Origin of the sequence: Streptomyces sp. NPDC052023 (assembly GCF_044548465.1) — a bacterium.
Lineage (GTDB): Bacteria > Actinomycetota > Actinomycetes > Streptomycetales > Streptomycetaceae > Streptomyces.
Map to the genome: position 1 here is coordinate 111,014 of NZ_JBIUBW010000004.1, position 43,232 is coordinate 154,245.

The 43,232-nt window shown below is 70.6% G+C and carries 28 protein-coding genes; 18 read left to right on the forward strand and 10 right to left on the reverse strand.

Features of this window, described 5'->3' with window-relative positions:
• Positions 1 to 622: 622 nt before the first annotated feature.
• Positions 623 to 1,144: a universal stress protein gene (locus ACIHCM_RS10945; RefSeq protein ID WP_399892489.1), complete on the forward strand. Its 522-nt coding sequence runs from the start codon at positions 623 to 625 to the stop codon at positions 1,142 to 1,144.
• A gap of 95 nt (positions 1,145 to 1,239) precedes the next feature.
• Here ACIHCM_RS10945 and ACIHCM_RS10950 read toward each other — a convergent pair whose 3' ends face one another.
• Positions 1,240 to 1,578 carry a helix-turn-helix transcriptional regulator gene (locus ACIHCM_RS10950; protein WP_399892492.1) on the reverse strand — a complete coding sequence of 113 codons (339 nt, stop codon included), beginning with the start codon at positions 1,576 to 1,578 and terminating at the stop codon, positions 1,240 to 1,242.
• A 610-nt stretch (positions 1,579 to 2,188) separates the two neighbouring features.
• Between ACIHCM_RS10950 and ACIHCM_RS10955 the strand changes: the two genes are divergently transcribed.
• The 5 genes from ACIHCM_RS10955 (at position 2,189) to ACIHCM_RS10975 (ending at position 12,072) form a co-directional block, all read left to right on the forward strand.
• Positions 2,189 to 3,229, forward strand: a complete 1,041-nt coding sequence (locus ACIHCM_RS10955) for a TerC family protein (protein ID WP_399892495.1) — start codon at positions 2,189 to 2,191, stop codon at positions 3,227 to 3,229.
• Positions 3,230 to 3,570: 341 nt separating this feature from the next.
• The gene (locus tag ACIHCM_RS10960; RefSeq protein ID WP_399892498.1) at positions 3,571 to 5,208 is read left to right on the forward strand and encodes a TIGR02677 family protein; all 1,638 of its coding nucleotides are present in this window, start codon (positions 3,571 to 3,573) and stop codon (positions 5,206 to 5,208) included.
• Positions 5,205 to 6,476 carry a TIGR02678 family protein gene (locus ACIHCM_RS10965; RefSeq protein WP_399892501.1) on the forward strand — a complete coding sequence of 424 codons (1,272 nt, stop codon included), beginning with the start codon at positions 5,205 to 5,207 and terminating at the stop codon, positions 6,474 to 6,476. The genes ACIHCM_RS10960 and ACIHCM_RS10965 overlap by 4 nt, the downstream gene beginning before the upstream one ends.
• A gap of 8 nt (positions 6,477 to 6,484) precedes the next feature.
• Positions 6,485 to 10,723 carry a TIGR02680 family protein gene (locus tag ACIHCM_RS10970; RefSeq protein ID WP_399892505.1) on the forward strand — a complete coding sequence of 1,413 codons (4,239 nt, stop codon included), beginning with the start codon at positions 6,485 to 6,487 and terminating at the stop codon, positions 10,721 to 10,723.
• A 176-nt stretch (positions 10,724 to 10,899) separates the two neighbouring features.
• On the forward strand, positions 10,900 to 12,072 hold the full coding sequence (locus ACIHCM_RS10975; RefSeq protein ID WP_399893375.1) for a TIGR02679 family protein: 1,173 nt from the start codon (positions 10,900 to 10,902) through the stop codon (positions 12,070 to 12,072).
• 186 nt (positions 12,073 to 12,258) lie between these two features.
• Here the strand turns inward: ACIHCM_RS10975 and ACIHCM_RS10980 are convergent, their stop codons facing one another.
• Together ACIHCM_RS10980 and ACIHCM_RS10985 are read right to left on the reverse strand one after the other, a co-directional pair.
• Positions 12,259 to 13,788 (reverse strand): helix-turn-helix domain-containing protein, encoded by a 1,530-nt coding sequence (locus ACIHCM_RS10980; RefSeq protein WP_399892508.1) that lies wholly within the window; start codon positions 13,786 to 13,788, stop codon positions 12,259 to 12,261.
• A 64-nt stretch (positions 13,789 to 13,852) separates the two neighbouring features.
• Positions 13,853 to 14,050 (reverse strand): DUF4236 domain-containing protein, encoded by a 198-nt coding sequence (locus ACIHCM_RS10985; protein ID WP_399892511.1) that lies wholly within the window; start codon positions 14,048 to 14,050, stop codon positions 13,853 to 13,855.
• Positions 14,051 to 14,356: 306 nt separating this feature from the next.
• Here ACIHCM_RS10985 and acnA point away from each other — a divergent pair, with 306 nt between their 5' ends.
• On the forward strand, positions 14,357 to 17,074 hold the full coding sequence (acnA, locus tag ACIHCM_RS10990; RefSeq protein ID WP_399892514.1) for an aconitate hydratase AcnA: 2,718 nt from the start codon (positions 14,357 to 14,359) through the stop codon (positions 17,072 to 17,074).
• Between the two features lie 72 nt (positions 17,075 to 17,146).
• On the opposite strand, the gene ACIHCM_RS10995 is transcribed toward acnA, so the two are convergent.
• Both ACIHCM_RS10995 and ACIHCM_RS11000 read right to left on the reverse strand, forming a co-directional pair.
• Positions 17,147 to 18,061, reverse strand: a complete 915-nt coding sequence (locus ACIHCM_RS10995; protein WP_399892517.1) for an RNA polymerase sigma-70 factor — start codon at positions 18,059 to 18,061, stop codon at positions 17,147 to 17,149.
• Between the two features lie 173 nt (positions 18,062 to 18,234).
• A complete protein-coding gene (locus ACIHCM_RS11000; protein WP_399892520.1) occupies positions 18,235 to 22,041 on the reverse strand; it encodes a GH92 family glycosyl hydrolase in 3,807 nt (1,268 codons plus the stop codon).
• 356 nt (positions 22,042 to 22,397) lie between these two features.
• Between ACIHCM_RS11000 and ngcE the strand changes: the two genes are divergently transcribed.
• The 10 genes from ngcE to ACIHCM_RS11050 all read left to right on the forward strand — a co-directional run bounded on the left by ngcE (position 22,398) and on the right by ACIHCM_RS11050 (position 36,134).
• On the forward strand, positions 22,398 to 23,843 hold the full coding sequence (gene ngcE, locus ACIHCM_RS11005; RefSeq protein WP_399892523.1) for an N-acetylglucosamine/diacetylchitobiose ABC transporter substrate-binding protein: 1,446 nt from the start codon (positions 22,398 to 22,400) through the stop codon (positions 23,841 to 23,843).
• Positions 23,844 to 23,951: 108 nt separating this feature from the next.
• Positions 23,952 to 24,881, forward strand: a complete 930-nt coding sequence (locus ACIHCM_RS11010) for a carbohydrate ABC transporter permease (RefSeq protein WP_399892525.1) — start codon at positions 23,952 to 23,954, stop codon at positions 24,879 to 24,881.
• A 15-nt stretch (positions 24,882 to 24,896) separates the two neighbouring features.
• Complete coding sequence (locus ACIHCM_RS11015; RefSeq protein ID WP_399892528.1) at positions 24,897 to 25,820, forward strand: carbohydrate ABC transporter permease; 924 nt, start codon at positions 24,897 to 24,899, stop codon at positions 25,818 to 25,820.
• 193 nt (positions 25,821 to 26,013) lie between these two features.
• Complete coding sequence (locus ACIHCM_RS11020) at positions 26,014 to 27,225, forward strand: ROK family transcriptional regulator (protein WP_399893378.1); 1,212 nt, start codon at positions 26,014 to 26,016, stop codon at positions 27,223 to 27,225.
• 132 nt (positions 27,226 to 27,357) lie between these two features.
• Positions 27,358 to 28,461 carry a sugar ABC transporter substrate-binding protein gene (locus ACIHCM_RS11025; protein ID WP_399893381.1) on the forward strand — a complete coding sequence of 368 codons (1,104 nt, stop codon included), beginning with the start codon at positions 27,358 to 27,360 and terminating at the stop codon, positions 28,459 to 28,461.
• Between the two features lie 181 nt (positions 28,462 to 28,642).
• Positions 28,643 to 29,434 (forward strand): ATP-binding cassette domain-containing protein, encoded by a 792-nt coding sequence (locus tag ACIHCM_RS11030; protein WP_393106876.1) that lies wholly within the window; start codon positions 28,643 to 28,645, stop codon positions 29,432 to 29,434.
• Entirely contained in the window at positions 29,431 to 30,726 is a 1,296-nt protein-coding gene (locus tag ACIHCM_RS11035) for a sugar ABC transporter permease (protein ID WP_399892531.1), read from the forward strand. Before ACIHCM_RS11030 ends, ACIHCM_RS11035 begins: the two co-directional genes overlap by 4 nt.
• Positions 30,727 to 30,998: 272 nt before the next feature.
• On the forward strand, positions 30,999 to 32,921 hold the full coding sequence (dxs, locus tag ACIHCM_RS11040) for a 1-deoxy-D-xylulose-5-phosphate synthase (protein ID WP_399892534.1): 1,923 nt from the start codon (positions 30,999 to 31,001) through the stop codon (positions 32,919 to 32,921).
• A gap of 149 nt (positions 32,922 to 33,070) precedes the next feature.
• Positions 33,071 to 34,588, forward strand: coding sequence for an amino acid permease (locus ACIHCM_RS11045; protein WP_399892537.1), 1,518 nt, complete (start codon positions 33,071 to 33,073; stop codon positions 34,586 to 34,588).
• Between the two features lie 73 nt (positions 34,589 to 34,661).
• Positions 34,662 to 36,134: an ArnT family glycosyltransferase gene (locus tag ACIHCM_RS11050; protein WP_399892540.1), complete on the forward strand. Its 1,473-nt coding sequence runs from the start codon at positions 34,662 to 34,664 to the stop codon at positions 36,132 to 36,134.
• Between the two features lie 117 nt (positions 36,135 to 36,251).
• On the opposite strand, the gene ACIHCM_RS11055 is transcribed toward ACIHCM_RS11050, so the two are convergent.
• Complete coding sequence (locus ACIHCM_RS11055) at positions 36,252 to 36,617, reverse strand: NTP pyrophosphohydrolase (protein ID WP_399892543.1); 366 nt, start codon at positions 36,615 to 36,617, stop codon at positions 36,252 to 36,254.
• Positions 36,618 to 36,685: 68 nt separating this feature from the next.
• Between ACIHCM_RS11055 and ACIHCM_RS11060 the strand changes: the two genes are divergently transcribed.
• A complete protein-coding gene (locus ACIHCM_RS11060; RefSeq protein WP_399893383.1) occupies positions 36,686 to 37,711 on the forward strand; it encodes a hypothetical protein in 1,026 nt (341 codons plus the stop codon).
• Between the two features lie 73 nt (positions 37,712 to 37,784).
• Here ACIHCM_RS11060 and ACIHCM_RS11065 read toward each other — a convergent pair whose 3' ends face one another.
• The 4 genes from ACIHCM_RS11065 to ACIHCM_RS11080 form a co-directional block, all read right to left on the reverse strand.
• Positions 37,785 to 37,976, reverse strand: coding sequence for a hypothetical protein (locus tag ACIHCM_RS11065; protein WP_399892546.1), 192 nt, complete (start codon positions 37,974 to 37,976; stop codon positions 37,785 to 37,787).
• 133 nt (positions 37,977 to 38,109) lie between these two features.
• Positions 38,110 to 40,239, reverse strand: coding sequence for a 3-hydroxyacyl-CoA dehydrogenase NAD-binding domain-containing protein (locus ACIHCM_RS11070; protein ID WP_399892549.1), 2,130 nt, complete (start codon positions 40,237 to 40,239; stop codon positions 38,110 to 38,112).
• Complete coding sequence (locus ACIHCM_RS11075) at positions 40,236 to 41,453, reverse strand: thiolase family protein (RefSeq protein WP_399892552.1); 1,218 nt, start codon at positions 41,451 to 41,453, stop codon at positions 40,236 to 40,238. Before ACIHCM_RS11075 ends, ACIHCM_RS11070 begins: the two co-directional genes overlap by 4 nt.
• A 339-nt stretch (positions 41,454 to 41,792) precedes the next feature.
• Entirely contained in the window at positions 41,793 to 43,082 is a 1,290-nt protein-coding gene (locus tag ACIHCM_RS11080; protein ID WP_399892554.1) for a ribonuclease D, read from the reverse strand.
• Between the last annotated feature and the right edge of the window lie 150 nt (positions 43,083 to 43,232).

The following is a 43,232-nucleotide window of genomic DNA, read 5'->3' on the forward strand; positions in this document are numbered from 1 at the left end:
CGGGGCTGCGGGGATCGCGGATGCGTGACCGGGGACCACCTTCCCATCCGGGGCCTGCGGTACCCGGGCGGACTGCTCCTCGCCCGGGCGATCCTGATGGCGTTCTGCTCCTTACCTTCGGTTACTCGTTTGTACTGCTGGATACCGCGGGTACTGCTCACGGCCCCCGTGGGGCCGCGTCCTGCCTGACCTGCCGGCATGGCAGTTCGTGTCTGCCGTGCCCTCTTCGACTTCCTGGGTACGACGAGAACCGTAGCCTCACGGCGAGCCAATGTCTACTCCCGTCATGACAGGTTTTCTCCATGACGGAGGGAGAGAGTTCTGACGCTGGTACACCCGGAAGAGTGAGGTGCCTGGTGGAACCCCGGCGTGGCGGGCACGCGCCGGGCCGGGCGGCACGACCGATCCGGGTGGGGTGGGTGGCGTATCGGTCACACGAAGACGCGCGCGGTGGCCTCCAGGGGCCCCGCCGTGGTCGAGGAAGGCAGCCCTGCTCGTATCACTCGTGCGAACATGCGATAGAAGATACGCGAAAAATTTTTCACGTAAGAGTTGACGTATTTCCCGGCCGGTGGGGACGCTGGAAGTGACCCTTCCGCCTCTCCCGGAAAGCGCGACCGCCATGAGCACCACCCGCCGGAACTCTTCACCCGCCTCCGACGCCGCTCCCTCGGTCGCCCGTCCGAGGTTCCCGGTGGGCGCGGTGCTGGCCGACCGCCTCGATGACACCGCCGTCGTCGACGTGGCCGTCCGGCTCGCCGCCGCGCGCGGCGCACCGCTGCTGCTGATCGCGGTCATGCCTCCGCCGCTGCCGAGGGTCAAGAGCGTGTGCCCCGACTCGGCCGCAGCCCGTGCGGTGCTGGGTCGGGCCATGCCGCGCCTGGCCGGCGCGGGGGTCGCCCACCAGGCGGCGGTCTTTCACCGCCCCGCTGTTCGCGGAGGCGGGCGGCTGCACGCCGCGAAGGCCCTGCTGGACACGTCGGTCTCGCACGGCTGCTCACTGCTGGTGGTCTCGCGCAGCGGGCCGGCGGGCCTGGATGCCTGCACGGTGATGGAGGCCGCGGCCATCCGTGGCGGCCCGTTCGTCCACGCAGCCTCGCCGGCGCCATGGGCGCCGCCGGCCGTGCCCCGCCGCGGCCGCTGAGGCTCAGGCAGAAGGATGAGCCCGGGCCGATCCGCAGGGGAGCGGCCGGGACCGGCTGCCGCGCACCCGGGCGCCGCCACGTCCGCCGGGCCGGGTTACGGGGAAGCGCGTTCGGGGTCGGCGGCGGGGGTGTCCTCGCGGTGCAGGAAGGTGGCCAGGAGGTCGCCGACGGGGTGGTCGGCCTCGCTGGGATGGCGCAGGGCGACGGTGGGGTCGATGGTGTAGCGGTTGCGCCGTCCGAGGCGTTCGCGGGTGAGGTACCCGGCCGCTTCGAGGTCGGCGACGATCAGCTGGACGGCGCGTTCGGTGATGCCGATGGCGTCGGCGACGTCGCGCCCGCGGGCTTCGGGGTCGCGGGCCAGGGCGATCAGGACCCGGGCGTGGTTGGTCAGGAAGGTCCACTGGCCGCCGCGCGGGCTGGAGGGCTGGCTCATGGCCCTCATCATACGAAGCCGACTTCGCATGACCAGTATTTCGCGAAAAGTTATTGACGAAAAAGTTTTCGCGTAACCAGCGACGGGAATCAGGAGGTCAGGTGACGCTGAAGTCACCCCCCAGGCCCGCTTCGACCCCGCTGAAGGGGGGTCCCCATGTCCCCGCAGGCCGCCGCCCCGACCGTGCCGAGCCCCGCGGACACCGGATCTCCTGTGCTGCCGCTGTCCCTGCCGCGACCGGTCCGCGCTGGTGACCACCCGTCCCGACGACCTGGCCGTGGTGGACGCTGCGGTCCGGCTGACAGCTCCGCGCAACGCGCCGGCGTGCCGCGGGGGCCGGCTGCATCCCTGTCGCCGACCGCGCCCCGGCCGACAGTGGCGGACAGCCGCGGCCGCGTTGCGGGCGGGGTGCTCGCGCCGGCCGCCCGCCACCACTCGCCGCTGCACCGCCGTGCGGCGGACCGCCTGAACCGGGGAGGTGAGCACCTGCACGAGCCGGCATGTGAACCAGCGCCCGGGCCCGGCAGCCCTCCGCAAACCGCCAGGCCCGGGGCACCATCCCTGCCTTCCCCGTCTTTGTCCTCCCCCAGCCCAAGGAAGCCGATCCACCATGAATGAACTGTCGTTCGCCGTCCCGCTGTGGGTGTGGGCCGCGGTCACCGTCGGCATCGGCGTCATGCTCGCTGCCGACCTGATCGCCCACCGCGACAATCACGTGATCGGCTTCCGCGAGGCCGCGGTGTGGAGCAGCATCTGGATTGCCATCGGCCTCGGCTTCGGCCTCATCCTTCTGGCGTGGCAGGGAGGTGAGGCCTCCTCGACCTACTACGCCGGCTACCTGATCGAAAAGGCCCTGTCGATCGACAACGTCTTCGTGTTCGCGCTGGTCTTCTCCTTCTTCGCCGTCCCTGACGCCTACCAGCACAAAGTCCTCTTCTGGGGTGTCATCGGCGCCCTGGCCTTCCGGCTGGTGTTCATCTTCATCGGCGCCGAACTGCTCCAGGTCTTCTTCTGGACCGCCTACCTGTTCGGCGCGTTCCTGATCTGGACCGGCTACAAGATGGCCGTCTCCAAGGACGAGGAGGTCCACCCCGATCGCAACCCCGTCGTCCGCCTCGTGAGGAAACTCGTCCCCACCGACCCGCGCTTCCACGGCGGCAAGTTCTTCATCCGCGTACACGGCAAGCGCATCGCCACCCTGCTGTTCGTGGTCCTGGTCGCCATCGAGGCCACCGACCTCGTCTTCGCCATCGACTCCGTCGCCGCCGTCCTGGCGATCACCACCAACACCTTCATCGTGTGGACCGCCAACGCCTTCGCCGTGCTCGGCCTTCGCAGCCTGTACTTCTGCCTGGCCGGACTCCTGCGCCGCTTCCCGTACCTGCACTACGGGCTCGCGGTCCTGCTTGCCTTCGCCGGCGTCAAGCTCATCCTGTCCGAGACCCCCGTCGGCAAGCTGCCCATCCCCCTCACCCTCGGCGTCATCGTCGTCACCATCACTGTCTCGATCGCCTGGTCTCTCATCGCCACCCGCGGTGAGGCCACGCACGAGACGGGCCAGGTGGACGGTGCCGGGCCCCAACCGGGCACCACCCCCCACGCGACGGCTCTCTCCGCCGACCCGCACGATCCGGAAGGACGGCCGTCATGACCGCCCTCCCGCCAAGTACTGCCTGTTGTGCGGGCTTTGGGCGCGGCGCCGTCCCTCGGTGACCGTGGTCCACCGGCCTTCCCGTGTGCCGTCCCCGCCTCTTGCACTCCGACTTCAGTGGGCGTCCGTTCCTGGTCTTCCGGCCTAGCGCACCGTTTCCACCACGTCGCGGACCCGGTGAATCCTAGTCGTGGCCGCCGACAGCGGGTACGTCCCGGACGGCGGTGGTGACGGCCGGCCCGGAGCCTGATGGCGCCGTGCTGCGGAGTGGTGCCCAGTGGGGCAGCAAAATCAGACATCCCGTACAGCCGCGGGCACCGGTCCGGAACAATGGGCCGACGATGACCTCCGAGATCTCCCAGACTGCCGAATCCGTCGACTACACCCCGTTCGCCCACCTCACCGCCCCCAACGCCCCTCTCTACCGCCAGGTCATGCGGGCGTTCCTCGCCGCCAAGGAGAGGTTCGCGGTGCATCTGCGGCCGGAGGACGTGTACGCCGTCCTGGACGCGGGGGACAGGCCCGCCGGCCTCGAAGCGGTGACGCAGGCGCTGGACAAGCTCGTGGAGTGGGGCAATCTGCGGGCCGACCCGGACCACGCGCGGGTGACGGCGGTCGAGGACTTCTACCGACGTCGGTTCATCTACCAGCTCACCCGGGCCGGTGAGGCGGCCGAGGCGGCACTGGGGACGTACGACGAGGTGCTGGGGCGGCGGGGCGAACTCCAGGCGGTCGCGCTGCACGACATCGTCACGCAACTGCGGGCGCTCCTGGTGATCGCCGCGGAGGACGAGCCCGACCCGGCCAAGACGTACGTCGCCCTGTCCGTGCTGACGGCGCGGTTCACCGACCTCGCCGACAACGCCCGCGCCTTCATGGGCTCGCTCCAGCGCACCATCGACCTGCACGACATCGAGGTCGAGGCGTTCCTGGCCTACAAGGACCGGCTGATCCAGTACCTGGAGCGCTTCATTCAGGACCTCATCACCCTCGGCGGGCGGATCGCGCTGCTGATCGGGGAGCTGGAGGAGCAGGAGCGGGTCGGTCCGCTGCTGCGGCTCGCCGCCGCCCGCGAGGCCGCCGACGCCGCTCCCGAGGACGCCGGGCGGGCGGAGGCGGTGGCGTACGAGCGGTGGGCCGCGCGGTGGTCCGGGCTCGCCGAGTGGTTCGTGTCGGGGGAGGGACGGGAGTCGCAGGCCAGACTGCTGCGCGGGCGGGCCCTCGGCTCGATCCCGCAGCTCCTGGCCGTCGTACGGCAGCTCAACGAGCGGCGGGCCGGACGCTCGGATCGCTCGGCCGACTTCCGCACCCTGGCGCGCTGGTTCGCCCAGGCCCCGGACGACGAGGCGCGGCACCGGCTGTGGCGCGTGGCGTTCGGGCTGTACTCCTCCCGGCACCTCACCGTCGATGCCGACAGCCTCGCCGAGCGGACGGCCTCACCGGAGTCGGCCGCCACCCCCTGGAGTGAGGCGCGATCGCTCAGGATCAGCCCCCAGTTGCGCCGCACCGGAAGCTACGAACGGCGCGGCAGGCCGCGCCGGGTGGCCGACCGGGGCGAGGCCAAGCGCCGGCTCGCCGAGATCGCCGCACGGCAGACGGAGGAGACCAGACGGGCACGGGACCGTCTCGTGACGGACGGTCCGGTGCGGCTGTCCCGGCTCGGCGGACTCGACCCGCACGCCTTCCAGTTGTTCCTGCGGCTGCTCGGCGACGCGCTCGCCACCTGGCGGCCGGGCACCATCACCACAGTCGCCACCAGCGGGGACGGTTCGATGGAGATCCGGCTGACCGCCCTCGACGACGGATCCACGGCCGAAGTGCACACCTCCGACGGCGTGTTCAGCGGCCCCGACCACCTGATCGACATCGTCGACCTCACAGTGGGGCAGGGCGACCGCGCCGCCGCACCGCCATCGGCACCCGTTCCCCTCCCCGCCCCCCGACGGGACACCGCCCCCCAGCTCACGGAGGACCGATGAGCGGCCCCCTGGCCGAAGTCCTGGACGGTCAGCGGCAGGCCGACCTCCAGAAGGCCGCACGCGCCCTCTTGAAGGAGCCGCTGCTCACCGCCGAAGGGCCGTACGCCGACGAGTTCCGGCTGGTGCGCCGGCACACCGCCGAGCTGCGGGCGTGGTTCGAACGCAACGTCGGCTGGACGCTACGCACGGACGCCGATGCCGCACGGCTGCGCAAGACGCCGGGGACCCTCACCGACGCCACGCACCCGGCGCGCGAGGCCGCCCGCAGCGCCCTGCCCTTCACCCGCCGCCGCTACGTCCTGCTCTGCCTGGCCCTGGCCGCGCTGGAACGGGGCGAGTCGCAGGTGGCGCTCGGACGCCTCGCCGAGCAGGTCGTCCTGGCCGCCGCCGATCCCGAACTCGTCGCCGCGGGGATCACATTCACTCTGGAGCGGCGCGACGAGCGCCTCGACCTCGCGGCCGTCGTCCGTCTGCTGCTGCGACTCGGGGTGCTGCGGCGGGTGGCCGGCGACGAGGACGCCTACGTCAGCGGATCGGGCGACGTGCTGTACGACGTGCGGCGGCGTGTGCTGGCCGGGATGCCCGCGTCCTTGCGGGGTCCCTCCATGGTCGAGGCCGAGGGCTTCGCGGAGCGCCTGGTGGAGATGACCGCCTGGACCGCGCTCGACAGCGAGGAGCTCAGGTTCCGGGCGGTCCGCTGGAAGCTGACCCGCATCCTCCTGGACGACCCGGTGCTGTACTACGACGACCTGACCGACGACGAACTGGCCTACCTCACCCGGCAGCGCGGCTTCATCACTGCCCGCATCAACGAACTGACGGGACTCGTCCCGGAGATCAGGGCCGAGGGCATCGCCATGGTCGACCCGCTGGACGACCTCACGGACGTACGCATGCCGGAACAGGGAACTCACGGTCACATCACCCTGCTGCTGGCGGAGCACCTGGCCCGGGCGGGCGGGCCCGTCGGACCGGCGGAACTGGCGGCTCGCCTACGTGAACTGACCGTGGAGCACAGCGGGTTCTGGTCCAAGTCGGCGCGGGAACCGGGAGCGGAGCCCGAACTCGTCGAGCAGGCGCTGACCAAGCTGGTGGCGCTGGGACTCGCCGAGCGCACCGAACAAGGCGTCGTACCGCGGCCCGCCCTCGCGCGATACGCGGTCGGCGAGCCCGTGGTCAGGGAACCCGGACGGGCCCGCCGGCCCGCCACGACCGAGCAACCCGGGCAACCTGTGCAACCCGCGCCGCCCGTGCAGGACGAAAGGTGAACCGCCCCGTGACCGCGCTCCCCGGCCCCGAGTACTCCGGACCCGCGCTTCCCGCTCCCGCGCCCGGCCGGTGGCGGCCCCTGCGCATCGGACTCGTCGACCTCTTCCACTACGACGTCGAGGAGTTCTGGTTCCGCGACGGCCGGCTGCTGCTGCGCGGCAACAACGGCACCGGCAAGTCGAAGGTGCTCGCCCTCACCTTGCCGTTCCTCCTGGACGGTGACCTCTCCGCCCGCCGCGTCGAACCCGACGGCGACCCGGGCAAGCGCATGGAGTGGAACCTCCTCCTGGGCGGCGCGCACCCCCATCCCGAACGGCTCGGCTACACCTGGATCGAGTTCGGACGCCTCGACGACAGCTCGGGAGAGGCGCACTTCCGCACGCTGCTGTGCGGACTGAAGGCGGTCGCCGGACGCGGCATCGCCCGCCACTGGTTCGCGGTCACCGGCCAGCGGATCGGCGCCGGCCTCGACCTGCTGGACGCGACCGGGACGGCACTCTCCCGGGACCGGCTCGCCGAGGCCGTCGGCGGCCACGGCATGGTGTACGACACGGCGAAGGCCTACCGCAGGGCGGTCGACGAAGCCCTGTTCGGACTGGGGGAGCGGCGCTACGGTGCCCTCGTCGACCTCCTGATCCAGCTGCGCCAGCCCCAGCTGTCCAAGCGCCCCAGCGAGGCGGCCCTGTCCCGGGCACTGACCGAGGCGCTGCCGCCGATGGACCAGGCGGTCGTCGCCGACGCGGCGGAGGCGTTCCGGTCGCTGGACGAGGAGAAGGAGGAACTGCGGGCGGCCCGCGAGGCCGAACAGGCGTCCTCGGCGTTCCTCGACCACTACCGCCGCTACGCCCGCCTCGCCTCCCGGCGCCGCGCCCGCCTGCCCCGCCGCGAACACGCCCGGTACGAGAACCTGCAACGGGAGCTCGCCAGGGCACAGGCCGACCGAGACCGGGCCTCAGCGGAACGCGAGGAGGCCGCGTCGAGGGGCATCGCCCTCGACGAGCGGGCCGCGCGACTGGCCGCTCAGAACGTCGCGCTGCGGTCCCGGCCCGAGATGCGCGACGCCCGCGCGCTCGACCGGGCGGCGGACGACGCCTCCCGCACGGCCGCGGAGCTGAAGCGGGCCGAGACGGACCGGCGTACGGCGGCCGAGGCGCACACCCGGGCCCTGGGCCGGCTCGCCACCGCGGAGGGCCGGCTCACGGCCGCCCGGGAGGCACTGGACGGGATCCGGGACCGGGTGGCCGAGAGCGCCGCGGCCGCCCGGCTCGACCTCCCCAGGACGGAGGGAGCCCCCGACGCGGTGCTGCGCCGGGAGGCGGACGAGGCGACCGCGAGCAGGCGGCGCGCCGTGGAGCACGTGGCGGAGCTCGTCACGCGGGCCGAGCAGGCCGAGGAGCGGCACCGTGCCGCTCGGCTGCGCGCCGACGAGGCCGACGAGGAGGTCGTGCACGGGGAGGAGCGGCTGACCGAGGCGGAGGAGGAGGTCGCCCTGGCAGGGCGGGCCCTGGTCACAGCCGTGCGGGAGTGTCTTTCCGGGTGCGTCGAGCTGCGGGTGTCCGGGCTGCCTGCGGTCCTGGACGCCGTACAGGACTGGGTGGGCTCTCTGGACGGCCCGCTGCCGGCCCGTACCGCGGCGAGCGAGGCGCATCGCGCCGCCGCCTCCCGCCTGGCCGACCGGGCGGCCGGACTGACCCACCGCGAGGCGGCGACGGCGGAGCGGCTGCGGCAGGCGATGGCGGAAATGACCGCCCTCGAAACGGGTGGGGAGCGCGGCCCCGCGGCTCCCTCGACGCGCACACCCGGCGTACGGGACCGGGGCACCGGCGCTCCGCTGTGGCGCCTCGTCGACTTCCGACCGCACGTCACCGAGACCGACCGCGCGGGACTGGAAGCCGCGCTGGAGGCGTCGGGGCTGCTCGACGCCTGGGTGCGGCCGGACGGCTCCGCGGTCGCGGCGGACGGCCATGACGTCATGCTGGACCCGGTCGGGCTGCTGGGCGGGGCCGGCCTCGACCGCGCGCTGTGCCCGGCGGTCGATCCCGTGGACGCGGGGGCCGCCGCCGTGGGAGAGGAGACGGTCGCGCGTCTGCTCGCCTCGATCGGGCTGGCCGCGGGCGACGGCGACGGGGCAGGCGGGGCCTCCTGGGAGGCCGGCGGCCACGACACCTGGGTCTGCGCGGACGGGCGCTTCCGCGTCGGGGCGCTCACCGGAAGCTGGGCCAAGGACAGCGCCCAGTACGTGGGGGAAGGGGCACGGGAGCAGGCACGCCGCGTGCGCATCGGGGAACTGCGCGCCGAGATCGACGACCTGACGGCGGAGCGGGAACGACTGGCCGAGGAGTCACGCGCCGTGGCCGGACGCCGTGCCGCGCTGGACACCGAACTCGCCGCACTGCCCGGCGACGACGACCTGCGGCACGCCCACGCACGCGTCACCGCCGCGGCCGAAGCGGTCCGTCGCGCCCGCGCCCGGCGGGACGAGCGGGCTGCGGAGCTGGCTCCGGCGGCGGAGCGGGCCGATCGTGCGGCGGCCGAACTCGCCGGCACCGCGGCGGCCCTGAACCTCCCCGCCGACCACACGGCACTGGGCGCCGTGCGCCAGGCGCTCGCCGACCACACCGCCCTCCTGGCGGCCCTGTGGCCCGCACTGCGCGAACGCGCGGAGGCCGAGCGCGCGGTGACCGGTGAGCGGGAGGAGACCGGCCGGGCCGAACTCCTCGTGTCCGAACTCGCGGAGCGCGCCACGGAGGCGGCCCGGGCGGCCGCGGCGGCGGACGAACACCTCACGACGCTGCGCTCCACCGTCGGAGCGGCCGTCGCCGAGCTGCAGAGGCGACTGGAGGAGACGGCTGAGGCGGCCCGGGTCTGCGAGCAGGAGCAGCGGCAGGCCCGGGCGGAGCACGGTGACGCCGACCGGCGGGTCAGCCGCGCCGAAGGACGCATCGAACGGCTCGCCGAGGACGTCACCGAGGCGACCGCCGCGCGTGAGGAAGCCGTTGCGGCACTCCAGCGGTTCGCCGCGACGGGGCTGCTCGCCGTCGCGCTGCCCGATATCGACGTACCGGACGACGGCGGAGCGACGTGGGCGGCGACCCCCGCCGTCGCTCTCGCGCGGGCCGTGGAGTCCCGGCTCTCCTCGATCGATGACACCGATGCGGCCTGGGAGCGCGTGCAGAAGCGGCTGAGCGAGGAGTTCGGCAGGCTCCAGGACGCGCTGTCGCGGCACGGCCACACCGCCACCGCCCGCCCGAGCGAGGACGGCATGCGGGTCGACATCGTCTACCAGGGCCGGGAACGGGCCGTGCCCGAACTGGCCGAGGCACTGGCCGTGGAGGTCGCGGAACTGACCCGCATCCTGTCCGCACGCGAGCGCGAGATCCTCCAGACCCATCTGATCACCGAGGTCGCCGGGACGCTCCAGGAACTGATCGGGGCGGCCGAACGGCAGGTGGCTGCCATGAACAGGGAGCTGGAGGAGCGCCCGACCTCCACGGGCATGAAGCTGCGGCTGGTGTGGAGAGCGTCCCGCCGGGCCCCGCAGGGACTGGCCCAGGCCCGGGAACGGCTGCGTCAGTCCGCTGACGCTTGGTCGCCCGAGGACCGGGTCGCGGTAGGCGCGTTCCTCCAGGAGCAGATCGCCCACCGGCAGGCCGACGACAGCGCCGGCAGCTGGCTGGAGGACCTCACCGCCGCCCTCGACTACCGGTCCTGGCACGAGTTCGGCGTCGAACGCCACCAGCACGGCAAGTGGGTCCCGGCCACCGGACCCGCCTCGGGCGGGGAGCGGGTACTGGCCGCCTCCGTGCCCCTGTTCGCCGCCGCGTCCTCGCACTACGCGAGCGCGGGCGGCGCGCACGCCCCACGCCTGGTCACCCTGGACGAGGCGTTCGCCGGCGTCGACGACGACTCGCGCGCCAAGTGCCTCGGTCTGCTCCGCGCCTTCGACCTCGACGTCGTCATGACCAGCGAACGCGAATGGGCCTGCTACCCCCAGGTGCCGGGCATCGCCATCGCCCAGCTCTCCCGCGTCGACGACATCGACGCCGTACTGGTGACGCGGTGGGAATGGGACGGCAGCGAACGGCGGCGCGGTACGGAGCCCGGTGCCCGGGCGGGCACTTTTGCGGTGGCTGCCGGAGCCGGAGGGTCCGGCGAGTGGCCCGACGGGTCTGTGAGTCCCTCCCGTGAGCCAGGGCGGACCGCCGTGGTCGACGGTGCCGGCGGACAGGGGGCCCTGTGGACGTGAACCAGGCGGCAACCCCGCCTGACCGCGACGGAGGCCGGGCGGCGCCCGCACGCAGGCTACCGCCGGACGCGACCGCGGACGAGGCGCCGAGGGGGCCTGCACCGGCACAGGCCCGGACCGACGTCGACACCGAGCGCCTCGGACGCCTGCTCGGCGATCCCGGCCTCACCTGGTTCGTGGACCGCGTGCGGCGGCGCATGGCACGCGGCCGGCCGTTGACGGGCTCTGTTACCTTGTCCGACCCCGACGAACCTCAACGGCGCGCTGCCGAAAGCCTGCTGGGACGGGCGCCACGCTCCAGTGGCTCCCTCGGCATTCGCCTCGACACCGTGGATGAGATCCTGCGTCGCTCCGGTGTCAGCCCCGGCGGACTGGCGGTGGCCGTCGTCTCCCTCACCGGCCCGGTCGTACTCCAGGCCGAGACACGGAACAGGGAGGAACGGGCCTGGGAGGAGGCGTACGCCCCGCTGGGCATCCTCGACGCGGAGCTGGCCCACTGGGCCGAGCGAATCCGCCGTGACGGTCTCGTACGGCGCCTCGCCCGTACGCCGGAGGTCGCGGGCCCCCTGGTGGAGGCCGCCGTGCGCGCGTTGCGTGCGCTGCCGGCGTCACCTCCGACTTCGCGGGCGACGTTCGCGGCGCGGAACCTCTCGGGCGCCCATGCGCTGGACGAGGGGACGCCGCTCGCCACTCTCGTCCTGTCCGGCATCCGTTGCCTCACCGGCTTCCCCGACGGCTCCGGTGCGCAGTGGCGGCGGGAGGCGTGGGCCTCGGCGGGCTTGCTCAAGGACGACCTGTCCTCGACCGTCCTCACCCTCAACATGCGCGGTACTCCACCCCTGGACTGGATGGCCGACGCGGGGGAGCCGGCGGTGCTGACGCTCCGCTCCCTCACCGGTCTCGCACCGGTTGTCTCCGTTCCCGCGGCGGGGACCGTTCACATTTGTGAGAACCCGGCCGTGCTGTCCGCGGCCGCCGACACCCTCGGCCCCGTGTGCCCGCCCGTGGTGTGCCTCCAGGGGCAACCGTCGGCCGCCGCGCTCACCTTGCTGCGCGATCTGTCCGCTCGGGGAGCCCGCCTTCTCTACCACGGCGACTTCGACTGGGGCGGTGTGCGCATCGCCGCAGCACTGGCGCGAAGCGTGCCTTGGCAGCCGTGGCGCTACACGGCCGTCGACTACCGAGCGGCAGTGCCCGCAGTGGCCGAGGCCCCCGACCTGACGGGCCCGCCCGCCGCAACGCCCTGGGACCCCGCCCTGGCCGTCGCGCTCGCCGAATGCGGTGTCCGGGTCGAGGAGGAAACGGTGTTGGACGACCTGCTCACAGACCTTGACGCGGGTGCCCGCTGAGGCGCCTTCTGCGAGCGCGGCGGGCGCAGGACCGGACGAGTACCGAGCCATCGACGCGATGAACGCTCTGCGTGGCGGCCGGAAGCCCGGCCGTAAGCCGCGGAGCAGTCCAGAGGCGCCGCCACCCCCCGTCTCACCGCACGTTTCTGCGGGCTACCAGGGCGTGACGGCGCCTCCTCAGTGCTTTCAGATGTCCCGGAAGATCTCGATCTGCGCCCCGATCGAGTTCAGCCGCTCGGCCAGATCCTCGTAACCCCGGTTGATGACATACACGTTGCGCAGCACGGACGTGCCGTCGGCCGCCATCATCGCCAGCAGGACGACCACGGCGGGGCGCAGGGCAGGCGGGCACATCATCTCGGCGGCGCGCCAGCGGGTCGGGCCCTCCACCAGGACGCGGTGGGGGTCCAGGAGCTGGAGCCTGCCGCCGAGGCGGTTCAGGTCCGTGAGGTAGATGGCCCGGTTGTCGTACACCCAGTCGTGGATGAGCGTCTTGCCCTGTGCGACCGCCGCGATCGCCGCGAAGAACGGGACGTTGTCGATGTTCAGGCCGGGGAACGGCATGGGGTGGATCTTGTCGATCGGCGCCTCCAGCTTGGAGGGCCGCACGGTGAGGTCCACCAGCCGGGTACGGCCGTTGTCGGCGACGTACTCGGGGGTGCGGTCGTGGTCGAGGCCCATCTCCTCCAGGACCGCCAGCTCGATCTCCAGGAACTCGATCGGCACCCGGCGCACCGTCAGCTCCGACTCGGTGACCACGGCGGCGGCGACCAGGCTCATCGCCTCGACCGGGTCCTCGGAGGGGGAGTAGTCCACGTCGGCGTCGATGGTCGGCATGCCGTGCACGGTGAGCGTGGTGGTGCCGATGCCCTCGACCTTGACGCCGAGCGCCTCCAGGAAGAAGCAGAGGTCCTGGACCATGTAGTTGGAGGAGGCGTTGCGGATGACCGTCACGCCGTCGTGGCGGGCGGCGGCGAGCAGCGCGTTCTCCGTCACCGTGTCGCCGCGCTCGGTCAGGACGATGGGGCGGTCCGGCCGCACGGACCCGTCGACCACGGCGTGGTACTGGCCCTCCGTGGCGGTGATGTCCAGACCGAACCGGCGCAGCGCGATCATGTGCGGCTCGATGGTCCGCGTGCCGAGGTCGCAGCCGCCGGCGTAGGGCAGCTTGAAGTGGTCCATGCGGTGCAGCAGCGGGCCGAGGAACATGATGATGGAGCGGGTGCGGCGGGCCGCCTCGGCGTCGATGGAGCCCAGGTCCAGATCGGCCGGCGGCACGATCTCCAGATCGACGCCGTCGTTGATCCAGCGGGTGCGGACGCCGATGGACCCGAGCACCTCCAGGAGGCGGTACACCTCCTCGATGCGGGCGACCCGACGCAGCACCGTGCGCCCCTTGTTGAGCAGCGAGGCGCACAGCAGCGCCACGCACGCGTTCTTGCTCGTCTTCACGTCGATGGCCCCGGAGAGCCGGCGGCCGCCGACCACCCTCAGGTGCATCGGGCCGGCATAGCCCAGAGAGACGATCTCACTGTCGAGAGCCTCACCGATTCGGGCGATCATCTCAAGGCTGATGTTCTGATTGCCGCGCTCGATGCGATTGACGGCGCTCTGGCTGGTGCCGAGCGCCTCGGCAAGCTGCGACTGCGTCCAGCCCCGGTGCTGCCGGGCGTCACGGATGAGCTTGCCGATGCGTACGAGGTAGTCGTCTGCCATGAGGTTGAGGCTATCTCAGATATGAGATGGCGCCTTCTGGGGGGTCCAACAGGGTGACGAACCGTCAACGCCGCCGCGCCGAACGGGTCCTGCGCCATCCGAAAGGTCCGGGCAGATCCATCGATGTCGTACGACGTCCGGTGCTGCTGTGAGTGTGACGCGGGCCGTTCTTGCCGCCCGTGGTGATGGACCAGGAGCGCCGGTTGATGTTCAGCCGCACCCCGGGCAGGATCTGGAAGCTCTTACGGAACGTGAGTGGCATCTGCGCCTCCATTCAGTGCTCGCCGGCCTTCCCGGCTCACCTTCGGTTACCCCGGCTCGGCGCACTGATGACCGAAAGAAAGCGGAGTCCCGGAACGGGCGGGGCGAAGGAGATCACACCGGGTCCGGGCATGACCGTCCCGCCCCCATGTACTAGAGTTATCTCGACATCGAGATATCTGCCTAGGCGCACCGCGGCTGCCCACCCCAGTAAGGGTTACCTAACTTAGCCTTACCTCAGCGGATTGGCCAAGACGGCGTGGCGGCAGGATGCGGTGGTACGCGCACATGAATGAAGGAGACTGTCGTGTCGGCGAACAGCTTCGACGCCCGCAGCACGCTGCAGGTGGGCGACGAGTCGTACGAGATCTTCCGCCTGGACAAGGTGGAGGGCTCGGCCCGGCTCCCCTACAGCCTTAAGGTCCTGCTGGAGAACCTGCTCCGCACCGAGGACGGCGCGAACATCACCGCCGACCACATCCGCGCCCTCGGCACCTGGGACTCGCAGGCCCAGCCGTCCCAGGAGATCCAGTTCACGCCTGCCCGCGTGATCATGCAGGACTTCACCGGTGTCCCCTGTGTCGTCGACCTCGCCACCATGCGCGAGGCCGTCAAGGAGCTCGGCGGCGACCCGGCGAAGATCAACCCGCTGGCCCCGGCCGAGCTGGTCATCGACCACTCCGTCATCGCCGACAAGTTCGGCACCAACGACGCCTTCAAGGTGAACGTCGACCTGGAGTACGGCCGCAACAAGGAGCGCTACCAGTTCCTGCGCTGGGGCCAGACCGCCTTCGACGAGTTCAAGGTCGTCCCGCCCGGCACCGGCATCGTGCACCAGGTGAACATCGAGCACCTGGCCCGCGTCGTCATGGTCCGCGACGGCAAGGCCTACCCCGACACCCTGGTCGGCACCGACTCGCACACCACCATGGTCAACGGCCTCGGGGTCCTCGGCTGGGGCGTCGGCGGCATCGAGGCCGAGGCCGCGATGCTCGGCCAGCCGGTCTCCATGCTCATCCCGCGCGTCGTCGGCTTCAAGCTCACCGGTGAGCTCAAGCCGGGCACCACCGCCACCGACCTGGTGCTCACCATCACCGAGATGCTGCGCAAGCACGGCGTCGTCGGCAAGTTCGTCGAGTTCTACGGCGAGGGTGTGGCGGCCACGAGCCTCGCCAACCGCGCCACCATCGGCAACATGTCGCCGGAGTTCGGCTCGACCGCCGCCATCTTCCCGATCGACGACGAGACGCTGAACTACCTGCGCCTGACCGGCCGCTCCGACCAGCAGGTCGCGCTGGTCGAGGCGTACGCCAAGGAGCAGGGCCTGTGGCTGGACCCGGCCGCCGAGCCGGACTTCTCCGAGAAGCTGGAGCTCGACCTCTCCACGGTCGTCCCGTCCATCGCCGGCCCCAAGCGCCCGCAGGACCGCATCGTCCTCGCGAACGCCGCCGAGCAGTTCAAGCAGGACGTCCGCAACTACGTCGACGCCGTGGACGAGGCGGGCCAGGAGTCCTTCCCGGCCTCCGACGCCCCGGCCGTCGCCCCGAACGGAGCCCCGTCCAACCCGGTCACCGTGACCGCCCCCGACGGCACCTCGTACGAGATCGACCACGGTGCGGTGACGGTCGCGGCCATCACCTCCTGCACCAACACCTCCAACCCGTACGTCATGGTCGCCGCCGCCCTGGTGGCCAAGAAGGCGGTCGAGAAGGGCCTGACCCGCAAGCCGTGGGTCAAGACCACCCTCGCCCCGGGCTCCAAGGTCGTCACCGACTACTTCGAGAAGGCGGGCCTGACCCCCTACCTCGACAAGGTCGGCTTCAACCTCGTCGGCTACGGCTGCACCACCTGCATCGGCAACTCCGGCCCGCTGCCGGAGGAGGTCTCCCAGGCCGTCAACGACCACGACCTCGCCGTCACCTCGGTCCTCTCCGGCAACCGGAACTTCGAGGGCCGTATCAACCCCGACGTCAAGATGAACTACCTGGCGTCCCCGCCGCTGGTCGTCGCCTACGCGCTGGCCGGCTCCATGAAGGTGGACGTCACCAAGGACGCCCTGGGCACCGACCAGGACGGCAAGCCGGTCTACCTCCAGGACATCTGGCCGACCGAGGCCGAGGTCAACGACGTCGTCGCGGGCGCCATCGGCGAGGACATGTTCTCCAAGTCCTACAGCGACGTCTTCGCGGGCGACGCCCAGTGGCAGGCGCTGCCGATCCCGACCGGCAACACCTTCGAGTGGGACGCCGAGTCCACCTACGTCCGCAAGCCCCCGTACTTCGAGGGCATGCGGATGGAGCCGGACCCGGTCCAGGACATCGCCGGCGCCCGGGTGCTCGCCAAGCTGGGCGACTCGGTCACCACCGACCACATCTCCCCGGCCGGTGCCATCAAGGCCGACACCCCGGCCGGCCAGTACCTCACGGAGCACGGCGTCGAGCGCCGCGACTTCAACAGCTACGGCTCCCGCCGCGGCAACCACGAGGTCATGATCCGCGGTACGTTCGCCAACATCCGCCTGCGCAACCAGATCGCGCCGGGCACCGAGGGCGGCTACACCCGCGACTTCACGCAGGACGGCGGCCCGGTCTCCTTCATCTACGACGCCTCCCGCAACTACATCGAGCAGGGCATCCCGCTCGTCGTGCTCGCGGGCAAGGAGTACGGCTCCGGCTCGTCCCGCGACTGGGCGGCCAAGGGCACCGCGCTCCTCGGCGTCAAGGCCGTCATCGCCGAGTCGTACGAGCGCATCCACCGCTCCAACCTCATCGGCATGGGTGTCCTGCCGCTGCAGTTCCCGGAGGGGCAGTCCGCGGCCTCCCTCGGCCTGACCGGCGAGGAGACCTTCTCCTTCACCGGCGTCACCGAGCTGAACGACGGCACCACGCCGCGCACGGTGAAGGTCACCACCGACACGGGCGTCGAGTTCGACGCGGTCGTCCGCATCGACACCCCCGGTGAGGCCGACTACTACCGCAACGGCGGCATCATGCAGTACGTGCTGCGCAGCCTGATCCGCAAGTAAGGGGTCGGGTCACGGCGATCGGGCCGCATCCCCGGGCACGGGGGTGCGGCCCTCGTCGTGCCCGGGGATCCGCTACGGGTGGCCGGTGAGCCGCTGGGCCGACTGCTGGTACGCCCGCAGCTTCTCGGGCGCCAGGACCCAGTAGACCCCGTCGATGCCGTCCGGCCCCACGGTGACGCTCACCAGGGCGACGGGGGCCCCGTCCTGGGTCAGCAGCGCGCCGGGCATGCCGTTGGCCTCGACCACGCTGTACTCCGCGCGGGGGAAGAACTTCTTGGCGGACCCGCAGATCATGGCCACCCGCTCGGTCCCCACGATCTTGACCCGGGCGACGCCGCGCATGCCGTTGCCGTCCGCGTAGGCCACCGCGTCGGCCGACAGCACGTGCTCCAGCGCGGCCACGTCACCGTTGCGCGCGGCCGCGACGAACGCGTCGAGCAGCCGCCGGTGCTGCGCCGTGTCGACGGGTTCCCGGCGTTCGGCGGACAGGCGTTTACGGGCCCGGCTGACGATCTGCCGCGTGTTGGCCTGCGTCAGCCGCAGCATGTTCGCGATCTCGTCGTAGGCGTAGCCGAACGCCTCCCGCAGCACGTAGGCAGCCCGCTCCACGGGGTTCAGCTTCTCCAGGACCAGCAGTACGGCCAGCTCCAGCGCCTCGCCGCGCTCCGCGCCGACCTGGGGATCCATGCTGGTGTCCACGGGCTCCGGCAGCCACGGGCCCACGTAGGCCTCACGGCGGACCCGTGCCGACTGAGCCACGTTGATCGCCAGCCGAGTGGTGATCTTCGCCAGGAACGCGGCGGGCTCCAGCACCGTGCTCCGGTCGACGTCCTGCCACCGCATCCACACGTCCTGGACCACGTCCTCGGCCTCGGACACGCTGCCCAGGATGCGGTACGCGATGCCGAACAGCCGGGGACGCAGTTGCTCGAACTCCTCCGCGGCCGCCTTCAGAGAGTCCTCGCCGGGGGGCTGTCCCTGGTCCATGTGCCGATGCCTCCGCTGTTCGACCGTCGTGCCCCCCGGGCAGGCGTTCCTCCGGCGCCGGGAGGGCCCGCCCACAGCGATCCTACGGCGGTCGCCCGGCGGGGGCCGCACAGGGCAAGCGGCGTCTCCCGCGAAGAATCGCGCGGGAGACGCCGCACCGGCCCCCGGTGGCCCTACCGGCCGAGCAGCTCGACCTCCGAGAGCGTCGCCTCACCTGACGTGAGGACCAGGCGGTACCCGGCGTAGTCCCCGGCCCGCGGCACGGAGAACGCCCGGGTCTGCCGGTCCCACCGGAAGGACTCACCCGCCCGCTCGTCCAGCGTCCGCCACCTGGTGCCGTCCGCCGTGCCCTGGAGCTTCCACCCGCTCGGTGCCTTCGTCCGGTCGGCGGAGGTGAGCGTGTACTGGACGGCCTTCGCCCGCCCGGACACCGGCAGCTCCACGGACGTCACGCCCGCGTTCGTCGCCGAGGTGTTGTCGAAGAGCGCGCCCTCGCCCGTGGTCAGGTCCCTGCGAGGCGCCGGTACCTTGTCGTCCTGGGTGATGGAGACCGGCGCCGCGTTCCTGCCCGTGCCCCACCTGGACGGCTTCGGCCCCATGTCGAACTCCAGCACCCCGCCCCTGGCCAGCAGCGAGTGCGGAAGGGAGGTCGACGTCCAGCTGCGGCCGTTGACCTTCAGGCCCTGCACGTAGATGTTCTTCGCGCTGTTCTTCGGCGCCCGGACCACCAGGTCCCGGCCGTTCTCCAGATGGACGGTCGCCTTGGTGAACAGCGGTGAGCCGACCGCGTAGTCGCCGCTGCCCATCACCAGCGGGTAGAAGCCGAGCGCGGAGAAGAGGAACCAGGCCGACTGCTCGCCGTTGTCCTCGTCACCGTGGTAGCCCTGGCCGATCTCGCTGCCGGTGTAGAGGCGGGACAGCACCTCGCGCACCTTCTCCTGTGCCTTCCAGGGCCGGCCGGCCGCGTCGTACATGTAGATCGCGTGATGGGCGACCTGGTTGGAGTGCCCGTACATGCCCATCCGGACGTCCCGGGCCTCGGTCATCTCGTGGATGACACCGCCGTAGGAGCCGACGAACTCGGGCGAGGCCGTCTCCGGCGTCGCGAAGTACTCGTCCAGCTTCTCGCCGAGCCCGTTCCGGCCGCCGTAGAGGTTGGCGAGCCCGCGGCTGTCCTGCGGGGCGGTGAAGGCGTAGCCCCAGCCGTTGGTCTCGGTGTAGTCGTGGCCCCACACGCGCGGGTCGTACTTCGACGACTCGACCCGCCACTCGCCCTGCGCGTCGCGGCCCTGGAAGAAGCCGGCCCCGGAGTCGAAGAGGTTCACGTACTCCTGGGCGCGGTTCAGGAAGTACTCCGACTCCTCCTTGTAGCGCTTCTCCCCGGTCTTCTCGTACAGCGTCCGGCCCATCCGGGAGATGCCGTAGTCGTTGAGGTAACCCTCCAGCGCCCACGACAGGCCCTCGTGCGTGTCGGTACTGGTCCAGCCGAGGAAGGGCGAGGTCGCCATGCCCTTGCGGCCCACACCCGAGGACGGTGGCACCACGGTCGCGTTCTTCACCGCCGCGTCGTACGCCGCCTTCGCGTCGAAGCCGACGCCCTTGACGTACGCGTCCGCGAACGCGACGTCCGAGGAGGTGCCGGTCATCAGGTCCGCGTACCCCGGTGAGGACCAGCGTGAGGTCCAGCCACCGTCCTTGTACTGCTGCACGAAGCCGTCGACCATCTCACCCGCCTGGCGGGGCGTCAGCAGCGAGTACGCCGGCCAGGTCGTGCGGTAGGTGTCCCAGAAGCCGTTGTTGACGTAGACCTTGCCGTCGACGATCTTCGCCCCGGTGTGGGTCGGGGTGTCCTGGCCCGTCATGGGCGAGAACGGCGAGGCGTACTTGTAGGTGGAACCGACCTTCTCGAAACCGGAGTTGGGGTACAGGTAGAGCCGGTACAGGCTGGAGTACAGCGTGGTCAGCTGGTCCGGCGTCGCGCCCTCGACCTCGACCTTGCCCAGCAGCCGGTCCCACAGCCGCTGCGCCTTCGCCTTCACGGACTCGAAGGAGGTGCCCTCCGGCATCTCCTGGCGCAGGTTGTCCTTGGCCTGCTCGACGCTGATCAGCGAGGTCGCCAGGCGCAGGGTGACCGTCCGGTCGGCGCCCGCGTCGAACCGCAGGTAGCCTTTCACCCCGCTCGACGAGCCCTCCTGCACCGGCTTGTCGAAGGTGCCGTAGACGAAGAGCCGGGTCGCGCCGGTCGACAGGCCGGACTTCACGTCCGAGTAGCCGGTCACCACCCCGGTCGCCTTGTCGAGGGTCAGACCCGCCTGGTCGGTCACGTTGTCGAAGAGCACGCTCGCGTCGTCGCCGGGGTAGGTGAAGCGGAGCATCGCCGCGTGGTCGGTGGGGGTCATCTCGGCCTTGAGACCGTTCTCGAAGCGCACCCCGTAGTAGTGCGGCCGCGCGACCTCGTTCTCGTGCCGGAAGGGCAGCGCACGCGCCGTGCGGGCGATGTCCGGGGTGCCGGTGGCGGCGGACGGCATCACCTGGAAGGTCTGCCGGTCGCCCATCCAGGGGCTCGGTTCATGACTGGCGCTGAACGCCTGGATCGTCGGCAGGTTGTCCGCGTTGTTCGCACGTGCGTAGTCGTACAGCCAGCTGAGCGAACCCGCGTTGGTCACCGGCGTCCAGAAGTTGAAGCCGTGCGGCACGGCGGTCGCCGGGAAGTTGTTGCCGCGCGAGAAGCCGCCGCTGGAGTTGGTGCCGCGCGTGGTGAGCGCGTAGTCGGACACGTGCGCCTTGGGCTTCTCGGGCGCCTTCACGGCCAGCGAGACGTCGTCCACCCAGCCGCGGAACTTCGCCGGTCCGGCGGGGGAGTCGTACGCCACCAGGATCCGGTCGACGGTCTTGCCGGCCGCCACCGAGCCGATCCGCGAGACGACGTTGTTCCACTGGTTGACGTAGAGCACCTTGGCCTCGCCCTGCCCGCGCGGGCTGAGGCCGAAGCCGTGCTGGTCCCGCGCCCCGAGGCCGCTCAGGTGGGTGCCGTCGGTGAACGCGAGGTCGACGGAGACGTTCGTGGCGGCGTAGTCCCGGTCGCCGTCCGCCATCGACGGGAAGATCCGGTACGAGAGCGCGGTGTCCCGGCCCACGGCCACGTCGACGTCGAAGATCTTGTTGTACGAGTACGCGCGGCCGTCCGCGACGTGCCGTCCCGCGTACCGCAGTGCCCGCTTGCCGGTGAAGCCGGCGCCCGCCTTCGCCGTGGGCGAGCCGCTCGGGCCGCGGTCGACCAGCGACAGCATGTCCTGCGGGACCGGTCCCTCGCTGCCGCCGGTGGAGAACTGCACATCCGCCAGCTGGAGGATGGTTCCGCCGTTGTTCTTGGTGATGTCCAGCCGGTAGTGCCGGTACTCGGCGGCGGCCGCTTCCGCTATGTCGTACGTCTTCGTCCGGAAACGCTCCGGGAAGGTCTCACCGGAGCGGGTGTCCAGGGTCTTCCAGTCCTTGCCGTCGGTGGAGCCCTTCAGGGTCCAGTCCGCCGGGTCCCGTTCCGCGTGGTCGTTGGCCGAAGTGAGGGCGTACCGCGCCAGCTTCACCGGCGCGTCCAGGTCGAACTCGACCCAGCCCGTGGGCGTGAACGTCAGCCACTTGGTGGTGGGCTCGGTGTCGACCAGGCTCTCCTTCACCTCGCCGGCCCCGGCGTTCTCGCCGTTCGCCCGCACGTCGGTGACGTGGTCGGTGACGTTGCCCGGAATGCCGCTGCTGTAGCCGCCGTCCACGCCCGCGGCCCGCTTGCTCCCGTCCGGCGCGGTGTCGACGGTGTTCAGCCAGTCCGGTGCCGGGTCCCCGGTTTCGAACGAGGACGTGAACTCCCGGTCGGCCGCGGGTGCTTCCGGCAGGGCGACGGCCACGCCCTGGGAACCGACGGCCATGACAAAGGCGGCCGTTGTCACGACCGCCGTACTCCATCTGTGCCGACCTCTGTGCCGCATCCGCCAACCCACTCCCTGCACGCTGTGGACAACGTTGTCAAATTCCGTGCGCAAGGACCAGTAGTGACTCAAGTGGTCGACGCTGTCAAGGGTGTTGACTGCGTCGTTCGAGACCTATGTCGCGGATTTTTCCGGCAAGGCGCCCACAGGCGACTCATATTTCCGCGAGGTCTCAACTCGGAAAAGACCGACGGCGAACCTTGCATTCGATCTTGCTCCGCTGGCGGGAAGTGGACTATACCTGTCGGCGATTCACATGATGCGCACTTCCCGCACGACCCTGCTTGACCCGACCGCGGTGCCGGGGAGGATCCGGTTCACCGCCTGAGTCCTGTTCAGAAGGCGAGGACTTGAGCATGGGATCCCCATCCGCAGAGAACCTCGGCGCCGATGGCGTCGGCCGCCGTGCACTGATCAAACGCTCCGCCGCGCTCGGCCTGGTCTCCGTACCGGCGATGAGCTTCCTGTCCGCCTGTGCCAGTGGCGGCGGGGGTGAGGAAACGTCCGACGACACCCAGGGCAAGACGTCGAAGGACAACCCCTTCGGCGTCAAGGAGGGCAGCAAGCTCGACGTCGTCATCTTCAAGGGCGGTTACGGCGACGACTACGCCAAGGCGTGGGAGGCCGCGTTCCAGAAGAAATGGGGCGTCACCTCCACGCACACCGGAACCCAGGAGATCACCGGCAAGCTCCAGCCCCGCTTCAACGCGGGCAACCCGCCGGACATCGTGGACAACTCCGGCGCCCAGAAGATCAAGATCGATGTGCTCTACAAGAACGATCAGCTGCTCGACCTCGCCGAGGTGCTGGACGCGCCGAGCGTGGACGACTCCTCGAAGAAGGTCCGGGACACCGTAATTCCCGGCACGCTGGACCCGGGTCTGCAGGGCGGAAAGGTCGTCGCCCTCAACTACATCTACACGGTCTGGGGCCTTTGGTACTCAGGAAAGCTCTTCAAGGAGAAGGGCTGGGAGGAGCCGAAGAGCTGGGACGACTTCCTGGCCATCTGCAAGGACGCCAAGTCGCAGGGCATCGGCGGACTCGCGCACCAGGGCAAGTACCCGTACTACATCAACGTCGCCATCATGGACCTGATCGCCAAGAAGGGCGGCCTGGACGCCATGAAGGCGATCGACAACCTCGATCCGAAGGCGTTCGTCGGCTCCGACGCGGCGCAGGCCGCCGTGGAGGCCGTCTACGAGGTCGTCGAAAAGGGCTACCTGATGCCCGGCACGAACGGGCTGGAGCACACCGAGGCACAGACCCGGTGGAACCAGTACAAGGCCGCGTTCATCACCAGCGGCTCCTGGCTGGAGAACGAGCAGCTGAAGCAGACGCCGCCGGACTTCGACATGAAGTTCCTGCCCATGCCGCTGCTGCCCGACAGCGTCATGCCGTTCGAGGCGATTCGCGCCGGCTCCGGTGAGCCCTTCATCATTCCCTCCAAGGCGAAGAACCTGCCGGCCGCCAAGGAGTTCATGCGGATGATGCTGTCGCGGGAATGGTCGACGCTTTTCGCCAAGGAGGCGAACTCGCTGACCATCCTCCAGGACGGTGTCGACCCGAGCGTGCAGCTGCGGCCCGGTACCCAGTCCACGGTCAAGGCGTCCAAGGCGGCGGGCGAGAACACCTTCCGATTCCTGTACACCGAGTGGTACAGCGAGATGGACACCGCGATCCAGAACGCGTCCAACGAACTGATGGCGCGACGGATTCAGCCCAAGGAATGGCTGAAGCGGGCGCAGGCCGCGGTGGACAAGGCGGCGAAGGATCCCGCGTCCAAGAACAACCGTCGGGAATAGTTCTCCGGGGAATGCCGTGGGGTGCGGTGGACTGTGTGGTGCGGGCCGTCACCGGCTCGTCGCGCGGTCCCCGCGCCCCTTCGGGTCGGGACAGCAGGGGCAGGTTTCATGCGCAAGGGGCAGTACCGGTTCGTCGCGGGGTTTCTCCTGGTTCCCGTGGCGCTTTATCTCGTCTTCGTCATCTGGCCGTACATCCAGACGTTCGGGTACTCCCTGACCGACTGGAAGGGGCAGTCGCAGACCTTCGACTTCGTCGGTCTGGACAACTACAAGGCGTTGTTCCAGGACGACATCTTCATGGGTGCCATCTGGCACAACATCCTGTTTCTGGTCTTCATCCCGGTGATCACCATTCTGCTCGCGCTGTTCTTCGCCTTCATGCTGAACGCGGGCGGGCGCAGCCGGGCCGGCGGTGTCGCGGGCGTGGCCGGGTCCAGGTTCTACAAGGTGGTGTACTTCTTCCCGCAGGTGCTCTCGCTGGCGATTCTCGCGGTGCTCTTCGGCGCCGTGTACCGCAGTGACAGCGGCGGCATGCTCAACGGCTTTCTGGTGAAGCTGGGCCTGGTCGACCCGAACAGTCCCGTCGAGTGGCTCAACGAACCCGACTTCGTGCTGTGGGCGCTGATCCTGGTCGTGGTGTGGCACGGCGTCGGCTTCTATCTGGTGCTCTTCTCCGCCGCGATGCAGTCCATCCCGCGGGACATCTACGAGGCCGCGCTCATCGACGGTGCCGGGCGGGCCCAGTCGTTCTTCCGCATCACCCTGCCGCTGCTGTGGGACTCCGTGCAGACCGCCTGGGTCTACCTCGGTATCGCGGCGATGGACATGTTCATCCTGGTGTCCACCATGACCTCGGGAGAGTTCGGCGGCGGACCGGACCACGCCAGCGAGGTCATGTCGACGGTGATGATGCGCAACTTCCTCTACTACGGGAAGAGCGGCTACGCCTGCGCCATGGGCGTCGTCATGCTGCTTCTCACCCTGATCCTGTCCGTGGTCATGCTGCGCGCCACCCGCCGCGAGCGCGTCGAGTTCTGAGCGGGAGAGACGACGATGAGCGCACCCATCAAGGAGAACACCCCCGCCCTCGCCAAGGAGCCCTCGTACGGGCCCGCGGACCGGGCCGGTGAGCGGCGCGGCGAGGGCGTGGTGCTGAACGCGTTCTCGCACGGTTTCCTCGCCCTGTGGGCCCTGATGATCGTCCTGCCGCTGCTGTGGCTGGTCCTCAGCTCCTTCAAGACCGACTCGCAGATCGCGGGCTCGGCCTTCGGCTGGCCGCAGAACTGGTCCTTCGACGTGTTCACGCGCGCGTGGGAGAAGGGCATCGGCGACTACTTCTTCAACACGGTCGTCGTGCTCGTCTTCTCGGTGCCGCTGACCATGCTGTTCGGCTCGATGGCCGCGTACGTACTGGCGCGCTACCAGTTTTGGGGAAACCGGCTGCTGTACTACTTCTTCGTGGCCGGCGCGATGTTTCCCGTGTTCCTGGCCCTGGTCCCGCTCTTCTTCATGGTGAAGCGGCTGGACATGCTGAACACGTACCAGGGCCTGATCCTGGTCTACGTCGCCTACTCGATGCCGTTCACCGTGTTCTTCATGCACGCCTTCTTCCGGACCCTGCCCACGGCGGTGTTCGAGGCGGCGATCCTGGACGGGGCCTCCCACAGCCGGACCTTCTTCCAGGTCATGCTGCCGATGGCCAAGCCCGGCCTGATCAGCGTGGGGATCTTCAACATGCTCGGGCAGTGGAACCAGTTCATTCTGCCGACGGTGCTGATGCAGCCGCAGAGCGGTGACGATCCCGAGCGCTACGTCCTGACCCAGGGGCTCGTCCAGCTCGAACAGCAGCAGGGCTACGCCTCCGATCTGCCCGTGCTCTTCGCGGGCGTGACCATCGCGATGATCCCGATGCTGGTCGTGTACCTGTCGTTCCAGCGGCAGGTGCAGGCGGGGCTCACGTCGGCAACCCTGAAGTGAACGGCGGTAGCGTCTCGTAACCGTCCGCGCACACACCGCTTCCCGCCCTGGAAGCGGTGTGTGCGCTGTGCGCCTGGACCGCCGAAACTGTTCAACCTCTTGACGGGAGGCAACCCGAACGGCTCAGCTTAGAGTTCACTAGTTGGACATAGACGGGGCCTCACCGAAGCGGTCCCGCGCGCAGGAGGTCGTCGTGGAGACTCCGGGGTCGCAGTCGTCGCTGCACCGAGCCAACCTGGAGCGGGTGGTCCGAGCCGTACGGCTGGCCGGATCCCTCACCCAGGCGGAGATCGCAAGGACGACCGGTCTGTCCGCGGCGACGGTCTCCAACATCGTCCGTGAGCTCAAGGACGGTGGAACGGTCGAGGTCACACCCACCTCGGCGGGTGGCCGCCGGGCCCGTAGCGTCTCGCTCAGCGGTGACGCCGGCATCGTCATCGGCGTCGACTTCGGCCACACCCACCTGCGCGTCGCGGTCGGGAACCTCGCCCACCAGGTGCTGGCCGAGGAGTCCGAGCCGCTGGACGTCGACGCCTCCGCCGCGCAGGGCTTCGACCGGGCCGAAGAGCTGATCAACCGGCTGATCGCGGCGACCGGCGTGGACCGCGCCAAGATCGCCGGGGTGGGTCTCGGCGTGCCCGGCCCGATCGACGTGGAGTCCGGGACGCTGGGCTCCACATCGATCCTGCCCGGCTGGACCGGCGCCCGGCCCGCCGAGGAGCTGCGGGGGCGGCTCGGCGTACCGGTGCACGTGGACAACGACGCCAACCTGGGCGCCCTCGGCGAACTGGTCTGGGGCGGCGGCAAGGGCGTGCGGGACCTGGCGTACATCAAGGTCGCCAGCGGTGTCGGCGCCGGACTGGTGATCGACGGGAAGATCTACCGGGGTCCTGGGGGCACCGCAGGAGAAATCGGACATATTACACTCGATGAGTCCGGCCCCGTCTGCCGATGCGGAAACCGGGGCTGTCTGGAGACCTTCGCGGCCGCGCGCTATGTGCTCCCGCTCCTCCAGTCCAGCCACGGCAGCGACCTGACCATGGAGGGCGTCGTGCGGCTGGCGCGGGACGGTGACCCGGGCTGCCGTCGGGTGATCGCCGATGTCGGCCGCCACATCGGCAGTGGAGTGGCCAACCTGTGCAACCTGCTGAACCCGAGCCGGGTGGTCCTGGGCGGTGATCTCGCCGAGGCCGGAGAGCTGGTGCTCGGGCCCATAAGGGAGTCCGTCGGCCGCTACGCCATCCCCAGCGCCGCGCGCCAACTGTCCGTGCTCCCAGGGGCACTTGGCGGCCGTGCGGAGGTGCTCGGGGCGCTCGCCCTCGCGCTCAGCGAGATGGGCGATTCGACACTTTTGGATGGTGGCGTCGGCGGCTCGCTTCCGGCCGTTGCACCTGCCTTCACTTAGAGAACGGATGGCACCGTTGCCAACCCGTTAAGGATTTACTTCTTGACGTCGCACGTGTGGCCGAGTTGACTTCCAGCCACCTCGGCCGCAACGACGCGGCCTCGTCAGGGAGGTTATGAAGTGAACACGCGTATGCGTCGTGCCGCCGTTGCCATTGCCGCGGGTGCGATGGCCGTCTCGCTGGCCGCTTGTGGCAGCGCTGAGGAAGCGGGCGGCGACAGCGACGCCGGCGGCTCCGCCGCCAAGGGCGACAACATCAAGGTCGGCCTGCTCCTTCCGGAGAACAAGACCGCGCGTTACGAGAAGTTCGACCGGCCGCTGATCGAGAAGAAGATCAAGGAGCTGACGAACAACAAGGCGGAGATCCAGTACAACAACGCCCGCCAGGACGCCAACCTTCAGGCCCAGCAGGTCGACACGATGATCACCAACAAGGTGGACGTGCTGATCCTGGACGCCGTGGACGCCAAGGCCATCAAGAACTCCGTGCAGAAGGCCGCGGACGCCGGCATCAAGGTCGTCGCCTACGACCGCCTGGCCGAGGGCCCGATCAGCGCCTACACCTCGTTCGACAACGAAGAGGTCGGCCGCACCCAGGGCGAGGCCCTCCTCGAGGCCCTGGGCGACAAGGCCAAGGACAGCCAGATCGTCATGATGAACGGCTCGGTCACCGACCCGAACGCCGCCCAGTTCAAGAAGGGCGCGCACTCCGTCCTCGACGGCAAGGTGAAGATCGGCAAGGAGTTCGACACCAAGGAGTGGTCGCCGGACAACGCCAACTCCAACATGGAGGCGGCGATCACGGCGCTCGGCAAGAACAAGATCGCCGGTGTCTACTCCGCCAACGACGGCATGGCGGGCGGCATCATCACCGCCCTGAAGGCCGCGGGCATCGCCGACATCCCGGTCACCGGCCAGGACGCCGAGCTCGCCGCCGTGCAGCGCATCATCATGGACCAGCAGTTCATGAGCGTCTACAAGTCCTACCCGCAGGAGGCCGAGGTCGCCGCCGAGATGGCGGTCGCCCTGGCCAAGGGCGAGGACCTGGGCGCCATCGCCAAGGACAAGGTCTCCAGCGGCAGCGCCAAGGACGTCCCGTCGGTCCTGGTCCCGGTGATCTCCCTGACCAAGGAGAACATCAACGACACCGTGATCAAGGACGGCATCTACACCGCCGACGAGATCTGCTCGGGCAACTACAAGTCCGCCTGCGACAAGCTCGGCATCGGCGGCTGATCCGGTCCCGGCCCCTCCAAGTACGGGAACCCACCCAGGAGTTCCCGTACCGGACGGCCGAACCACAGGCTCCTCCGGCGCCCCGCGTCACACACAGCCCCGCAAGCTAGTCACGGGGCGCCGGCGGAACATCCCCCCAGTCTTTCTGCACAACCTCCCGCCGGGTCAGGCGGCGAAGGAGATGGTTCACGTGTCCGCTACGCCCGTGCTGGCGTTGCGCGGGGTCTCCAAGCGGTTCGGTGCCGTTCAGGCGCTCACCGACGTAGAGCTTGAGGTCCACGCCGGTGAGGTGGTCGCCCTGGTCGGCGACAACGGCGCCGGAAAGTCCACGCTGGTCAAGACGATCGCCGGCGTGCATCCCATCGATGAGGGCGTCATCGAATGGGAAGGCAAGGCCGTTTCGATCAGCAAGCCGCACGACGCCCAGGCGCTGGGCATCGCGACCGTCTACCAGGACCTCGCGCTGTGCGACAACATCGACGTCGTCGGCAACCTGTTCCTCGGCCGTGAGCTGAGGAAGTGGGGCGTGCTCGACGAGGTCGAGATGGAGCGCCGCTCGCGCGAGCTGCTGAAGACGCTCTCGATCCGCATCCCCAGCGTGCGTATCCCGATCGCCTCGCTCTCCGGCGGTCAGCGCCAGACCGTGGCCATCGCGCGCTCGATGCTCGGCGAGCCCAAGCTCGTCATCCTCGACGAGCCGACCGCCGCCCTCGGCGTCGAGCAGACCGCCCAGGTCCTGGACCTGGTGGAGCGGCTGCGGGAGCGCGGCCACGCCGTGATCCTGATCAGCCACAACATGGCCGACGTCAAGGCAGTCGCCGACAAGGTGGCGGTACTGCGCCTCGGCCGCAACAACGGCGTCTTCGAGGTCAAGACGACCTCGCAGGAGGAGATCATCTCCGCCATCACCGGCGCCACCGAGAACGCCGTGACCCGCCGTGCGGCGCGCACGAACGGGGAGGTTTCCAAGTGAGCATCGACAAGACCTCCACGGCCGCGGCGAACGGCCAGACCGTCGAGAACCCCGAGGCGGCCGCCGCCTCGGTGACCGCGGTCGACCCCCGCCTGCTCGTCCGCGAGCAGGGCCTCGCCGGCTACCTCGGCGAGTTCAGGCGCAAGATGAAGGCGGGCGAGCTGGGTTCCATCCCGGTCGTCATCGGCCTGATCATCATCTGCGTCGTCTTCCAGAGCCTGAACTCCGCGTTCCTGTCCGCCCAGAACATCAGTGACATCACCGTCACGATGGTCGGCACGGGCATGATCTCGGTCGGCATCGTCTTCGTGCTGCTGCTCGGCGAGATCGACCTGTCCGTCGGCTCGGTCAGCGGTGCCTCCAGCGCCATCGCGGCCGTGCTCGCGGTGAACCAGGGCTGGCCGGAGTGGGCGGCGGTGCTCTTCGCCGTCGCCGCGGGTGCCGCCATCGGCGCGGCCCACGGCTTCTTCTTCGCGGTGCTCGGCGCCCCGGCCTTCGCCGTGACGCTGGCGGGCCTGCTCTTCTGGCTGGGCTTCATGCTCCAGACGCTGGGCGAGAACGGCACGATCAACCTCGACAGCGACGGCTTCATCGGTCAGCTGACGACGTACTTCTTCACGGACGTCGCCGCCGCGTACGGCCTGGCGGCCGTGGTGACCGCGGTCTTCTTCCTCACGTCCTTCCTCGGCAACCGGCGCCGCGAGGCGGCGGGCGTCCCGTCCCGGCCCATGAGCGACACCCTGCTGCGCACGGGGCTGCTCGCGGTGGTCTCCTTCGCCGCGGCGTTCATGTACAACCAGTACAAGGGCCTGCCGCTGGCGACCGTGATCTTCCTGGTGTTCCTGGTCGGCACGGACTTCCTGCTCCGCCGGACGACGTACGGCCGCAAGGTCTTCGCGCTCGGTGGCAGTGTCGAGGCGTCCCGGCGTGCGGGCATCAACGTCACGGCGGTACGGATCTCCGTGTTCGCGATCTCCGGTGGTTTCGCGGCGATCGGTGGCCTGTTCCTGGCGTCGAAGATCGCGTCCGCGAACCAGAGCGCGGGCACCGGCGACCTGCTGATGAACGCCATCGCGGCTGCCGTGATCGGTGGTACCTCGCTGTTCGGTGGCCGTGGACGCACCTGGAACGCGCTGCTGGGCGTGCTGGTGATCGTCTCCATCCAGTACGGGCTCCAGCTGGAGTCCATCGCCGAGCCGGTGAAGTACATGATCACGGCGGGTGTGCTGCTGACCACGGTGGTCATCGACTCGGTCACCCGGCGGACCCAGAAGACCGCCGGCCGGGCGTAGGGGCTGCGCCGCTGGGGCGCGGTGGTCTGCCGGGCCCGGTCCGGTGTGGCTGATCGCGCCCCTTCCGGCGTGGCAGTCCGGCTCTTCACGACACGATTGTGCCCGGCACCGACGGCGGTGCCGGGCACAGTCGTGTCGTGGAAAGGCCCTCTCCTGGGTAGAGCCGAACGCGTGACGTACGACCCACCGTCCTGGCGTCGGGGGGCGGGGCGGAACATTAGACTCGACAAGCCCGGCAACAGCTCGAACAGCTCTACTGCAAGGAGGCACGGGTGCCGCTGCTGACCCGCATCACGGGACCGCGCGATCTGGACCGGCTCAGCCTGGAAGAGCTGGACCAGCTGGCCGAGGAGATCCGGACCTTCCTTGTCGAGGCCGTCTCCAAGACCGGCGGCCACCTCGGCCCGAACCTCGGCGTGGTCGAGCTGACCATCGCCCTGCACCGCGTGTTCGAGTCACCGAAGGACAAGGTGCTCTGGGACACCGGCCACCAGGCCTACGTCCACAAGCTGCTCACCGGCCGCCAGGACTTCTCCCGGCTGAAGATGAAGGGCGGCCTGTCCGGCTACCCCTCGCAGGCCGAGTCCGAGCACGACGTGATCGAGAACAGCCACGCCTCCACGGTCCTCGGCTGGGCCGACGGCCTGGCGAAGGCCAACCAGCTGCTCAAACGCGACGACCACGTGGTCGCCGTGATCGGCGACGGCGCGCTCACCGGCGGTATGGCCTGGGAGGCGCTGAACAACATCGCCGACGCCAAGGACCGCCCGCTGGTCATCGTCGTCAACGACAACGAGCGCTCCTACGCCCCCACGATCGGCGGCCTCGCCAACCACCTCGCGACGCTGCGCACCACGGACGGCTACGAGCGCTTCCTGGCGCGCACCAAGGAGGTCCTGGAGCGCACCCCGGTCGTCGGCCGGCCGCTCTACGACACCCTGCACGGCGCCAAGAAGGGCCTGAAGGACTTCATCGCGCCGCAGGGCATGTTCGAGGACCTGGGCCTGAAGTACGTCGGCCCGATCGACGGCCACGACATCGAGGCGCTGGAGTCCGCGCTGGCCCGCGCCAAGCGCTTCGGCGGCCCGGTCATCGTGCACTGCCTCACCGAGAAGGGCCGCGGCTACCAGCCCGCCCTCCAGGACGAGGCCGACCGCTTCCACGCCGTCGGCAAGATCCACCCCGACACCGGCCTGCCGATCGCCTCCTCCGGCGCCGACTGGACCTCCGTCTTCGGCGACGAGATGGTCAAGCTCGGCAAGGAGCGCGAGGACGTCGTCGCGATCACCGCCGCGATGCTCCAGCCGGTCGGCCTGGACCGCTTCGCGAAGGTCTTCCCGGACCGGGTCTACGACGTCGGCATCGCCGAGCAGCACGGCGCCGTCTCCGCGGCCGGCCTCGCCACCGGCGGAGTGCACCCCGTCTTCGCCGTGTACGCCACCTTCCTCAACCGCGCCTTCGACCAGGTCCTGATGGATGTCGCCCTGCACAAGTGCGGCGTGACCTTCGTGCTGGACCGGGCCGGCGTCACCGGCACCGACGGCGCCTCCCACAACGGCATGTGGGACATGTCGATCCTCCAGGTGGTCCCCGGCCTCAGGCTCGCCGCCCCGCGCGACGCCGAGCAGGTGCGCGCCCAGCTGCGCGAGGCCGTCGACGTCGACGACGCGCCGACCGTGGTGCGCTTCTCCAAGGGCGCCGTCGGTCCCGCCGTACCCGCGGTGGGCCGGATCGGCGGCATGGACGTGCTGCGCGAGCCCGGCACCACCACGCCCGACGTGCTCCTCGTGTCGGTCGGCGCGCTCGCGCCGATGTGCCTGGAGGTCGCCTCGCTCCTCGACAAGCAGGGCATCTCCACCACCGTCGTCGACCCGCGCTGGGTCAAGCCCGTGGACGAGGCCATGGCCCCGCTCGCCGACCGGCACCGCGTGGTCGTCACCGTCGAGGACAACTCCCGCGTCGGCGGCGTCGGCTCGGCCATCGCCCAGGCCCTGCGGGACGCGGGCGTCGACGTACCGCTGCGGGACTTCGGCATCCCGCCGCGCTTCCTCGACCACGCCTCCCGCGCCGAGGTCATGGCGGAGATCGGGCTGACCGCCCCGGACATCGCCCGCCAGGTCACCGGCCTGGTCTCCCGGCTCGACGGGCGCTACGAGCGGACGGCCGCCGACGAGATCGAGGCCGCGCGCGACTGACCGCGCGAGCCGAGCCCTCTGAATGGGCCGGTATCACCACTCTTCGCAGTGGCGGTACCGGCCCATTCGCGTGAGACGGCGCGGGCCGGGGCATACGGACTACGCCCCCTCTCGATCATGTCGAGGACGACAAGCGTGGGAGGTCCGCCGTGAGCAGCACCCTCTTCCGGACGAAGAAGGTCGAGCAGTCCATCCTCGATACCGAGGAGCCAGAGCACGCGCTCAGGAAATCCCTGTCCGCCCTGGACCTGACGGTCTTCGGCGTCGGTGTGATCATCGGCACCGGCATCTTCGTCCTCACCGGGTCGGTCGCGAGGAACAACGCCGGACCGTCCGTCGCGCTGTCCTTCGTGGTGGCAGGCGTCGTCTGCGCTCTCGCCGCGCTCTGCTACGCCGAGTTCGCCTCCACCGTCCCGGTGGCAGGCTCGGCGTACACCTTCTCGTACGCCTCACTGGGGGAGCTGCCCGCCTGGATCATCGGCTGGGACCTCGTCCTGGAGTTCGCGCTCGGCACGGCGGTGGTGGCGGTCGGCTGGTCGGGGTACATCGCCTCGCTGCTGGAGAACGCGGGCTGGCAACTGCCCGAGGCGCTCGGGACCCGGGAGGGCGCCGACGGGTTCGGCTTCGACATCCTCGCCGCCGCCCTGGTGCTGGCGCTCACCGCGATCCTCGTGGTCGGCATGAAGCTCTCGGCCCGGGTGACCTCCGTCGTGGTCGCCATCAAGGTGACCGTCGTCCTCGTCGTCATCGTCGCCGGCGCCTTCTTCGTCACCGGCAGCAACTACGAACCGTTCGTCCCCGATCCCGAGCCCGTGGCGGCGGGGCGCAGTCTGGACGCGCCGCTCATCCAGCTGATGTTCGGCTGGGCGCCGGCCAACTTCGGCGTGCTGGGCATCTTCACCGCCGCCTCCGTGGTCTTCTTCGCCTTCATCGGCTTCGACATCGTGGCCACCGCCGCCGAGGAGACCAAGAACCCGCAGCGCGACATGCCCCGCGGCATCCTCGGCTCGCTGTTCATCTGCACCGCCCTCTACGTGGCGGTGTCGATCGTCGTCACCGGTATGCAGCACTACAGCGAGCTGTCCGTGGACGCCCCGCTCGCCGACGCCTTCAAGTCCGTCGGACAGCCCTGGTTCGCGGGCTTCATCAGCTTCGGCGCCGCCGTCGGCCTGACCACCGTCTGCATGATCCTGCTGCTCGGACAGACCCGCGTCTTCTTCGCGATGAGCCGCGACGGCCTGCTGCCGCGCTTCTTCTCCCGCGTCCACCCGCGGTTCAAGACCCCGCACCGGCCGACCATCCTGCTCGGCGTGCTCATCGCGATCCTCGCGGGCTTCACGCCCCTTCAGGAGCTCGCGGCCCTGGTGAACATCGGCACCCTGTTCGCCTTCGTGATCGTCGCCATCAGCGTGATCATCCTGCGCAGGACGCGCCCCGACCTGCCCCGTTCCTTCCGCACCCCCTGGGTGCCCGTGCTGCCGATCGTGTCCGTCCTGGCCTCGCTGTGGCTGATGCTGAACCTGCCGGCCGAGACCTGGGTCCGGTTCGCCGTCTGGATGGTGATCGGCGTCGTCGTCTACTTCCTCTACGGCCGCTCCCACAGCCGCCTCGGACGCCAGGAGGAGGCCACCGCCGCGGAGGTCCCCCCGCGCGGCGACAAGGAGTGAGCACCCCGTTCTGAGCGACCGGCCTCGTATGTCCCGTTTCTGTATGACATGCGAGGCCGGATAGTGTACGGCCATGCGCGCCGAGCCTCTCGCCCCACCACGCTCCGTAGCCGAACGAGGGGCGGCGCACGGTTACTGGACCCGGCTTCTGCCTCTGCTGGCGGCCCTGGCCTGCCTCACCCGCGTGCCGTCCTTCGTACGGCCCCTGTGGAACCCCGACGAGGGCTATCTCGCCGTACAGGCGCGCCTGCTGGCGCACGGCGGGGAACTGTACGAGACAGTCGTGGACCGCAAGCCGCCGCTCGTGCCGTGGTTGTACGAGGGGGCGTTCGCGCTGGCCGGCTCCGAGTCGCTCGCCCCGGTCCGGGTGCTGGCGGTGCTGGCGCAGTTGCTCACGGCCGTCCTGCTCGCCTCGCTCGCGCGGCGGCGCTGGGGCGACCGCGCGGGCCGTACCGCCGGAGTGCTGTACCTGCTGGTGTCCGTAGGGCTCAACCCCGAGGATGCGCAGGCCGCCGGCTTCGAGGTGTTCATGCTGCCGTGCACGGCCGCCGCCATGTGGTGCGCGGACCGGCGCCGCTGGGGATGGGCCGGCACGGCCGTCGCCGGGGCCTTCCTCGCCAAGCAGACCGGCGCGGCCGTACTGCTGCCGGTGCTCTGGCTGTACGTCCGTAACGGCGGCGCCGCGAGGGGCGGGCTGCTGCGGCTCGCGGCGGGGGCCGTCGTGCCGGTGCTGGGCGCTGCCCTGGCCACCGACCCGGCCGGCTTCGTGTTCTGGACGGTGACGGGCTCGGCGGCGTACGCCTCGTTCACCGGCTCCGAACTGCACGTCCTGAGCCGCGGCCTGGCCAACGCCGCGCTGCTGGCCGTGGGATGTGCCGGGCTGCTGCCGCCGGTGGTACGGGCGCTGCGGGTGGTCCGCGCGGGGGCGGCGGAGCTGTGGCTGTGGCCGGCCGCGTCGGCTGGTGCGGTGCTGGCCGGGTTCCACTTCTTCGGCCACTACTACCTGCAACTCCTGCCGCCACTCGCCCTGCTGGCGACGGCCGCCCTGCAGGTCCTGCCCCGTGAACGTCTGGTGACAGCCGTCCTCACCTCGGCCCTCTGCTGCGGCCTCTTCCTCGCCTGGGGGCTGTTCGCCCCACGACCCGAACTCGACCACGTCCAGCGACTGGCACAAGCCACGGCCCGCCGCTCCGAGCCCGGCGACCGCGTCCTCGTCTGGGGCATGCACCCGGAGACGTACTGGCTGGCCGACCGCACTCCCGCCAGCCGCTACCTCACCGCCGGCCTGCTCACCAACTACAGCGGCGGACGCAACGGCCCCCAGGTCGGCGAGAAGTACGGCGTCGAGGGCGCCTGGCCGGCCTTCCGCGCCGAACTCGCCGCCCACGCCCCCGCCCTGATCGTGGACGACTCCCGCGGCAAGCCGTACGCGCCGGAGCGGGTCCCGAGCCTGCGCAAGATCCTGGTGGCGGGATACGAGGAGGTGGGAGAGGTGGACGGGGCGGTGCTGTACGCGCGGGTGGTCAGGGGGGCGGGGAGGCCGTAGGGGGGACGGGAGGCCGTCGAGGCGCGGTGAGGCCGCAAGGGGACACGGGAGCCGTCAGGGGAGTGCGTGGCAGTGGGGAGCGCTTGGCGGCAGGGGAGGGCCTGGCGGTGGGGCCGCCTAGCGGTTCACCGACCGTGGGCCCGCCACCTCCGCGCCGAGTTCCGTCACCCGGCGCTTGAGCTCACGGTCCGCCGTGACGACCAGACAGGGGCGGTCGCCGGCCTCGCCGACCAGTTCGACCATGCGGTCGTCGCCGCTGCCCGGTGCCGCGTCCACCCGTACGCCCGGCACGGACTCCACCCCGCGGGCCGCGCCCTCCACCACGAGGACGATCTCCACGGGCTCCGGATGCCCCGGCAGACCGTCGACCGCCAGCCGGTCGCGCAGGCGCTCGGCCGCGCCGTGCCGGTCGCGCCACCAGCCGTCGGGGACCGAGCCGACCACGTTCGCCGCGTCGACGATCACCAGGAGCGGGGCAGTCATGTGACCCAGGGTCCCACGAGCCGCCGGCGGGAACCCGGGGGATGCCCGATTAAAGTAGGAGCGTGTCAATGGTCCCTGCGGTGAACGGCGACTGGCTGATACGAGGCCGGGACGGGCGGCTCAGCGCCTACGCCCCGAGCGGTGAGGCCGTCCATTGCCGGGCCGAACGCCACCCGGGCGGCGGCTGGCTGCCGCCCCGTAAGGCGGGTGGTGAGCAGCGGCTGCTGCCCGGCATCGCGGTGGGCCAGGGCGCCGACGGCTACGCGCATCTCGTCGCCTGGCGGCCCACGCCGAACGGCGAGGCGGGCCTCGTGCACTCCACGCACTTCCGCCCGCACCTCGCCGCGCTGGACTGGCTCCCGATCGGTCACCCCAACAAGAAGGGCGAGCGGACCGGGATGCCCGCCGTGGCCGTGGACGCCGAGGGGCGCGCGTACCTGTTCGTGCGCAACCGCGGCAAGGGTGTGCAGACCATCAACCAGAAGGAGCGTGGCGGCTGGAACGGCTGGCACGACCTGAGGGGCTCCCGGGTGGCCGAGGAACTCGTCGCCGTCACCGGGGAGTCGGGCCGGGTCGAGGTGTACGCCACGAACCCCGACGGCATCCTGCGCTGGTACCAGCAGGAGCCCGGCGCGCGCCCGGTCGCCGCCGACCCGCTGCCGGTGCGGGTGGCGCCGGGCTCGCTGAGCGCGCTGCCCACCTCCAAGGACCACACGACGCTGTTCTTCGCCGATCCCGAGGGCACCCTGTACGCCTGGCGTCCCGACGGCGACCCGGTCGCGCTGGCCGCCGCGGCCGGGCCCGGACCGGTGGCGGTGCTGCGCTGCGAGCTGGAAGGCCATGACTGCACCGTCCTCGCCCAGCGTTCGTCGTCGGGGCGGGTGGCGTTCGCGGCGTATCCCACGGAGCGGGAGTCGGCGGGCCTGTGGTGGACCGAGTCCGGCCCGCGGCTGCCGGCGGGCTCGCGGGTCGCCCTGGCCCAGGACACCGAGGGCCGCGTCGTCGCCGCGACGGCCACGCCGGACGGCGAACTGCGGGTGGCCCGGCAGAAGGACGAGCCCGGTCTGGCGCTGGGGGCCTGGCAGGTCGTCTGAGGGCGCGTATGACCGGCGAGGCGCCCCCCCCGTCCACCTCAAGCCGGCATCCGTGACACCCGCACCCGCCTCGTCAGCCGCCCGCCGTCCGGCCCGGTCGGCGGGAACCTGCGTCGCGAGCCGCCGTAGGAGGCACGACCACACCACCACCGCCCAGTTCACCCTGGCCGCCCTCGCCCGGCACCGCGAGACCGGGCACCACCCGGTCGTCGAGCACTACCGCGACGGCGTACGACGCGGCGGGCGCCGTCACCGTCGCGGCCATCGGCACGGACGGGCGCCTGCGCGCGGCCGGTTGTCGGCGACGGCGGGGAGCCCGCTGGGGACGTGGCACCGACCCGGCACATATGACGGAGGGCCCCCGCCGTGCGGAGGCCCTCTGTCGCGTCAGGTGGCGGTTACGCCGGGACGCTCGCGACTCCCTGCTCCAGGAACCGCTTCCCGTTCACCCGCTCGGCGACGCCCTCACGGTCCAGGTACGGCGTGATGCCGCCCAGGTGGAAGGGCCAGCCGGCGCCGGTGATCAGGCACAGGTCGATGTCCTGCGCCTCGGCGACGACGCCCTCGTCGAGCATGAGCCCGATCTCCTGCGCCACCGCGTCCAGCACCCGGGCCCGCACCTGCTCCTCGGTGAGCACCGAGTCGCCCTGCTTCAGCAGCGCGGCGACCTCCGGGTCCAGCTCGGGCTTGCCGCTGTCGTAGACGTAGAAGCCGCGCTTGCCCGCCTCGACGACCGCCTTGAGGTTCGGGGAGACCGTGAAGCGGTCCGGGAACGCCTTGTTGAGGGTCTCCGAGACGTGCAGCCCGATCGCCGGGCCGACCAGCTCCAGCAGCACCAGCGGCGACATCGGCAGCCCCAGCGGCTCGATCGCCTTCTCCGCCACCTCGACGGGCGTGCCCTCGTCGATGACGTTCTGGATCTCGCCCATGAAGCGGGTCAGGATGCGGTTCACCACGAACGCCGGGGCGTCCTTGACGAGCACGGCCGTCTTCTTCAGCTTCTTGGCGACGGCGAACGCCGTGGCCAGCGAGGCGTCGTCGGTCCGCTCGCCGCGGACGATCTCCAGCAGCGGCAGGATCGCGACCGGGTTGAAGAAGTGGAAGCCGACGACCCGCTCGGGGTGCTTCAGCTTCGACGCCATCTCCGAGACGGACAGCGAGGAGGTGTTGGTCGCGAAGATGGCGTGCGCCGGAGCGACCGCCTCGACCTCCGCGAACACCTTCTGCTTGACACCCATCTCCTCGAAGACGGCCTCGATGATGAAGTCGGCGTCCGCGAAGCCCTCGGCCTTGTCCAGGACACCGGTCACCAGCGCCTTGAGGCGGTTGGCCTTGTCCTGGTTGATCCGGCCCTTGCCGAGCAGCTTGTCGATCTCGGCGTGGACGTAGCCCACACCCTTGTCGACGCGCTCCTGGTCGATGTCGGTCAGCACGACCGGCACCTCGAGGCGGCGCAGGAACAGCAGGGCGAGCTGGGAGGCCATCAGACCGGCGCCGACGACACCGACCTTGGTGACCGGGCGGGCCAGGTTCTTGTCCGGGGCGCCGGCCGGGCGCTTGCCGCGCTTCTGCACCAGGTTGAACGCGTAGATGCCGGCGCGCAGTTCGTCACCCATGATGAGGTCGGCGAGCGCCTTGTCCTCGGCGTCGTAGCCCTGCTGGAGGTCGCCGTTCTTGGCGGCGGCGATGATGTCGAGGGCGCGGTAGGCGGCCGGAGCGGCGCCGTGCACCTTGGAGTCGGCGATGAAGCGGCCCTTGGCTACGGCCTGGTCCCAGCCCTCGCCGCGGTCGATCACCGGGCGCTCGATCCGGATCTCGCCCTTGAGGACGGACGCCGTCCAGATCAGCGACTGCTCCAGGAAGTCAGCGCCCTCGAAGATCGCGTCGGCGATCCCGAGCTCGTAGACCTGCTTGCCCTTGAGCTGCTTGTTCTGGTTGAGGCTGTTCTCGATGATCACCGAGACGGCCTTCTCGGGGCCGATCAGGTTCGGCAGCAGGGTGCAGCCGCCCCAGCCGGGAACCAGGCCGAGGAAGACCTCGGGGAGCGAGAAGGCGGGGATGGCCGCCGACACGGTGCGGTAGGTGCAGTGCAGGCCGACCTCGACGCCGCCGCCCATCGCGGCGCCGTTGTAGTACGCGAACGTCGGCACGGCGAGGCCGGCGAGACGCTTGAAGACGTCGTGGCCGCCCTTGCCGATGGCGAGCGCGTCCTTGTGCTCCTTGAGCAGCTCGACGCCCTTGAGGTCGGCGCCGACGGCGAAGATGAACGGCTTGCCGGTGATGCCGGCTCCGACGATCTCGCCGTCCGCGGCCTCCTTCTCGACCTGGTCGATCGCGGCGTTCAGGTTCGCCAGCGACTGCGGGCCGAAGGTGGTCGGCTTGGTGTGGTCCAGGCCGTTGTCCAGAGTGATCAGGGCGAAGCGCCCGGCACCCAGGGGGAGGTCGAAGTGGCGTACGTGCGCGCTGGTGACGACCTCGTCCGGGAACAGCGCCGAGGCCTGCTGCAGAAGCTCGGTGGTGGTGCTCACTTGTCCCCCTCGAAGTGCGGGTTCTCCCAGATGACCGTCGCGCCCATGCCGAAGCCGACGCACATGGTGGTCAGGCCGTAGCGGACGTGCGGCTGCTCCTCGAACTGGCGGGCCAGCTGCGTCATCAGGCGGACGCCGGAGGAGGCCAGCGGGTGACCGAAGGCGATGGCGCCGCCGTACTGGTTGACGCGCGCGTCGTCGTCGGCGATGCCGTAGTGGTCCAGGAAGGCCAGGACCTGGACGGCGAAGGCCTCGTTGATCTCGAAGAGGTTGATGTCCTCGATCGACAGGCCCGCCTTGGCGAGGGCCTTCTCGGTGGCCGGGATCGGGCCGTAGCCCATGACCTCCGGCTCGACGCCCGCGAAGGCGTAGGAGACGAGGCGCATCTTCACCGGCAGGTCGTGCTCGCGGGCGAAGTCCTCACTCGCGATGATCGACGCGGTGGCACCGTCGTTCAGACCGGCCGCGTTGCCCGCCGTGACCCGGCCGTGCACACGGAACGGGGTCTTCAGACCGGCCAGGTTCTCCAGGGTCGTCCCCGGGCGCATCGGCTCGTCGGCGGTGACCAGGCCCCAGCCCGTCTCACCGGCCTCCGCGTTCGTGCGGCGCACCGAGATCGGCACCAGGTCGGCCTGGATCTTGCCGTTGGCGTACGCCTTGGCGGCCTTCTCCTGCGAGCGCACCGCGTACTCGTCGGCGCGCTGCTTGGTGATGTGCGGGTAGCGGTCGTGCAGGTTCTCCGCCGTCATGCCCATGAACAGGGCCGACTCGTCGACCAGCTTCTCGCTGACGAACCGCGGGTTGGGGTCGACGCCCTCGCCCATGGGGTGGCGGCCCATGTGCTCGACACCGCCGGCGATGACGGCGTCGTAGGCGCCGAAGGCGATGGAGCCGGCCGTGGTGGTCACGGCGGTCAGGGCGCCCGCACACATGCGGTCGACCGAGTAGCCGGGCACCGACTGCGGCAGGCCCGCGAGGATGCCGGCGGTACGGCCGATGGTCAGGCCCTGGTCACCGATCTGCGTGGTCGCCGCGATGGCGACCTCGTCGATCTTCGTGGGGTCCAGGCCGGGGTTGCGGCGCAGCAGCTCCCGGATCGCCTTCACGACAAGGTCGTCGGCGCGGGTCTCGTGGTAGATGCCCTTCGGGCCCGCCTTGCCGAACGGGGTGCGGACGCCGTCTACGAAGACGACGTCCCTGACGGTACGAGGCACGATGGCTCTCCTCCAGGGTGCGGGATGGCACTGCTGCGGCACGCATGCGCTGAGCGCGCGCTCAGGCCCATGCTACTTGTGGGTAACGTAGCTGCACAGTCCTCCTGGAACGAGCGGTGAAGGTCACACCCCTCGCCGGTGCCCGTACCAGGGGTATGGCTGAATCCAGCCGCGCCGCCGTGCCCCGTTCAGAACAGCGTGTCGCCCCGATCCCGCCGGGCCCACCGGCGCCCCTCAGGGGCGCGGGGAACAGCGCGACCAGCCACGACGGCCCCGCGGCCGCCCCGCACGACACGCCCCTACGGCGCTCACGCCCTGCGGCGCCCAGGCGCGGCGCGCTCACGCACCCTTGGCCGACAGCGCACTCACCAGCACCGGCGTCACCAGCTCCACCTGCCACGGCCGCGCACCGTACCCGGCCAGTGCGGCCCCCACGGACTCCGCGTCGGCCACGGCCGGCGGCTCCCAGCACACCCGCCGCACCGTGTCCGGGGCGATCAGGTTCTCCTGCGGCAGCCCCAGCTCCTCGGCCAGCGCGGAGACCCCCGTCCGGGCCGCGGACAGCCGCGCGGCCGCCGCCGGGTCCTTGTCGGCCCACGCCCGCGGCGGCGGAGGCCCCGCGACCGGCTGTCCCGGCTGCGGCAGCTGCGTCTCGGGCAGTGCCTTGGCGCGGTCCACGGCGGCCTGCCACTGCTCCAGCTGCCGCCGCCCCGTCCGGTGCCCGAACCCGTTCAGCGCGGCCAGCGCGTGCACGCTGCCCGGCAGGGCGAGCGCGGCCTCGACGATTGCCGCGTCCGACAGCACCTTGCCCGGCGAGATGTCCCTGCGCTGCGCGATCCGGTCCCGGGTCAGCCACAGCTCCCGCACCACGGCGAGCTGCCGCCGCCGGCGCACCTTGTGCATGCCGGACGTACGGCGCCAGGGGTCCTTGCGGGGCTCCGGCGGCGGCGCGGCCGCGATCGCGTCGAACTCCTGCTGGGCCCATTCCAGCTTGCCCTGCCGGTCCAGTTCCTTCTCCAGCGCGTCCCGCAGGTCGACGAGCAGTTCGACGTCGAGCGCGGCGTACCGCAGCCACGGTTCGGGGAGCGGGCGGGTGGACCAGTCGACGGCGGAGTGGCCCTTCTCCAGCACGAACCCGAGCACGCTCTCGACCATGGCGCCGAGGCCGACCCGCGGGAACCCGGAGATCCGCCCGGCCAGCTCGGTGTCGAACAGCCGCGTCGGCACCATGCCTATCTCCCGCAGGCACGGCAGGTCCTGGGTGGCGGCGTGCAGCACCCACTCCACGCCGGACAGCGCGTCGCCGAGCGCCGACAGGTCGGGACAGGCCACGGGGTCGATCAGCGCGGTGCCCGCGCCCTGGCGGCGCAGCTGTACGAGATACGCGCGCTGTCCGTAGCGATAACCGGAGGCGCGCTCGGCGTCGACGGCGACGGGACCGGAGCCGGCGGCGAAGGCGGCGATCACCTCGGCGAGGGCGGCCTCGTCCGCGATCACGGGCGGAATGCCCTCACGCGGTTCCAGCAACGGGATCGGCGCCTCCGTAACAGAAGATCCGCCGTCTTCCGGAGGAGCGCCCCCGGTGGTTCGCAGTGAACTGTCTGCTGCGGTTTCTTGGGCGTCGGTCACCTGTCAAGGGTATCCGTGTATCGACGGCGCCCGCCGACGGAACGTTCCGTCGGCGGGCGGCCGCGGGGGGCCAAAAACTACCTTGTCTGGGGGTTCCCGGGACGACCCAGGGGGGCGCGGGGGGGGTTACGCGGCGCGGACCCCGGTACA

Bases quoted from the DNA above. Each gene is read 5' to 3' on its own strand.
- ACIHCM_RS10985 (WP_399892511.1), bottom strand. From the start codon at position 14,050: ATGCCACTCACGTTCCGTAAGAGCTTCCAGATCCTGCCCGGGGTGCGG.
- ACIHCM_RS11000 (WP_399892520.1), bottom strand. From the start codon at position 22,041: ATGCGGCACAGAGGTCGGCACAGATGGAGTACGGCGGTCGTGACAACG.
- ACIHCM_RS10945 (WP_399892489.1), top strand. From the start codon at position 623: ATGAGCACCACCCGCCGGAACTCTTCACCCGCCTCCGACGCCGCTCCC.
- ACIHCM_RS10980 (WP_399892508.1), bottom strand. From the start codon at position 13,788: ATGGCAGACGACTACCTCGTACGCATCGGCAAGCTCATCCGTGACGCC.
- ngcE (WP_399892523.1), top strand. From the start codon at position 22,398: ATGGGATCCCCATCCGCAGAGAACCTCGGCGCCGATGGCGTCGGCCGC.
- ACIHCM_RS11030 (WP_393106876.1), top strand. From the start codon at position 28,643: ATGGTTCACGTGTCCGCTACGCCCGTGCTGGCGTTGCGCGGGGTCTCC.
- ACIHCM_RS11065 (WP_399892546.1), bottom strand. From the start codon at position 37,976: ATGGCCGCGACGGTGACGGCGCCCGCCGCGTCGTACGCCGTCGCGGTA.
- ACIHCM_RS11010 (WP_399892525.1), top strand. From the start codon at position 23,952: ATGCGCAAGGGGCAGTACCGGTTCGTCGCGGGGTTTCTCCTGGTTCCC.
- ACIHCM_RS10950 (WP_399892492.1), bottom strand. From the start codon at position 1,578: ATGAGCCAGCCCTCCAGCCCGCGCGGCGGCCAGTGGACCTTCCTGACC.
- ACIHCM_RS11055 (WP_399892543.1), bottom strand. From the start codon at position 36,617: ATGACTGCCCCGCTCCTGGTGATCGTCGACGCGGCGAACGTGGTCGGC.
- ACIHCM_RS11025 (WP_399893381.1), top strand. From the start codon at position 27,358: ATGCGTCGTGCCGCCGTTGCCATTGCCGCGGGTGCGATGGCCGTCTCG.
- ACIHCM_RS11015 (WP_399892528.1), top strand. From the start codon at position 24,897: ATGAGCGCACCCATCAAGGAGAACACCCCCGCCCTCGCCAAGGAGCCC.
- ACIHCM_RS11050 (WP_399892540.1), top strand. From the start codon at position 34,662: ATGCGCGCCGAGCCTCTCGCCCCACCACGCTCCGTAGCCGAACGAGGG.
- ACIHCM_RS10995 (WP_399892517.1), bottom strand. From the start codon at position 18,061: ATGGACCAGGGACAGCCCCCCGGCGAGGACTCTCTGAAGGCGGCCGCG.
- ACIHCM_RS10965 (WP_399892501.1), top strand. From the start codon at position 5,205: ATGAGCGGCCCCCTGGCCGAAGTCCTGGACGGTCAGCGGCAGGCCGAC.
- ACIHCM_RS11060 (WP_399893383.1), top strand. From the start codon at position 36,686: ATGGTCCCTGCGGTGAACGGCGACTGGCTGATACGAGGCCGGGACGGG.
- ACIHCM_RS10955 (WP_399892495.1), top strand. From the start codon at position 2,189: ATGAATGAACTGTCGTTCGCCGTCCCGCTGTGGGTGTGGGCCGCGGTC.
- ACIHCM_RS10960 (WP_399892498.1), top strand. From the start codon at position 3,571: ATGACCTCCGAGATCTCCCAGACTGCCGAATCCGTCGACTACACCCCG.